The sequence below is a fragment of the Saccharothrix stipae genome, assembly GCF_054781895.1.
Genome location: NZ_BAAGTN010000017.1, coordinates 1,074,233 through 1,131,903, shown reverse-complemented (window position 1 = coordinate 1,131,903; position 57,671 = coordinate 1,074,233). Strand labels below are relative to the sequence as shown.

Sequence of the window (57,671 nt, the reverse complement as noted above, 5' to 3'; positions counted from 1 at the left end):
GAGGTGCCGCCGGACGTGGTGGCGGCGCAGATCGAGGCGGTGGCCGGCGACATCGGGGTGGACGCGGCCAAGACCGGGATGCTGGCGTCGGCGGCGATCATCGAGGCGGTCGCGTCGGCGCTGGACCGGGTGCACGTCGGACCGTTCGTGGTGGACCCGGTGGCGGCGTCGATGCACGGGCACCAGCTGCTGGCCGACGACGCGCTGGACGCGTTGCGGGCGTTGCTGTTCCCGCGGGCGACGCTGGTGACGCCGAACCTGGACGAGGTGCGGCTGCTCACCGGCATCGAGGTGCGCGGCCGAGCCGACCAGCGCAAGGCCGCCGAGGCGCTGCACGCGATGGGCCCGCGGTGGGTGCTGGTGAAGGGCGGGCACCTGTGGGACGACCCGGAGTGCCTGGACGTGCTGTTCGACGGTGCGGAGTTCATCGAGCTGCTCGGGCCGCGTTACGACGTCAAGCACACCCACGGCAGCGGTGACACGTTGGCGTCGGCGATCGCGTCGCAGCTGGCGCGGGGCGCGGACGTGCCGACGGCGGTGCGGTTCGGCAAGGACTTCATCGTCCGCTCGGTCGCGGCCGCGTACCCGTTGGGTGGCGGTGTCGGTCCGGTGTCGCCGTTGTGGCGGTTGGAGGGGTAGCGGCGGGGACGTCGGGTGCCGCGTTACCGGTTCTCAGGTTGCTTTAAGGCACCCGTGTGGAACTCATGCGTCTTGTAAGGCATGAGCGCAGACGCGAGCGCACGGCAGGACGCGTACGTCGCCGAGTTGGTGTTGAGCCAGCCCGAGGCGGTGGCGGTGTTGTTCGGCGGTTCGGTGCTGCTGGGCGCGGTCGGGTTGGTGGTCGCGCGGCGGCGCGGTTGGGCGGTGGCGCCCGCCGTGCTGGCCGGGTGCGGCTTGGCGCTGGCGCTGGCGGTGACCCTGGCCAGGCCCGGCGGGTCGCTGTCGATCGCCACGACCGATCCGATCGGCATGTGCGTGGGCAACGAGTTCTCGCTCACCGGGTCGCTGGAGCGGCTGAACCTGGTGATGCTGGCGCCGTTCGCGTTCTTCGCCACCCTGGCCACCCGCCGGCCGTTCGCGGTGTTCGCCGTGTCGGGGCTGTTCAGCGGGGCGGTGGAGTTCGTGCAGGCGGTGACGGCGATCGGGGTGTGCGAGGCGCAGGACTTCTACAACAACACCGTCGGCGCGCTCGGCGCCGTCGTGGTGGCCGCACTGCTGACCTCGCTCGTGCCACGCAGGCCGAGCACGCCGATCGCGGAGCAGACGCCGCCCGCGCGCCCGGTCCACGCCGGCCACGCCCCGCCACCGGAACCGTAGGACCGCCGTCACGCGACGGCAGCGCGTCGGCATTCACCGGACGGACGCCGCCGCCCGGACACCTCGTTCGACGTCGCCGTCAGCCGCCCAGCCCTCGGACGCCGCCACCTTGAACGCTTCGCAGGCGTCCCCCGCAGAGGGACCCCTGTTTTTATCCTGCCACGAGGGTCCGACGATTTCGGGGCCCGACGGTGCCGTCAGCCGGTCTCGCCGACCAGTTCCTCCAACGCGGGCAGGGCGTTGACCAGGGCGTCGCGGTGCTCCGGGGTCAGCTGCTCGATGCGCCGCTGCAACTCCCGCACCCGCGCCGAGCGCACGCCCGACACCATCGTCACGCCCTCCGGCGTGGGCGTCGCCAACCAGGCCCGGCCGTCCTGCGGGTCCGGCTCACGCCGCACGTACCGGGCCTCCACGAGGGCCGCCACGATCCGCGACAGCGTCGGCGGCGCGACGCCCTCCTTCGCCGCGAGGTCGCCCAGCCGCATCGGGCCGCACTGCGCCAACGTCGCCAACGCCGACACCGCGCCCGGACCGAGGCCGGGCGACCCGGTGCGGCGCAGCAGCCGGGACAGCCTGCCGATCGCGAGGTACAGCCGGGCGGTGGCGTCCTCGACCTGGTCGGCCATCACGGCACTCCTCCTCGGGGCAGGCGGACACAACGAAGCATCCATCATGCCGTGCCACGCAATCACCTCATTGCCGGACTCGACGCGTGCGCCCAGAATCGCTTCGGGATCCGACCGGCCAACCGCGCCAACCGACCGGCCTCCACGCCCGCGCGCATCGCCGCCGCCATCCGTTCGGGGTCCTGCGCCCTGGTCACCGCGGTCGCCAGCAGCACGGCCGAACAGCCCAACTCCATCGCCAACGCCGCGTCCGACGCCGTGCCGACGCCCGCGTCCAGCACTACGGGCACCGACGCGCGCGACACGATCAGCTCGATGTTGTGCGGGTTGCGGATGCCCAGCCCCGTCCCGATCGGCGACCCCAGCGGCATCACGGCGGCGCAGCCGACCTGCTCCAACCGCAACGCCAGCACCGGGTCGTCCGACGTGTACGGCAGCACCACGAACCCGTCGTCGACCAGCTTCTCCGCCGCGTCCAACAACTCCACCGGGTCGGGCAGCAGGGTCTGGTCGTCGGCGACGACCTCCAGCTTCACCCAGTTCGTCTCCAACGCCTCCCGCGCCAGCCGCGCGGTGAGCACGGCTTCGGCCGCGGTGCGGCAACCGGCGGTGTTGGGCAGGGCGGCGATGCCCAGCCGTGCCAACAGGTTCAGCACGCCGCCACCGGAGGCGTCCAACCGGCGCATCGCGACGGTCGTCAGCTCCGTGCCGGACGCCACCAGGGCGCGTTCGAGCACCGACAGGTTCGCCGCGCCACCGGTGCCCATCACCAGGCGCGAGCCGAACTCCCGGCCGGCGATCACCAACGGGTCGTCCACGTCACCCTCCCTGCACGGCGGTCAGCACCTCGACCGCGGACCCGTCGGGCACGACCGTCGTCCCCCACGCCGCCCGCGGCACGACTTCGCCGTCCAACGCGACCGCGACACCGCTGGGCGGCGCGTCGAGCAGCGCCAGCACGGTGGCGACGGTCGACCCGTCGGCCAGTTCCCGCTCCAGACCGTTGACCTTCGCCTTCACCGACTGCGTCCTCCTTCGCCGAGCAGGGCGAGCACCCGCCGCGCCGTGACGGGCGCGAGCAGCAGACCGTTGCGGTGGTGGCCGGTGGCGGCCAGCACGCCGGGTTCGAGCCACCGGATGACCGGCGCGTTGTCGGGGCTGCCCGCGCGGAACCCGGCGGCGGCCTCGACCAGCGCGTACTCGGCGATGCCCGGCCACACCACCTCGGCGTCGCGCAGCAGGTCCCGCACGCCGCCGACGGTCACGTCACCGTCGAAACCGGCCTCGTACTGGGTCGCGCCGAGCACGAACCCGCCCTCGCGCGGCACCAGGTAGACGGGCCGGCCGGACACCTGGGCGCGGATCGTGTGCCGGGGCGGCGGCAACGCGCCGGGGCGCGCCGACAGCCGCAGGATCTCCCCCTTCACGGGCCGGATCACGCCGCGCAGCAACGGGTGCAGGTCGCGGCTCCACGCGCCGGCCGCGATCACCGTCACGTCGGAGTCCGCACTCGGCTCGGCGGCGAACACCACACCGTCGGCCTCGCAAGCGTCCCGCAGCGTGCGCAGCAACACGCGGTTGTCCACGGCGACGTCACCCGGCACCGACAGTCCACTGCGGACCGGGCCGAGACCGGGTTCCAGGGCGCGCAGCTCACGTCCCGTCAAGCGGGTCGCCGACCGTCCCAGCCGGCCCAGGTAGGCGCACAACTGGTCCAGCACCTCGACATCGGCCCGGTCGACGGCCACCGCCAACGTCCCCACCGGGCTGAGCTCCACGCCGAGCGAGCGCGCGAACTCCGGCCACAGCCGCAACGACTCGACGCCCAGGGCGAGCACGTCCTCGTCACCCGGCCACGCCTCGGTGATCGGCGCGAGCATCCCGCCCGCGACCCGGGAACCGCCGTGCGGCGAACCGTGGTCGACCACTTCGACCGCGTACCCGGCGCGGGCGGCGTACCAGGCCGCGGACAGGCCGATGACGCCACCGCCGAGGACGGTCACTCGCACTGCCAAGGCACTCACGCTCCCTGCGCCGGCATGACCCGGATCAGGTTCGACGGTCGGAGCGAACCACGCTCCCTCTCAGCCCGGTGTTTTCCAGGCTCCCGTGCGGACCGACTCCACCGTAGCGCACGAAACGGGCCGGCGGTTACCGTGCGGCCCGTGCCAGGACTCGACGGAACGCGGATCAGGCGGCGGCTCGCCGACGCACGGCTCTACCTCTGCACACCGGCGCGCCCGGACCTCGCGGAGTTCGCGGACGCCGCGCTCGCCGGTGGCGTGGACGTGGTGCAGTTGCGGGACAAGGGCCTCGAAGCCAAGCAGGAGATCGCCGCGCTGGAGGTGCTCGCCGAGGCGTGCGCGCGGCACGGCGCGCTGCTCTCGGTCAACGACCGGGCGGACGTGGCGCTCGCCGTGGACGCCGACGTGCTGCACCTGGGCCAGGACGACCTGCCCGTGCCGCACGCCCGGCGGATCCTCGGCGACGACGTGGTGATCGGCCGGTCGACGCACGACGTCGACCAGGCGCGCGCGGCGGCGGTGGAGCCGGGTGTCGACTACTTCTGCACCGGGCCGTGCTGGCCGACGCCGACCAAGCCGGGCCGTCCCGCGCCGGGCCTGGACCTGGTGCGGGCCACGGCGGGCACGACCGACCGGCCGTGGTTCGCCATCGGCGGGATCGACGCCGACCGGCTGCCCGAGGTGCTGGCCGCGGGCGCGGACCGGGTCGTGGTCGTGCGCGCCATCACCGAGGCCGACGACCCCCGCGCCGCCGCAGCCTGGTTGAAACTTCAACTAAAGGGCGTACAGTCGTCGGGGTGATGCCTGTGCTGTACCTGGGCCACGGGGCGCCCCCGCTGGCCGACGACGAACGCTGGACCGGCGAGCTGAGGTCGTGGTCGGCGACCCTGCCGCGCCCGGAGTCGATCCTGGTCGTCTCCGCGCACTGGGAGAACGACCCGCTCACGCTGGGCGCGACCACCACCGTGCCGCTCACGTACGACTTCTGGGGCTTCCCCCGGCGGTACTACGAGGTCACCTACGACGCGCCCGGCGCGCCGGACCTGGCCCGCGAGGTCTCCGGGCTGGTGGACCGGCCGGTGGCGCGCGACGAGGGGCGCGGGCTGGACCACGGCGCGTACGTGCCGCTGAAGGAGATGTTCCCCGAGGCGGACGTGCCGGTGCTGCAGATGTCCATGCCCAGCCTCGACCCGCGCGAGCTGTTCGACGTGGGCCGCCGGCTCGCCCCGCTGCGCGAGCAGGGCGTGCTGATCGTCGGCAGCGGGTTCATGACGCACAACCTGAGCTGCGTGGACATGTCCGCCGGGCCCGACTACCGGCCACCGTCGTGGTCGGCGGAGTTCGACGACTGGGCGGGCCGGGCGCTGGCCGACGGCGACGTGGACGCGTTGCTGGACTTCCAGCTCAAGGCGCCCGCCGCCGGGGTCGCGCACCCGCGCACCGAGCACTTCGCGCCGCTGTTCGTGTCGCTGGGCGCGAGCGCCGCGCAGGAGGCGACGACCACCGTGGACGGCTTCTGGTACGGGCTGTCCAAGCGGTCCGTGCAGTTCGCCTGACCACTGCCCCGCACACGCCGAACGCCCCCCGAGCCGGAGCCCGGGGGGCGTTCTGCGAGCGGTGCGCGGTCCGAGGGGCAGACCGCGCCGTAGGTCCCGGTCAGCCGATCGCGAGCCGCAGGCCGTAGACGCTGAGGATCTCGTTGACCGGCTGGAAGAAGGTCGTACCGCCGGAGGAGCAGTTGCCCGAACCGCCGGAGGTCACGCCCTGGGCCTGGCCGTAGCCGGAGCCCGCCACCCACGAGCCGCCGGAGTCACCGGGCTCGGCGCACGCGTTGGTCCGCGTCATGCCGTAGACCGCGCCCTGCGCGTAGTTGACCGTCTGGTTCTTGGCCTGGACCGTGCCGCAGCGCCAGCCGGTGGTGGAGCCGGAACGGCAGATCGCCGCGCCGATGGCGGCCTCCGAGGAGCCCTTCACCACCACGTTGGTGCCGTTGTAGCGGTTGACCCACGGACGCGAGGTCCAGCTGGAGTTGGTGCGCACCCAGGCGTAGTCGTTGCCGGGGAACGACGAGCCCGCGAACGAGCCCGAGGTGACGCGGTTGTAGCCCTGGGTGGCGGTGCCGGCGCGGCCGCAGTGGCCCGCCGTCACGTAGCCACCCGCGGTGACCGAGAAGCCGACCGAGCAACGCCCGCCGCCCATGTAGAAGGCGTCGCCGCCGCGGGTGTCGTACAGGGTCGTCGGGCTCTGGTCGACCTCGACCACCCGGACCGCCGGGCTGACCGACCTGGCCGCGGCCAGGAACGACTCCGCCGCCGCGTCCCGCTGGAAGCGGTTGACCTCGACGACGACCGAGTTCGTCTGCTCGTCGACCCGCCAACCGGTGATCGACGACGGCGCCGACAGGCCGTCGATCGCCGACTTCGCGCCGGTCAGCTGCCGGTGCGAGAAGGCGACGTACTTGGCGTCGGCACCCGCGGCACGCGCCGCGCCCGCCCTCGCCGAGTCGGTCACCGCGACGACCAGCTTGCCGGTCGCGGCGTTGATCCACGACCCCGCGTAGGCGGTGCCGACCGCGGACCGCGCCGCGGACTCGACCTCACCCGCCCGGGTGTCACTCGCCAAACGGGCGGTGACCTGTTCGGCGTTCAGGCCCAGGTCGCGTTGCGCCGCTTGGAGCAACTCGGCGGGGTAGCTCTCCGTATCGGCCTGGCTTGCGCCATGGGGCGCTGCCGTGTCCGCGATGGCCGGTACGCTGAGAGCTGTAGCCGTGCCGGCGGCCAGCAGGACGGCCGAGGCAAGGCGGACCGCACTCGTGCGGTTCATTAGGCGTCTCCCTCATCTTCGGGTGCAGGGAACCCGAGAGCCTGGTTGCAGGGACCGCTCTCGGGGGCTCTAGGGGGACGGGTGGTGGGGCGGCGGCAGGGGTCGCCCCACCCCTTTACTTCTCGCCCGTGTCGTCGCCCGGGCGTTCCAGGTCGCGGTCGCACGGGGTGAGGCGCACGGCAGCGACAGCGCTCTCGCGTCTCGCATGGCCCTCCTCCCGGTCGCTACCGACCAGTACTCGCCCGTTCGAGCGACGTTATGACCCTGTTACCTATTACGGTTCGGGCCATCTGAGGGCGAAGTGTGTCACAGGACACGCCGATACGACTGCGCTGTGTAGCGTTTGACAGTTAACTCTCACTCAAGGTAGTGAGTCGATCACCGATTCGGGCGGATTTGCCAGATGTAAGTGATTCGGCAGAGCAAGCCACGGACGTGTGAATGCTGTTGGACCGGCCAGGTGACACAGGAGGAGTTCCGGTAACGGCCCGTGTAGGCACCACGCCGCCGCAGGGGTGAGGATCGACGCCATGGGACTCGTCACCACCTCCGACATCCAGGCCGCCGCCGACCGCATCAAGGGCGCGGCGGTCCGCACACCGCTGCTGCGGTTCGACGACGCGCTGTGGCTCAAGCCGGAGAGCCTGCAACCGGTCGGCGCGTTCAAGATCCGCGGCGCGTACAACGCCCTGGCGCGGCTGCCCGAGGACGTGCGGGCGCGCGGCGTCGTCGCCTACTCCAGCGGCAACCACGCGCAGGCCGTCGCGTACGCGGCGAAGCTGTTCGGCGTGCCGGCGGTCATCGTCGTGCCGGAGGACACCCCGCGGGTGAAGGTCGAGGCGACCCGCTCGCACGGCGCCGAGGTGGTCCAGGTGCCGATGGGTCGGCGCGAGTCGCGGGCCGCCGAACTCGTCGCCGAGCGGGGCGCCACCCTGATCCCGCCGTTCGACCACCCCGACGTCATCGCCGGTCAGGGCACCATCGGGCTGGAGGTGGTGGCCGACCTGCCGGACGTGGCCGCGGTGCTGGTGCCGGTCAGCGGCGGCGGGTTGATCTCCGGGGTGGCCGCCGCGGTGAAGGCGCTCAGCCCGTCCACCAGGGTGATCGGGGTCGAGCCGGAGCTCGCGGGTGACGCGGCCGAGTCGTTGCGGGCCGGCACGCTCATCCGGTGGCCCGCCGCCGACCGGGCCCGGACGATCGCCGACGGGCTGCGCGCCGAGCCGTCCGAGCTGACGTTCGAGCACATGCGCGCCTACGTGGACGACATCGTGACGGTGACGGAGGAGCAGATCGGCGCGGCGGTCGGCCTGCTGGCCCGCCGGGCGCGGCTCGTGGTCGAGCCCAGCGGCGCCGTCACCGTCGCCGCCCACCTCGCGCGCCCCGCGGAACGCACGGTCGCCGTGCTGTCCGGCGGGAACCTCGACCCCGAGGTGCTCGCCCGGTACCTCTGACGCGCTCAGTCGCGCACGCGCGCGGGAGGGCCGTCGACGCCGCAGCTGCGGCACTCGGGGACGTCCGGGGTCGCCTCGAGCACGCGGTTGTCCGTGCCGACGGCCAGCAACCCGCCGATGATCGACGCGACCGCGCACACCAGCAGGGCCGTCTGCCAGCCCTCGGTGAGCGCGGTCGGGTCGGCGTACTGGGCGCCGGTCAGGCCCGCCACGGCGGGCAGCACGGCCACCGCGACCAGGCTGCCGGTGCGGGCCACCGCGTTGTTCACGCCCGAGGCGACCCCCGCGTACCGGTCCGGCGCGGCGGCCAGCACGGTCGCCGTCACCGGCGCCACCACCGCCGCCAGGCCCACGCCGAACACCAGCAGGCCGGGCAGCACGCCGGTCCAGTAGCCCGCGCCCGGCTCGACCCACCGCAGCATCAGCATGCCGACCCCGATCAGGATCGGACCTCCGACGAGTTGGGCCCGCGGCCCGATCCGCTGGGCGATGTTCCCGGACCGCGCGGACAGCACCAGCATCAGGATCGTGATCGGCACGCTGGCCAGCCCCGCGGCCGTCGGCGAGTAGTGCAACGACACCTGCAGTTGCAGCACCATGAGCACCATCACCCCGCCCAGGGCCGCGTAGACCAGGAACGTCAGGGCGTTGGCCAGCACGAACGTCCGGTTCGCGAACAGCTGGGGCGGCACGAGCGGGTCGCGGCCGCGGCGTTGCATCACGACGAACGCCACCAGGCAGCCGACGCCGACCACCGCCGCCGTCACCACCAGCGCGTCGGCGCCCCGGACCGGCGCCTCGACCAGTGCGGCGGTGATGCCCGCCAACCCCAGTGCGCCGAGGACCGACTCGCCGATGTTGGGGTGGCCGGTGAGGGCGTCGTCGCGGGACTCCGGCACGTGGCGGCGGGCCAGCCACACGCAGACCGCCGCGACCGGCAGGTTGACCAGGAAGGCCAGCCGCCACGACCAGGCCTGCACCAGCAGGCCGCCGAGCAGCGGGCCGATCGCCGTGGCGACACCGGACAGGCCGGACCAGGCGCCGATCGCCCGGCCCCGGTCGGCGCGGACGAACACCGATTGCAGGATGGCCAGCGACCCGGGCGTGAGCAGCGCGCCGCCGACGCCTTGCAGCACGCGGGCGAGGACGAGCAGCTCGGTCGTCGGCGCCAACCCGCACAGCAACGAGGCGCCACCGAACCAGAGCACCCCGAAGGTGAACACCCGGCGGCGGCCGTAGCGATCCCCCAACGAGCCCGCCACCAGGATCAGCGACGCCAGCGCCAACAGGTAACCGTCGAGGATCCACTGCAACCCCGCGACGGACGCCTCCAACTCCGCGCCGATGCTGGGCAGTGCGACGTTGATGATGGTGCTGTCCAACATCGCCATGCCCGAGCCGAGGATGGTCGTCGCCAACACGGCCCTCGCACGCCCGGTGCCCCACACCACTGTCTCCGTCACCGGGCCATTCTGCGCCCGGAGTTGTCCACAGGCTTGCGCCGGCGTGCGCAAAACGTCGGTGCTTGCCGGCAGTATCAAGAACAGGGGTCCCCCTGGCCGGGGGACGCCTACAAAGTCTCCCCACCCTCGCCCGCCGCGTGCCCGCTCGCCGCTCGCACACACAACCGCCAGCCGCACGCCGCACGCGCACGCCGCACGCCGCACGCAACCGCCGCCCCACACACGACCGGGCCGGCCTCTACGCGCCGAGGTTCTACGCGCCGAGGTTCACCGCCGCCCTTCCTCAAAGGGAGGGCTTCGTGTCATCCCGCCGACCTGGCTTTGCCCTACCGCGCGTGTCAAGGGGGCACTGTCCAGTGCTTGCCCGGTGTGTGTCCGGTGCCGCCCCCTTGACGCGTGTGGTAGCCCGGAGGGAGGTCGGTGGGATGACGCGGAGTCCGGACCCACGACGAGACCGGACACAGGACCGCCCGACCCCGTCATCCTGCTGATCTGCCCGTCCGGCGAGGACATGCTTTTTAAGCTCTTGATCAAAGTTCACAAGCTGAAAGATCAAGAGACCAAAGCAAAAGAGTCCTCGCCGGACGGGCAGATCAGCAGGATGACCGGGTCCCGCGGTCCACCCCCGTTGCGTCGTGGGTCCGGACTTCGTGCCATCCCACCGACCTCCCTCCGGGCTACCACCCGCGTCAAGGGGGCGGCAAGGGACCCACACCGGGCAAGCCGGCACCCCGCCCCCTTGACACGCGCGGTAGGGCAAAGCCAGGTCGGCGGGATGACACGAAGCCCTCCCTTTAGGGAAGGGCAGCGGTGGACAAGAGCCGGGTGTCAGTCGGTGGGGCGGTTGAGGGTGGCCACGAACTTGTACCGGTCGCCCCGGTACACCGAGCGCACCCACTCCACCGGGTTGCCCTCCGTGTCGAACGAGTGCCTCGACAGCAGCAGCATCGGCAGGCCGATGTCCGCGCCCAGCAGCTCGGCCTCCTCGGGCGAGGCGAGCGCCGTCTCGATGGTCTCCTCGGCGTGTCCCATCTCGACGCCGAACCGCTCGCGCAGCACCTGGTACAGCGACGCGCCGGGCGCGAGGTAGCGGCGCAGGCCGCGGAACCGGCCCAGTGCCAGGTGCGTGGTCTCGATCGCCATCGGCTCGCCGTCGGCCAGGCGCAGCCGGTGCAGTCGGAGCACCTTGGCGCCCGCGCGCACGCCCAGCAGCCTGGCCAGCTCGGCCTCGGCCGGCATCTCCGACGCCTCGATCAGCCGTGACGACGGCTGCCGCCCCTGGGCCTTCATGTCCTCTGTGTACGAGGACAGCTGGAGCCGTTGCGCCACCTTGGGTTCCGCGGCGAACGTGCCCTTGCCCTGCACGCGCAGCAACCGACCCTCCACGGTCAGTTCGGCAAGCGCTTGCCTCACCGTGGTGCGCGACACGTCGAACTCCGCCGCCAGCGATCGCTCCGTCGGGATCGGCGATCCGGGCGGCAGCGCGCGCAGCAGGTCGAGCAGGTGCCGCTTGAGTCCCCAGTACTTCGGCTCGCGCTGCGCGCGAGTCCTGGCGTCCACGCCAGTCGCAGGGCTCGTCTCGAGCATGCCTTCCTCCTCGCCCCTTGCCAGCCGACATTGCCAGCGCTCCCAGACACAGGATGCCTTGTCCTCGTCCGATCGCGCGCCCGAACCCCCGACAACGGTCGAGAAATTGGTCGGATGACTTTGCAACGGTCCAGCAACGGCCTTGACATGCCCTGTGGCGAGGCACACTCTAGGCCGCATTGGTCTACACCACTTTGGCGTTCCGGTCGTTGGGATCGGGGCATGGGGAAAGGGCGCACAACGTGAAGGGCTGGAGAGGACTGGCCGTAGGTGCCGCCGCACTCGCGGTGGCCGTGGCCGGATGTGGCACGAGCTCCGACGGCGGCAGCGGCAACTCCGGAGAACCGAAGACGCTGACGGTGTGGTTGATGGACGGCTCGGCGCCGACCACCCTGACCGACGCGCTGAACAAGGAGTTCCAGGACGCGCACCCCGGCGTCACCGTCAAGTACGAGATCCAGAAGTGGAACGGCATCCAGGAGAAGCTGACCACCGCTCTGACCAGCAACAACCCGCCGGACGTCATCGAGCTGGGCAACACCCAGACGGCGAAGTTCGCCGCCGAGGAGACGCTGCTCGACCTCAGCGCCGACGTCTCCGGCCTCAACGGCGACCAGTGGCTCGGCGGTCTGGAGGACTCGCTGACCTGGGACGGCAAGCAGTACGGCCTGCCGTTCTACGCCGCCAACCGCACGGTCATCTACCGGACCGACCTGTTCGAGGCGGCGGGCATCACCGCCGCGCCGAAGTCGCGTGACGAGTGGGTCACCGCGATCGAGAAGCTGAAGGCCGCCAACGCCGCCGACCCCGACTTCCAGCCCCTCTACCTGCCGGGCCAGTCGTGGTACGTGCTGCTGTCGTTCATCTGGGACGAGGGCGGCGACGTGGCCAAGTCGCAGGGCTCCGCCTGGGCGGGCGCGCTGGACACCCCGCAGGCCAAGGCCGGCCTGGAGTTCTACAAGAAGCTGGTCGACACCTCCGGCACGAAGGCGCCCAAGGACGCCGACGAGGCCACCCCGCAGCAGATGGAGGTGTTCGGCACCGGCAAGGTCGGCATGATGATCGGTCTGCCGTGGGAGCTGGCGGGCGCGGTCAAGGCCAACCCGGACCTGAAGGCGAAGACCAGCGCGTTCCCGATCCCGTCGAAGACCTCGGGCAAGACGGCCCCGGTGTTCCTGGGCGGCTCCAACCTGGCCGTCCCGGCCGGCAGCAAGAACGCCGACCTGGCCAAGGAGTACCTGAAGCTGCTGAGCTCGAAGAAGTACCAGGACATGCTGGCCGAGGGTGGCGCGGTGCCGGGCACCTCGACCGACACCGCCAAGCTCGCCACCACCCCGATCGGCAAGGCGCTGGCCGAGTCCGCCCCGAACGGCAAGGTCACCCCGACCACGCCGGCGTGGGCCGCGGTCGAGGCGGGTCAGAACCCGCTGAAGGACATGCTGACGGCGTACCTGACCGGCGCGAAGCCGCTGGACCAGGCCACGTCCGACGCGAACACCGCCTTGTCGAAGACCCTGGGCGGATGACGATCGGATGACGGCCGTGCACACGACCGACGCCGCGGTGCCGACGAACTCCTCGTCGGCACCGCGGCGTGCCGCACCGGACGGCGCGCCGCGCCGTCGGGGCGGCGCCTTGGACCGGGCGCTGCCCTACCTGCTGCTGGCCCCCGCCGTGGTGGCCATCCTCTGGCTGATCGGTTGGCCCGTCCTCTCCGTCCTGGTGACCAGCTTCCGCAAGCTGAACCTGCGCGAGCTGACCCGCGGCGAGGTCGTGTGGACCGGTCTGGACAACTACACCGAGATCCTGGGCGACCCGGCGTTCTGGGGCATCGCGGTGCGCACCGTGGTGTTCACCGCGCTCGTGGTCGTCGTGTCGGTCCTCGCGGGCCTGCTGATCGCGCTGCTGATGCGCCAGATCAGCCCGGTCGTGCGGATCGTGCTCCAGGTGGCGATGCTGCTGGCGTGGGCGATGCCGCTGCTCGCCGCCACCACCGTCTACCAGTGGATCTTCGACCAGCAGTACGGCATCCTGAACAAGACCCTGGTCAAGATCGGGTTCGACTCGTTCGCCGGGTTCTCGTGGTTCTCCACCGGCACGTCGACGCTGGCCGTGATCGGGCTGCTGATCACGTGGCAGGCGGTGCCGTTCCTGGCGTTCTCGCTGTATGCGGGCGCCATCGGGATCCCGAAGGACCAGTACGAGGCGGCGGGCATCGACGGCGCGACGGCGTGGCAGACGTTCCGCGCGGTGACGTGGCCGGAGCTGCGGGCGTTGCTGCTGATGGTGACGTTCCTGTCGCTGCTGTGGGACTTCAAGGTGTTCGCCCAGATCTGGGCCATGCGCAAGGGCGGCCCGGACGGCGGCAGCACCACGTTGGCCGTGTACCAGTACCTGGAGGGCATCTCCAAGAGCCACTTCGGCGTGGCCGCGGCGGTGTCCGTGGTGATGGTCGCGCTGCTGGGGCTGCTGACGTTCCAGTACCTGCGCAGGCTGGTCCGTTCCCAGGAGGGCGAGCTGTGACCGTGAAAAGGGTGTCCTCGGCCAAGAAGATCACGGGGAACGTCGTCGCGCTGGTCGTCGCGCTGTTCTTCGCGTTCCCGACCTACTGGATGGTCTCGACGGCGTTGAAGCCGCGCAAGGACCTGCTGTCCAACGACTACGACCTGATCCCGTTCTCCGTGACGGGCTCGAACTTCGCCACCGCGTGGGCCAAGCCGGGGTTCCTCGGCGCGCTGGGCAACAGCCTGCTGGTGTCGCTGAGCGCGGTGGTCGCGGCGGTCGTGGTGGGTCTGCTGGCGGCGCTGGCGCTGTCCCGGATGCGGTTCCGGGGGCGCAAGGGCTTCGCGATGATGCTGCTGGTGGCGCAGATGGCGCCGTTCGAGGCGTTGCTGATCCCGATGTTCCTGATGATGCGCGACCTGGACCTGCTGGACCGGCTGCCCGCGTTGGCGCTGATCTACTTCGCGGTGACGCTGCCGTTCTGCGCGTGGACGCTGCGCGGGTTCGTCAACGGGATCCCGATCGAGCTCGAAGAGGCGGCGATGGTGGACGGCTGCGGCCGTTGGAGCGCGTTCCGGCGGGTCACGCTGCCGCTGCTCGGTCCGGGTCTGGTGGCCACGTCGGTGTTCGCGTTCGTGACCGCGTGGAACGAGTTCCTGTTCGCGTTGTCGCTGGTCAAGGACCAGGCCAAGGAGACCCTGCCGGTGTGGCTGTCGGGGTTCCAGACCGCGTTCGGCACCGACTGGGGTGGCGCGATGGCCGCTTCGGCGCTGTTCACCCTGCCGGTGCTGGTGTTCTTCCTGATCGTGCAGCGCAAGATGGTCACCGGTGTCACCGCCGGTGCGGTGAAGGGGTAGGACCGCATGTCGTTGCACCGGCTCGCGTCGGGTGTGCTGCTGCCGGGGTTCCACGGGACCACCGCCCCGGACTGGTTGCTGAAGCGGGTGGCCGACGGGCTCGGCGGTGTCGTGCTGTTCGGCCGCAACGTCGTCGACGATGCCCAGGTCACCGCCCTGAACGCGCAGCTGCGCGGTGCGCGGGCGGACGTGGTGATCGGCATCGACGAGGAGGGCGGCGACGTCACCCGGCTCGACGCCGGTCGCGGGTCGGAGGTGCCGGGCAACCACGCGTTGGGCGCGGCGGACGACGTGGGGCTGACCCGGGCGGTGGCGGCGTCGATCGGGGCGCGGCTGGCGGCGTGCGGGGTGAGCCTGAACCTCGCGCCGTCGGCGGACCTCGTGCTGACGTTGGACGACCCGGTGATCGGGGTGCGGTCGTTCGGGTCGGACCCGGTGGCGGCGGGCTCGCACGTGGCCGCGTTCGTGGAGGGGATGCAGGCGGTCGGGGTGGCCGCGTGCGCCAAGCACTTCCCCGGCCACGGCGCGTCCACTGTGGACTCGCACGCGGCGTTGCCGGTGCTGCCGCGATCGGTGGCGGAGCTGGCGGCGGTCGAGTTCGTGCCGTTCCGCGCGGCCGTGCGGGCGGGCGTGCGGTCGATCATGACCGGGCACCTGGTGGTGCCGGAGTGGGGCTCCGCGCCCGCCACGCTGAACCCGCTGGCGGTGCGCGTGCTGCGGGAGGAGCTGGGGTTCACCGGGGCGGTCATCACCGACGGGCTGGACATGAAGGCGGTGGGCGGCGACCTCGCGGAGGGGTCCGTGCGGTCGCTGGCGGCCGGGGTGGACGCGTTGTGCCTGGGCGGCGAGCCGTTGGACGACGACGGGCTGCGGTGGCTGGTCGACCGCATCGTGGCGGCCGTGGAGTCGGGTGCGTTGCCGCTGGAGCGGTTGGAGGAGGCGGCACGGCGGACGGCCGCGCTGGGCGCTCCGGCGGCTTCGGTGCAGGCGCACGACTCGTCGTTGGGGCTGGTCGCGGCACGGCGGGCGCTGGAGGTGCGCGGCACGTTGCGGCTGTCCGGGCCGCCGGTGGTCGTGGACCTCGCGGTGGAGCCGTCGATCGCGGTCGGGGACGTGCCGTGGGGGCTCGGGCCGTACTTGGCGGAGCTCGTGCCGGGTACCACCGTGGTGGCGTCGACGTCCGCCCGGGAGCTCGGGGCGCGGGAGGTCGCCGCGCTGGCCGCCGGGCGTCCGGTCGTGGTGGTGACGCGTGAGGCACACCGCCACGCCTGGGCTCGCGAGTTGGTGTCGTCGCTGGGTACTATTGGTCTAGACCTTGTGCACGTCGAGACCGGCGTGCCGGGGCCTGACCTGGGCGCCGGCGCCCGCGTGGACACCCACGGCGGTGCCCGGGTGTGCCTGCGGGCCGCGGCCGAGCGCATCGCCGCCGCACTCCAGACCCGAACCTGAACCGACAGGGGAACTCCCGATGACCGACCACCAGCCCGGCAGGCACATGGCGGCCGAGATCGACCAGCAGCCCGGGATCTTCGCGGACCTCGTCGCCCGGCGGGACGCCATCGCGTCGGTCGCCTCGGTGATCGCCGAGCGCCGGCCGCGGTTCGTGCTGCTGGCCGCGCGCGGGTCCAGCGACCACGCGGCGCTGTACGCGAAGTACCTGACCGAGGTGTTGCTGGAACTGCCCGCCGGGCTGGTGTCGCCGTCCACGACCACGCTGTACGGGGCCCAGCCGGACCTGCGGGACGTGCTGCTGGTCGCGGTGTCGCAGTCGGGTGGGTCGCCGGACCTGCTGGAGGTGACCGAGTCGGCGCGGGCGCGCGGGGCGTTGACGGTCGCGGTGACGAACACCGCCTCGTCGCCGCTGAACGGGGCGGCGGAGCTGTCGGTGGACGTCGGCGCGGGCGTGGAGCAGGCCGTGGCGGCGACGAAGACCTACTCGGCGACGTTGCTGGCGCTGTACCTGCTGGTGGACGCGATCCGGGGTGGTGACGGCGCGGCCGTCTCGGGCCTGGGCGACCTGGCCCGGTCGACGCTGGACTCGTCGGCGGACCCGGTGGCCGAGGCCGTGCAGCGGTACCGGTTCGTGGACCGGGTGCTGACGACGGGACGCGGTTACTCGCTGCCCACGGCGTTGGAGTCGGCGTTGAAGCTGGCCGAGACGTCGTACCTGGCGGCGCGGGCCTACAGCGGGGCCGACCTGCTGCACGGGCCGGTGGCGGCGGTGGACGCCGAGACGGCGGTGTTGGCGGTGACCAGCTCCGGCAAGGGCGGTGACGCGCTGCACGACGTGCTGGACGCCGTGCACGGGCGTGGCGCGGACGTGCTGGCCGTCGGCTCCGCCTCCGACAAGGTCTCCGCCGCCCTGCGGATCCCGGTCGCCGAGACGGCCGAGGAGGTCGCCCCGATCCTGGAGATCCTCCCGATCCAACGCCTGGCCCACGGCCTGGCCCTGGCCCGCGGCGGCGACCCGGACAACCCCCGCGGCCTGAACAAGGTCACCCGCACCCGCTAACCCCCAGCTCCACCGAGAGTCCAACGTCCAGAACGCGCGAGTCGTACCTTCACGTCGCGCGTGTCCTACGTTCGCGTCGCGCGTGTCCTACGTTCGCGTCGCGCGTGTCCTACGTTCGGAACACCCGAATTCAACGCTCAGAACACACGAGAGGCCCGAGGGAACCATCCCCCGGGCCTCTCGTCGTGCACGGCTACTGGCCCGCGGCGGCCAGGCCTACCGGCGCGTTCGCGTACGCCGCCGTGCTGTCGAACACGACCTCGCCGTCGACCCACACCTTGCGCGGCCGGAGGTCGTCGTCCCACCAGACCAGGTCGGCCACGGCGCCGGCCTCCAGGCGGCCCAGCGTGGGCTCGCCGATCGCCTCCGCCGGAACGATGGTCGCCGACGCCAGGGCGGCCGCCGGGTCCACGCCCACCGACACGATGTTGCGCACCGCGCGGTCCAGCGTCAGCGCGCTGCCGGCGATGGTCCCCTCCGGCGAACGCGGCACGCCGTCCTCGGTCAGCAGCACGTCCGCGCCGCCGAGCTGGTAGCGGCCGGGCGGCATGCCCGCCGCCGCCACCGCGTCGGTGACCAGCGCGACCCGGTGACCGGCGGCGTTGAAGACCAGCCGGCAGACGTCCGGGCCGACGTGCGCCAGGTCCGCGATCAGCCCCAACGTGAACCGGTCGTCCACCAGCGCCACCCCCGGCACGCCCGGCTCGCGGTGGCCGAGCGGGCGCTGGGCGTTGAACAGGTGCGTCACCATCCGCGCGCCCGCCTCCGCGGCGGCCCTGGTCTGCTCCCCCGTGGCGTCGCTGTGGCCCACGGCGACCAGCACGCCCGCCGCCGCCAGCCGGCGCACGGCGTCCAAACCGCCCGGCTGTTCGGGAGCGAGCGTCACCATGCGCAGCGCGCGGCGCAGCACCTCGTCGTCCAGGAGCATGTCGATCTCGGCCGGTCCGGGCGGCACCATCAGCGCCGGGTCGTGCACGCCCGCGCGTTTCGGCGACAGGAACGGCCCCTCCAGGTGCACGCCGAGCGGCTTGGCGCCCGCGTGCGGCGGCAGGGTCGCCGACGCCGCCAGCACGGCGTGCGCCTGGCGCACCGCGACCGGCACCGGCGCGGTGATCAGGGTCGGCAGGAAACGGGTCACCCCCGTCTGCGGGAGCGCTCTCGCCACTGCGGCCATGCCTTCGGGGTCCACCTCGGCGAAGTCGACCCCGACCGCCCCGTTGACCTGCACGTCCACCAGGCCCGGGGTGAGCAGGCCGTCGGTCAGGACCTCGGCGCCGTCGGGCGGCGAGCCCGCGACGACTTCCACGATCCGGCCCGCCCGCAACCTCAGGCTGACGGGACCGGTGATGGTCCGACCGAGCAGTGCTCGCGGAGCTGCGACAACCGTGTCCAAGGTCCCTCCTCAAATGGTCCAGACCATTATGGCCGGAAGCGGCGGACGCCGTCACGTGTGGTTATAAGATAACCGAATAGAGTGAGCTTGGGTGAATGTTTCGCCACACGGCGAGGTCGGCCCCGCGGCGCTTCGGCTTGGCCCATACTTGGCGCCAGACATCCGAGGTCTAGCTGACGAGTCGAGGGCCGCCGTGGCAGTGACCGACGACGCCATCCTGCGCGTCAAGGAGATGATCGTCTCGGGCGAGCTGAAGCCCGGCGACCGGCTGCCGCGCGAGGCGGACCTCGCCGAGCGGCTGGGCCTGTCGCGGAACTCTCTGCGTGAGGCGGTCAAGGCGTTGTCGCTGGTCAGGGTGCTGGACGTGCGGCAGGGCGACGGCACCTACGTGTCGAGCCTGCGTGCGGACGACCTGCTCGGCGCGCTGTCGTTCGTGCTGGACCTGCACCGCGGTGAGGACTCCGTGCTGGAGGTGTTGCAGGTGCGCCGGATCCTCGAACCGGCCGCCGCGGCGATGGCGGCGCAGCGGGTGGGGCCGGACGAGATCGCGGCCTTGCGCGCGTTGTGCGACGCCGCCGAGTCGGCCCGGTCGGTGGAGGAACTGGTGGAGCACGATCTGGAGTTCCACCGCGCGGTCGCGCAGGGCTCCGGCAACGCCTACCTGGCCCAACTGCTGGACACGCTCGCCGGTCCGACCGTCCGGGTCCGCATCTGGCGCGGCATCACGCAGGGCGGCGCGGTCGACCGGACCGTCGCCGAGCACCGTGCCATCGTCGACGCGCTGGCCGCCCACCAACCCGAACTGGCCCGCTCCTGGTCGACGGTGCACGTGGCCGGGGTCGAGCAGTGGCTGTCCGACCTGGCATGACGCCCGCCGTGTTCTGAGCGTTGAACTCGGGTGTTCTGAACGTAGGACTCTCGCGTTCTGAACGTAGGACTCTCGCGTTCTGGAGGTAGGACACGCGCGTTCCCAAGGTAGGACACGCGCGGGGTGGGGGCTGCCCGGATGCGGGAAGAGCGTCCGGGCAGCACGCGGAATTCGGGTCAGGGTGACTCGGGGGTCACCCGGTGGAAGTGGAACGGGCAGGTGGAGCCGCCCCGCGCGATCGTCGTCGGGCGGTGGAAGGCCACGCGGTGGCGGTCGGGGTCGATGGCGTCGATCCAGGCCGCGTCGAAGTCGCAGAACACCGTGCCCAGCTCGGGGACGCCGGCGACCGCGAGGACGTGCACGTAGAAGCAGCGGTGCACGTCGACGTGGTAGTGAGCGGCGGACTCGGTGCGGCTGAAGGCGAAGTCGTCGCCGAAGTAGTTCCGCTCGCGGTCCTTGGACATGTCGGTGATGACGGTGAACGGGTCGTCGGCCGCGTCCAAGGCGGCCTTCGTGCCCTCGTGCACGTAAGGCCGGATCGGTTCGTGGAACGCGCGAGCCACCAAGCGCAGGGCCTCCGGCTGCGGCACGCGCGGCAGGAGGCACTGGTACGCGCCGACGATCAGGGCGGTCACGGGCAGGTGCGGGCTGGAGCCGCCCACCGCCGCGACGACCCGGGCCGCCGCCGCGTCCACCTCGGGCAGCGGCACGACAGCCGCGATGTGCTCGCGGAACAGGGAAATGAGCTCTTCGTTCATGTGTGGTTGTTCCTCACGGTGTCCGTACCCGCGCACGCGCGGGACGGCCAGCACGCTCCAACCACCAACCTGGCGCTGACCAGGGTTTGCTCTTACCGCGCCAAACCTACACCCGAGCCACCGTGCCGGAGAAGATCTCCAAGCCCGAAAACACGATCACGGCAAGGCCTCCGCACGCAGGTCCTCCCACAACGCGTCCGGCACCGGCGCCTCGAACGACGCCGCGTTCGCCCGCACCTCCGCCGCCGAACGCACCCCCAGCAGCACCGACACCACCGCCGGGTGCCGGAACGGGAACCTCATCGCCGCCTGCGGCAACGTCACGCCGTGCCGCGCGCACACCGCGGCGAGCCGACGAGCGCGCTCCACCAACGACGGTGGCGCGGCCTGGTAGTCGTACGTGGCCCCGACCTCCGGCCGCGCCAGCAGCCCGGAGTTGAACACCCCGGCCGCCACCACCGCCACCCCGCGTGACGCGCACAGGTCCAGCAGCGGAGTCCCGGTCTGCTCCAGCACGGTGTACCGCCCGGCCAACAGCACCACGTCCAGGTCGTTCTCGCGGACGAACCGCGCGGGCATCTCCCACTGGTTCATCCCGACCCCGATCGCCCCGACGACCCCCTCCGACCGCAACCGCGCCAATGCGGGCAAGGCCGCCGCGGCCGCCTGCTCGCCGTGCGCGTCCGGGTCGTGCAGGTACACCACGTCCACCCGGTCGAGCCCGAGACGGTCCAAAGAGGACTCCAACGACCGCCGCACGCCGTCCGCGCTGAAGTCCCACCGCCGCCGCGCGGTGGCCGGCACCGCGAACCCGTTCGCCCGGTCGTCCCCGCCACCCGCGTACGGCTCCAGCACCCGGCCGACCTTCGTGGAGACGACGAACGCGTCGCGCGGCCGACCGGCCAGGAAGGCACCGATCCGCCGCTCCGACAACCCGAGCCCGTAGTGCGGCGCGGTGTCGAAGTAGCGGACCCCGGCGTCCCAGGCGGCCTCCAACGCGCCGACGGCGTCCACATCGGACACCTCGGCGTACAGGTTGCCGATCGGACCGCCGCCGAACCCCAACCGGGACAGGGAGATCACGGTTCCTCCTAGGGCTTCGGGCGCAACCGCAGCCCGTGCATGCCGCCGTCGACCGCGAGGATGGTGCCCGCGGTGGAACCGGAGAGCGGACCGGCCAGGTAGGCGATGGCCCCCGCGACCTCGTCCGCCGAGACCAACCGCCCGTGCGGCTGCCTGGCCTCCAACGCGGCCCGCTCGGCGGCCGGGTCCGGCGCCGAGTCGAGCAGGCGGCCCACCCACGGGGTGTCCGCCGTGCCGGGCGCCACCGCGTTCACCCGGATCCCCTCGCGCACGTAGTCCGCGGCCATGGCCAACGTCAACGCGTGCACCGCGCCCTTGCTCGCCGAGTACAGCGCGCGCTGCGGCAGACCGGCCCACGCCGCGATGGAGCCGGTGTTCACGATCGCCGCGGCGGGCGAGCGCCGCAGGTGCGGCAGCGCTGCGCGGGCGACCCGGGCCATGCCGAGCACGTTCACGTCCAGCACCCGGAGCCACTCGTCGTCCGGGTTCGCGGTCACGTCGCCCTGCGCACCGATGCCCGCGTTGTTCACCACCACGTCGAGCCGGCCGAACCGCTCGACCACCTCGTCGATCGCGGCCCGCACCGACGCGTCGTCGGTCACGTCCACTTTGATCCCGTGCAGCGGTGGGTCCACCCGCGGGTTCAGGTCCAACGCCACCGCGGTCGCGCCCCGTTCGGCCAGCAGCCGCGCGGTGGCCAGGCCGATGCCCGACGCGCCGCCGGTCACCACCGCGACCAGCCCTTCGAACTCGCTCACGTGCCATCCCTCCCGTCGAACGCCGACAGCTCCGTCCAGACCGGACCACCGGGATACCGGTAGTCGGCCAGGGTCCGCTCGTGCAGCCGGGCCGAGAAGCCCGGCTCGGTGGGCGCGAGGTAACGGCCGTCGCGCACCACGGCCGGGTCGGTGAAGTGCTCGTGCAGGTGGTCGACCCACTCGATGACGCGGCCGTCGGTGGTGCCGGACACCGCGACGAAGTCGACCATAGCCAGGTGCCGCACCAGCTCGCACAGGCCGACGCCGCCCGCGTGCGGGCACACCGGCACGCCGAACTTGGCCGCCAGCAGCAGGATCGCCACGTTCTCGTTGACGCCGCCGACCCGGCACGCGTCGAGCTGCACCACGTCCGCCCCGCCCGCTTGCAGCAGCTGCTTGAACACCACCCGGTTCGGCACGTGCTCGCCGGTGGCCACCTTGATCGGGCGCAACGCCCTGGCGATCGCGGCGTGCGCCAGCACGTCGTCGGGCGAGGTCGGCTCCTCGATCCAGTACGGGTCGAACGGCGCGAGCTCGCGCATCCACGCGATCGCCGTGCCGACGTCCCACCGCTGGTTGGCGTCCACCGCGATCCGCACGCCGTCGCCGACGACCTCGCGGGCCAGCCTCATCCGCCGCACGTCGTCGTCCAGGCTGCCGCCGACCTTCAGCTTGATCATGTCGAAGCCGTCGGCCAACGCCTGCCGGGCCAGGCCCGCCAGCTTGTCGTCGGGGTAGCCGAGCCAGCCCGGCGAGGTCGTGTAGGCGGGGTAGCCGTCGCGGACCAGCGCGGCGGCGCGTTCGGCGCGTCCCGGCTCGGCGCGGCGCAGGATCTCCAGCGCCTCGTCGGGCGTGAGCGCGTCGGACAGGTACCGGAAGTCGACCAGGCCGACGATCTCCTCCGGCGTCATCTCCGACAGGAACCGCCACAGCGGCAGGCCCGCGCGCCGCGCCGCCAGGTCCCACGCGGCGTTGACCACCGCGCCCAGCGCCATGTGCGCGACGCCCTTCTCCGGGCCGAGCCACCGCAGCTGCGAGTCGTCGACCAGCGCCGCGGACAGGTCGGCCAGGTCGGCGGCGGTCTCCGGGACCGGCCGGCCGACCACGTGGTGCGCCAGCGACCGGATCGCGGCGGCCTGCACGTCGTTGCCGCGGCCGATGGTGAACGCCAACCCGTACCCGTCCGGCCCGTCCGACGTGCGCAGCACGACGTAGGCGGCGGAGTAGTCCGGGTCGGGGTTCATCGCGTCCGACCCGTCCAGCTCGCGCGAGGTCGGGAACCGGATGTCCAGCACGTCCAGCGCGACGACCCGGTCCGTCGCCGGTGCCATCACGCGCGCCCCGCCGTCAGGCCCCCACGCCCGCCCGCCGTCACGCCTGCCCCAGCGTCTGCCGTTGGCGGCCGAGCCCGTCGATCTCCAGCTCCACCACGTCGCCCGCCCTCAGGTACGGCTTCGGCTCCGGTTGGCCGAGCGCCACGCCCGCGGGCGTGCCGGTGTTGATGACGTCCCCCGGTCGGAGGACGAGGAACCAGCTCAGGTAGCGGACCAGCTCGGCCACCGGGAAGATCATGTTCTTGGTGGAGGAGTCCTGCCGCGGTACGCCGTTGACCCACAGCCGCATGCCCAGCGCCTGCGGGTCGCCGACCTCGTCCGCGGGCAGGAGGAAGGGGCCCAGCGGGTTGAACGTCTCGCAGTTCTTGCCCTTGTCCCACTGCCCGCCGCGGTCGAGCTGGAACTCGCGCTCGCTCACGTCGTGGGACAGCGCGTACCCGGCGACGCAGGTCAGGGCCTCCTCGGTGGACTCCAGGTACCGGGCCGTGCGCCCGATGACCACGGCGAGCTCGACCTCCCAGTCGGTCTTGACCGAGCGGCGCGGCACGAGCACCTCGTCGTTCGGCCCGACGATCGTGTCCGGGGTCTTGAGGAACACCACCGGCTCGGCCGGGATCGGCAGCCCGGTCTCCTCGGCGTGGTCGCGGTAGTTGAGGCCGATGCAGACGATCTTGCCCACGCCCGCGACCGGCGGTCCGATCCGCGCACCGTCGTCCACGATCGGGTGGAGTTCACCGGCGGCGAGCGCGGCCCTGGTGCGGGCGATGCCGTCGGCGGCGAGGAACGCGCCGGTCACGTCGTCGGTCAGCGGGGTCAGGTCGTACGTGACGCCGTCGTCGGCACGGACGGCGGGTCGTTCCGAACCCGCGGGTCCCAGGCGCAACAACCGCACGGCAAGCCCTCCTCAACAGCCGGTCGACAGATCGGATGTATAGCGCTCCCGATCCGCTCCGTCTAGAGGTTGTCCGGTTATTGGTCCGATGAATCCCGGTCACGAAGGGTCGCGATGAAACACCACCGCCCGGTGTGGGCAGCCGCCGCCACCGCCGCACTGCTCGGCCCGCTCCTGGTCGGCTCGCTCCTGGTCGGCTCCCTCCCGGTCGGCGCGCTCCCGGTGGGCAACGCGGCGGCCGCCGGCCAGGACGCCCGACCGCTGCCCCCGAACCGCGCCGACCACGCGGGCAACGGGTCGTCCGAGCGGGTCGGCCCGGCGCTCGCCAGGGCCACCGGACCGGTCACCGCGTTCGTCGAGCTGACCACGACCCCGGCGGCGCGGGCGTACCGCGACGAGCAGGCGCGCGGCGCGGGCGACCCGGTGGCGGCGGCCCGGGACGCCCGGCGCCGGGCCGACGTGCAGGCCGACCGGGTCGTGCGGGCGTTGCGCGCCGAGGACGCCGGCACCCGCGAGGTCGCCAAGACCCGCAACGCGGTGCCCGGCGTCGTGGTCGCCGCCGACGCGGCGAGCCTGCGCCGCCTGGCCACGTTGCCCGAGGTCAAGACCGTGCGGCTGACCGTGCCGAAGTCCGTGCGGAACGCGGGCGCGGTGGAGCTGACGCGCGCGGCGCGGGTGTGGCGGGACACCGGTCGCCACGGCGAAGGCCTGCGCATCGGCATCGTCGACACCGGCATCGACTACACCCACGCCGACTTCGGCGGTCCCGGCACCACCGCCGCCTACGACGCCGTCGACCGCACCGCGCCGTGGACCCCGACCGCGAAGGTCGTCGGGGGCCACGACTTCGCGGGCGACGACTACGACGCGTACGACCCGGCGAAGGCCGTGCCCGCCCCCGACCCGAACCCGCTCGACTGCCACGGCCACGGCACGCACGTCGCGGGCACGGCGGCCGGGTACGGCGAGAACGCCGACGGCACCCCGTTCACCGGCGACTACCGGACGTTGGCGCCCGAGGCCGTGGCGGGCATGAGGATCGGCCCCGGCACCGCGCCGAAGGCGTCGCTGTACGCGTTGAAGGTGTTCGGCTGCACGGGGTCGACCGAACTCGTCGGGCCCGCCCTCGACTGGTCGCTCGACCCGAACGGCGACGGCGACTTCGGCGACCGCCTCGACGTGGTCAACCTGTCCCTGGGCAGCGACTACGGCGGCCAGGACGACCCGGACAGCCTGTTCGTGCGCAAGGTCGTCGAGCACGGCGTGGTGGTGGTCGCGTCCGCGGGCAACGGCGGCGACCTCTACGACGTGGGCGGCTCGCCCGCGAACACGCCCGAGGCGCTGGCGGTGGCCAACACGCGGGACGCGTTCACCATGCTCGACGGCGTCGAGGTGGCGGGCGCACGGCACGCCGGCCAGTACAGCAAGCAATACGCCGGGTACGCGGCGCTGGACCTGGCGCTGCCCGTCGTGCCGGTGTCCGACGCCGCGAACCTCGACGGCTGCGCCCCGATCGGTGAGGACCTCAACGGCAGGTTCGTGTGGCTGGAGTGGGACGAGGACGACGCGACCCGCGAGTGCGGCTCCGGCGCGCGGACCGACAACGCCGAGGCGGCGGGCGCCGAGGGCGTGCTGCTCACCACCACCAACGACCACTTCAAGGCGGCCATCGCGGGCAACGCGGGCATCCCCGCGTTCCAGTTCACCCGGGTCGCGACCGAGGCGCTGCGGCCGGCGCTGGCCGACGGGACGCTCCAGGTGCGGATGCTCGGCTCGCTGCGCAACGCCGCGCCGACGATGACGCCGACCCTGGCGGACACCATCACGCCGACATCCTCACGGGGGGCGCGCGGCGGTTCGGCGGCCAAGCCCGACGTGGCCGCGCCGGGGGACACGATCATGTCCGCGGCGGCCGGCACGGGCTCCGACGCGGTGAGCCAGGGCGGCACGTCGATGTCCGCGCCGCACGTGGCGGGCATCGCCGCGCTGGTCCGCGAGACGCGTCCGGAGTGGACGGTCGAGGAGGTCAAGGCCGCGATCATGAACACGGCGCGCGGCGACGTGACCGACGGCGACGACCACACCACCGGCAAACCCGAGGCGCCGATGCGGGTCGGCGCGGGCCGGGTGGACGCGCTGGACGCGGTCGGCGCGGAACTGCTGGCCATGGTGCGGGACGACCCCGGCACGGTGGGCGTGACGTTCGGGCCGGTCGAGGCCGCGGCGGAGATGTCGGTGACCAAGACGGTGGAGGTGGTGAACAAGTCGTCCCGGCCGCGTGCGGTGACGGTCGTGTACGAGGCCGCCACCGCCGTGCCCGGCGCGCGGTTCGACGTGTGGCCGCGGACGTTCGTCGTGCCGCCGGGTGGCACGGGGACGACCCAGGTGACGTTGACGGTCGTGCCCGACGAGCTGCGGAAGGTGGCCGACCCGACGCTGGAGAAGCGGCAGGCGGACGTGGCCAGGCAGTTCCTGGCCGAGGCGTCCGGGCGGCTGCTCGTGCGCAGTGGCGAGCGCACGCTGCGGGTGCCGGTGTACGCGGCGCCGAAACCGGTCGCGGACGTGGCGGCGGTGGACCGGGGTGACGGCTCGGTCGAGGTGACCGGGCGGGCGGTGGACCAGGGCGAGGGCGACGAGGCGTACCGGTCGCTGCTCAGCGCGTTCGAGTTGCAGGGCGTCAGCCCGGAGTTGCCCGACTGCGCGGACGGCGTGCAGGCCGACTGCGCGGTGACCGCGTCGGCCAGGGGCGGTGACCTGCGGTACGTCGGCGCGGCCTCGTCCGGCGGGATGCTCGCGTTCGGGGTCGTGACCTGGCGGAACTGGGTGACGCTGGGTGTCGCGACCAGCCCGGTGATCCGGATCGACACCACCGGCGACGGTGTGGAGGACTACGTCGTGCAGGCGGCGCAGCCGACCTCGGGCGGCGTCGTGACGGCGGACGTGTGGTTGGCGCGGACCGTGCGGGTGGCGGATGGCGAGGTGGTGGACGAGCAGCCGCTCAACGGGCAGTACGGCGACGTGGACACCAACGTGATGGACAGCGACGTGGTGGTGCTGCCGGTGGCGTTGACGGCGTTGGGCATCGACCCGGCGGCGGGCAGCGCGCGGCTGACCTACACGGCCGGGACGACCGGGAACTACCCCGCGCCGGGCAACGCGGACGGGCTCGTCGACCGGATCGGCACGCCGATGTCGTTCGACCCGCTGCGACCGGGGCTCGGGGTGGAGGGCGGGGTGTCGTTCTTCGCCGAGCCGGGTGCGGTGCTGCGGGTGCGGCGTGATCCGGAGTCGGCGGCGGCGGACGGCGCCGACAGCCTGCTCCTGCTGCACCACCACAACGCGTCGGGCGGCCGGGCGCAGGTGCTGGCGCCGCGCTGAGCCCCCGGCCCGTCGTCCCCTGCCCTTGGTCACGCAGAGCCAGGTCCGGTCAACCCGGTTGGGCGTGCCGGACCCCGGTGGTGCTGGGCATACTCGGGCCAATGGGCTTCGTGGTAGGTCTGGACGCGGGCGGCACGAGCACCCGGGCGTTGGTGCTCGACCTGGACGGCACCCGCCTGGGCGCGGGGGTGGCGGGCGGCGCGAACCCCAACTCCCACCCGCCGGAGTCGGCCGCCGCGCACGTCCGCCAGGCGTTGACGGCGGCGTTGGACGGGTTGGACGCGGGGAAGGTCGAGGCGGGCGTGCTCGGCATGGCCGGATCGAGCAAGCTGCTCAGCGATCCGGCGGTGGCGGCGTTGTTCGAGGCGGCGTGGAGCGGTGCGGGCCTGCGGTGCGCGATGCGGGTGATCACGGACTGCGAGGCGGCGTTCGCGACGGGTTCGGCGTCGCCCGACGGCACCGTGCTGGTGGCGGGCACGGGTTCGATCGCGGCCCGGATCGAGAACCACGAGCTGGTCGCGACTGCAGGCGGGTACGGCTGGCTGCTGGGCGACGAGGGGTCGGCGTTCTGGCTGGGGCGCGAGGCGGTGCGGGCCACGTTGCTGGCGTTGGAGCAGGACGCCGTGGACGACCTGTCGGCCGCCGTGCTGGCGCGTGCGGAGATCCCTGATTTGCCCCGCCGTGACCAGTGGCGACAGCTGATCACCGCGGCCAACAACGCCCGGCCGATCGCCCTGGCGACCTACGCGCCCCTGGTGACCACGCACGCCACCGCGCCGTCCGCGGACCGCATCATCACCGCCGCCGTGCGCGTGCTGGCCGACCTGGCCGAAGCCGCCCGACCGGCCGACCACCGCGCCCCGATCGTGCTGATGGGCAGCCTGGTCCACGCCCACCCCCTGGGCACCCGCCTGAAGCGCGAACTGACCACCCGCACCTCCGCCCCGATCACCGTCGCCACCGAGGGCGCCGCCGGCGCCGCCTGGCTGGCCGCCGTCAACCTCCTGGGCAACACCGCCCCCCGCCCCACCTAACGCGAGAGTCCAACGCTCACGTCGCGAGAGTCCTACGTTCACGAGCCCTGAATTCAACGCTCAGCGCGGGACCGGCCTGACCGCCGGTGGCCTGAGTGTTGAATTCGGGTGCTCCGAGTGTTGGACTCTCGCGCGCTGAGTGTTGGACTCTCGCGTCAGGTGCGGGGGTGGCGGAGGCCGGGGTGGTCGGTGGGGAGGGTTCGGCGGAGGATCCACCAGCTCACGGCGATGCACGCGACCTGGAGGGGCCAGGTCAGTGCGGCGCGCATGATGCCCAGCAGCACGACCTCGCCGGCCAGCCAGAGCGCGCCGAAGACGAGCACGCGCAGGATGTACTGGCCCACCCACGGCCACGAGGCGTAGCGGTACGCGCGCAGCAGGTCCGGGTCGCGGCGCCAGCGGAACTTCTGGCCGGTGACCAGGCCGACGACCACGCCGAGGAGTGGCCAGCGGACGGCAATCGACGCGGTCCAGACCAGCGCCGACGCGGCGTTCAGGAAGATCTGCACGAGGAAGAAGTCCTCGGCCCGCCCGGTCTGCAGCGCGACGTACGCGGCCAGGACCACCAGGGCGACGGACACCAGCAGCGCGCGGGGGCGACTGCCCCGAACGACCCGGACAACACCGACGACCACGCCACAACCGACGGCCGCGAGAGCACCGACGGCGATGGAACTCCCGCTCAGCAGCCACCCCAGGACGAACGCCAGCGGCGGCAACGAGGCGTCCAGCGCACCGCCCCGCCCGCCCAGCAGTGCGGCCAGCGACTCCTGACGCGTGTCGGTCATGCCTCCAGGGTGCCTTAGGCCAACCTAACCCAGGTAACGGACCCGTCTCGGCGCATTGACCCCCGTGAGCCCCGTCACTACCGTCACCTCGAAATCGTCTGGAAAGTTACCAGACAGGACCACCGAACAGGCAGGAGAGGCGATGCGAGCCGGGAGCCCGAGGCTGCTGCGCGAGATCAACGACCGCGCCGCGATCGAGGCGCTGCTCCGCAACGGCCCGCTGACCAGGGCGGAACTGGAAGGGATCATCGGCCTGTCCAAACCGGCGACCGCCCAGCTCCTCACCCGCCTCGAAGACGACGGCACGGTCCTGCGCAGCGGCCTGCGCGGCGGCGGACGCGGCCCGCGGGCCCAGCTGTGGACGGTCAACGGCGCGCTGGCCCACGTCGCCGCCGTCGACCTCACCCCCGACGCGATCGACATCGCCATCGCCGACATCTCCGGCACGACGCTGACCGAGCACCGCGCCCCGATGCCGAAGACCGACGTGCTGAAGGCGTTCCACAGCGCGCTCACGAAGGCCGCGGCCCAGGCCGGCCTCACCCCGGACGCACTGCACCACGTGGTCGTCGGCAGCCCCGGCGCGGTGGACCCGGCGACCGGCCGCCTCAACTACGCGCCGCACATGCCGGGCTGGGAGAACAAGAACATCCCCGAGGAGCTGGCCGCCCTCCTCGACACCCCGGTCACGGTCGAGAACGACGTCAACCTGGTCGCGCTGGAGGAGATGATCGCCGGCCGGGCCGTCGGGGTGAAGGACTTCGTGCTCCTCTGGCCCGCCGACGCGGTGGGCGCGGCCGTCGTGGTCAACGGCGTGCTGCTGCGCGGCGCGACCGGCGGCGCGGGCGAGATCGACGCCATGCAGGTCCCCGACCACGCGCACGCCGACACGGGCACCGAGCGCACCGGCAGCCGTTACGGCGAACTGCTGGCCGGCCCCGGCATCGCCCGCCTGGCCCGCGCGCACGGCGTGTCCGCCCGCACCGGCCAGGACGCCGTGGAGAGGGCGTTGAGCGAGGGACCGGCCGGCCGCGAGTTCCTGGTGGACCTGGCCCGCCGCATCGCCACCGGCGTGGCGAACGTGATCGCCGTGCTCGACCCCGAACTGGTGCTGCTGTCCGGCGAGATCGCGCAGGCGGGCGGCACGGCGCTCGCCGACCTCGTCGCCGCCGAGCTGCGCCACCTGGTGGTGCCACGCACCCCCGTCCGACTCGCCCTGGTGACCGGGAAACCGGTGCGTTCCGGCGCACTGCACGCCGCGCTGTCGGTCGTCAGGGAACAGGTGTTCGGTCTGCCCGCCGCCACGACCGAACCCTTCCGCGGTCCGAACCGGACCGCGCCGAGCACGTCGAGATGAAGGAGAGCACATGCGCAAGCTGCACCGCGCAGCGTTGCTGTGCGTGGCCGCGGCGGTGTCCCTCACCGCTTGCGCGGCGGGGTCCGGCCGCAACGCCGAGCAGTCCGGACCGGCGGCGGCTCCCGGTCGGGAGGACAGGTTCTCGCTGACCGTCTGGAGCAACTACTCCGGCCGCGAGCAGGCCGAGGTGACCAAGGCCCTGGAGAGCTTCAAGGAGAAGTTCCCCAACGCCGAGATCGAGCACGAGGGCAGCCAGGACGACGACAAGATCACCGCGGGCATCCGCGGCGGCAACCCGCCGGACGTGGCCATGTCGTTCACCACCGACAACATCGGCCAGTTCTGCTCCAGCGGCTCGTTCCAGGAGCTCAAGCCCTACATCGAGCGCGACGACGTCGACCTCGGCCAGATCCCGGACGCCGTGCGCTCCTACACCGAGTACAAGGGCAACCGCTGCGCGATGCCCATGCTCAGCGACGTGTACGGGTTGTACTACAACAAGGACATGCTCGCCGAGGCCGGCATCGGCGCGCCGCCGAAGACCACGGCCGAGCTGCTGGACTTCGCCAAGCGCACCACCAGGAAGGCGCCGGACGGCTCGATCGAGGTCGCGGGTTTCCTGCCGACCATGCTGTTCTACGCCAACCGCCCGCCGATCTGGGCGCCCAACTTCGGCGCGAAGTGGGAGACCCCCGACGGCAAGTCGGGTCTCGCGAGTCCGGAGTGGGCGCAGATGTTGGAGTTCCAGAAGGAGCTCGTCGACTTCTACGGCTACGAGAACCTGGAGCGGTTCCGGGCGGGGTTGGGCCAGGAGTACTCCACCGACCACGCGTTCCACCAGCGCAAGATCGCGATGATGATGGACGGCGAGTACCGCACGGCGTTCCTGGAGGACCAGGCGCCGGACGTGCGGTTCGGCACCGCGCCGTTCCCGACGGTCAAGCCCGAGCTGTACGGCATCGGCTTCACCACCGGCACCATCATGGGCGTCCCGAGGGGCGCGAAGAACCCCGGCGCGGCCTGGGAGCTGATCAAGCACCTGTCGTTCGACACCGAGACGATCGTCGACCTGGCCAACGGGATCAAGAACATCCCGAGCACGAAGGCCGCGCTGGCCGACCCGCGGTTGCAGGTGGACGAGAACTTCAAGACGTTCATCGACCTGGCCAAGTCCGGGAAGCTCCAGGGCAACCCGGTGACGCCCATCGGTGACGCGCACATCAAGGCGATCGGCGACTTCGCCACGTCGTGGCAGGCGGGCAAGGTGCCCGACCTCATGGCGGGGCTCAGGGAAGTCGACCAGCAGATCGACGACCAGATCGCGAAGAGCGGCAAGTAGGCATGACGGCCACGCTGGAGCGCGTGGACGTGGTGCGGACCGCCCCGGCCAAGGGGCGGTCCCGCGCCCGCGCCCGTCACCGCCTGACCGTGCTGGCGTTCATGGCGCCCGCGACCCTCGGGTTCGCCCTGTTCTTCGGCTACCCGCTGATCGCCACCATCGGGTTCTCGTTCACCAGGTACGACCTGATCAACCCGCCGGAGTGGATCGGCTGGGAGAACTACGCCTACATGTTCTCCGACAAGCTGTTCCACACCGCCGTCCACAACACCCTGTGGTTCGTGGTGGTGCTGACCGTCGCACGCGTGGTGTTCGCGTTGGGCGTCGCGTCGGTGATCGCCCGGCTGAAGTCGGGCGTGGGGTTGGTGCGCACGTTGTGCTACCTGCCCTCGTTGGCGCCGCCGGTCGCGGCGACGTTGGTGTTCTTCCTGGTCATGCGGCCGAACGACGGGCCGCTGGACGCGCTGCTGGGGTGGTTCGGGATCGAGGGGCCGCTGTGGTTCGCCGATCCCGTGTGGGCCAAGCCCGGGATCGCGGCGGTGATGCTGTGGGTGTCCGGCGATCTGATGATCATCCTGCTGGCGGCGGTCCTGGACGTGCCGCGGGAGCGGTACGAGGCCGCCGAGCTGGACGGCGCGGGACCGGTGCGCCGGTGGTGGCACATCACGCTGCCGACGATCTCGCCGGTGCTGGTGTTCGGGGTGGTGAACTCGATCGTCCTGGCGTTGCAGCTGTTCACGCAGGCCGTGGTGGCGGGTTCGGCGGCGAGCGGGTCGGCGGACGTGACGGGGGCGACGAAGGTGCTCGGGTTCCCCGAGAACTCGACGTTGACGTTCCCGGTGTGGCTCTACACGCAGGGCTTCCGGTACTTCGACATGGGCTACGCGGCGGCGATGGCGACGGTGTTGTTCGTGATCTCGTTCGCGGCGACGGCGTTGTTGGTGCAGCGGATGCGCAAGGCGTCGCACCAGGAGGAGTCGTGACGGCGGCGGTCGGCGGGCGCAGGCCGCTCGCGTGGCGGAAGGCGTTGGACTGGGTCGCGGTGCACAGCCTCGGACTGGCGCTGGGGTTGATGTTCGCGTTGCCCGTCGTTTTTGTCTTCCTGACGGCCGTCATGTCGGACAGCCAGGCGTTCACGAGAGATCTGTGGCCGCGTGAGTGGCACTGGAACAACTTCGTGGAGGTGTTCGAGCAGGCTCCGCTGCTGAAGTACCTGGGCAACAGCATGGTGTACTCGCTGCTGGCCACGGCGGGGATGCTGCTCAGCTCGATCCCGGCCGCGTACGCGTTGGCCAAGCTGCGGTGGCGTGGCCGGAACGTGGTGTTCCTGCTGGTGGTGGGTGCGATGATGCTGCCGCCGCAGGTCGTGGCGGTGCCGCTGTACGACACGTGGTCGAGCCTGGGGTTGACGGGGACGTTGTGGCCGTTGATCGCGCCCTACTTCCTGTTCGACGCGTTCAGCATCTTCCTGTTGCGGCAGTTCATCCTCACGATTCCACAGTCCTATGTGGACGCCGCGCGGGTGGACGGCTGCACGGAGTTCCAGGCGCTGGTGCGGGTCGTCGTGCCGATGGCGCGGCCGGGTATCGCGGCGACCGCGTTGTTCTGCTTCCTCTACACGTGGAACGACTACTTCGGACCGCTGCTGTACACGAGCGAGAAGCCGGACCGGTGGACGCTGTCGTTGGCGCTGTCGTCGTTCAAGGGCATGCACCACGTGCAGTGGAACCTGGCGATGGCCGCCACGTTGCTGATCATGGTTCCGGCGGTGGTGCTGTTCGCGTTCGCGCAGCGCTCGTTCGTCCGGGGCATCACGTTCACGGGGGTCAAAGGGTGAAGCTCACCGTTGTCGGAGGCGGGTCGACCTACACGCCGGAGCTGGTCGACGGGATCGCGGGGCGGCGGACCAGCCTCGCCGTGGACGAGATCGCGCTGGTCGACCCGGACGTGTCACGGCTGGAGGTGGTCGGGGCGTTCGCGCGGCGGTTGCTGGCGCACGCGGGGCACCCGGCGCGGGTGACGACGACCGACGACCTGGAGCGTGGCGTCGACGGCGCGTCGGCGGTGTTGTTGCAGCTCAGGGTGGGCGGGCAGGCGGCGCGTGCGTCGGACGAGACGTTCCCGCTGGTCTGCGACTGCGTGGGGCAGGAGACGACCGGCGCGGGCGGGCTGGCCAAGGCGCTGCGCACGGTGCCGGTGGTGCTCGACATCGCGCGGCGGGTGCGGGAGGTGGCGGGCGGGGACACCTGGATCGTGAACTTCACCAACCCGGTGGGGATCGTGACCCGGGCGTTGCTGGCCGACGGGCACCGGGCGGTCGGGCTGTGCAACGTGGCGATCACGTTCCAGCGGTGGACGTCGGCGTTGCTGGGTGTCGACCCGGAGGCGGTGCGGCTGGAGCACGTCGGGCTCAACCACCTGAGCTGGGAGACGGGGGTGTTCGTCGACGGGGTCGACCGGCTGCCGGAGCTGCTCGGGTTGTACGGGGACGCGCTGGGCGAGCACATCGGGCTGCCCGCGTCGTTGATGCGGCGGTTGGGGATGGTGCCGTCGTACTACCTGAAGTACTTCTACGACCACGACGAGGTGGTGCGCCGGCAGCAGGTCGAACCACCGCGGGCCGAGGTGGTGGCGGCGGTGGAGAAGGAGCTGCTCGGGTTGTACGGGGACGTGGGGGTCGTGACCAAGCCGGCGCAGCTCTCGCAGCGCGGGGGTGCGTACTACTCGGAGGCGGCCGTGCAGCTGGTGCACGCGTTGACCGGGGGTGGGGGCGGCGGCGCGGAGCAGCACGTGGTGAACGTGCGCAACGGCGGCACGCTGCCGTTCCTGCCCGCCGACGCGGTGGTCGAGGTGCCCGCGGTGGTGGACGGCGGTGGTGCGGTGCCGTTGCCCGTACCGCCCGTACCGGCGACGATCGCGGGGTTGATCTCGCACGTGACGAGCTACGAGCAGCTGGCGTTGGACGCGGCCCTGCGCGGTGGGCGTGACCGGGTGGCGGACGCATTGCTGGCGCACCCGTTGATCGGGCAGCACGCGGTCGCCGAGCGGCTGGCCGACGAGCTCGTGGCGCGCAACGCGGACTTCCTGCCGTGGGTGAAGGGGACGGTGTGACCGACCGGGTGCTCGCCATCGACGGCGGGAACAGCAAGACGGCCGTGGCGCTGGTGGACGTGGAGGGTCGGGTCCTGGCCCGGGTGCGCGGGCCGGGCGCGTCGCCGCAGAACGTGGGGTTGGAGCGGAGCTTGGAGGTGTTCGACGGGTTGGTGCGTGAGGCGGCGCGGCGGGCGGGGCTGGGTGGCGAGGGGTTTGGCGGCGGGGAGTTGGGCGGCGGGTCGGGTGGTGGGGAGTTGATCGCTCAGCACACGGCGGCGTATTTGGCGGGGGCGGATCTGCCCCAGGAGGAGGAAGACCTGCGTGCGGCCGTCGAGGCGCGTGGGTGGTCGGCTGCGACGGTGGTGGGGAACGACACGTTCGCGCTGCTCAGGGCCGGTACGGCGGACGGCATCGGGGTGGCCGTGGTGTGCGGGGCGGGTATCAACTGCGTGGCGGTCGCGCCGGACGGGCGGACGCACCGGTTCCCGGCGTTGGGACGGATCTCGGGTGACTGGGGCGGTGGCGGTCACATCGGGTCGGAGGCGTTGTGGCTGGCGGTGCGGGCCGAGGACGGTCGTGGCGAGCCGACGGCGTTGCGGGAGGCGCTGCTCGCGCACTACGGGACGGCGACGCTGGCCGAGGTGGTCCAGCGGCTGCACCTCGGCGCGGTCGAGTTCGACCCGCACCCGCTGTGCCCGCTGTTGTTCGAGGTCGCGGCGGGTGGTGACGCGGTGGCGCGGTCGGTGGTGGACCGGCTCGTGGAGGAGGTCGAGCTGCTGGCGAGGGTGTCGTTGACGCGGCTGGAGCTGCTGGCCGAGCCGGTGGACGTGGTGCTCGGTGGCGGGGTGCTGACCGGGACCGGTGGGGTGGTGGCGGACGCGGTCGCGGCGCGGTTGCGGACGTCGGCGCCGGCGGCTCGGGTGCGGGTGGTGGACGTGCCGCCGGTGGTGGGGGCGGCGCTGCTGGGGTTGGACGCGCTGGGCGCGGCGGCGGGGGCGGAGCAGCGGTTGCGAGCGGCGTACGAGTCGGTGGACGCGGTGGAGGCGGCTGCCGGGTGAGGTGAGGGGGTGGAGTGATCTGCGACGCACCCGGGCGGGCGAAAGCTGCGGAATCACCCATTGCCGACACTTGTTCACACCAACGAGTGACACCTTGGTAACAGCGTTGCCAACCGACGGTGGCGTAGGGCTGTCTTGGCGTTGCATGCTGGTCTGCGCGGTCATGGGGGTGCCGTGTGGAGTGGAGGGGTTGCATGGAGGGACTGGACAGCTTCATCGCGGTGGGGGACAGCTTCACCGAGGGCATGGACGACCCGGCGCCGAACGGGACCTACGTGGGGTGGGCCGACCGGCTCGCGTCGATGATCTCGGCCAGGCAGCAGGGCTTCCGGTACGCCAATTTCGCGATCCGGGGCAAGATGCTCCAGGAGATCGTGGACGAGCAGGTGCCGCTGGCGGCGGCGCTCAAGCCCAAGCTGGTGTCGCTGTGCGGCGGCGGCAACGACATCCTGGTGCCCGGCAGCGACGCGGACGCGTTGGCCGAGGTCTACGAGATCGCGGTGGCCGACCTCAAGGCGGCCGGCGCGGAGGTGTTGATCTTCATGGGGTTCGACCCGAAGCACACGCCGTTGCTGCGGTCGCTGCGGGGGAAGATCGCGATATACAACAACCACCTGTGGTCGGTCGCCGAGCGCTACCACTGCAAGGTGGTCGACCTGTGGTCGATGTCCGTCCTGCACGACCGGCGCGCGTGGAGCGGGGACCGGTTGCACCTGTCGCCCGAGGGGCACCGGCGCGTGGCGCTGCGGGCGGCTCAGGTGCTGGGCTTCGAGACGGAAGGCGAGTGGAACACCCCTTGGCCGCCGTCGGTCGACGAGGATTGGATGACGCAGCGCAGGCGCGACTTGAAGTGGGCGCGGGAGCACGTGGTGCCGTGGGTGGGGCGGCAGTTGCGGGGTGAGTCGATGGGTGACGGGTTGGTGCCCAAGCGGCCGGAGTTGCTGCCGGTTTACGAGTGATTTCCGCAGGATCGTCAGCTGTTCAGTCCGGCTCGGGTGCGCCGGGTCCGTTGTGGCGGTGACCGCTCGGGTGACCAACACGCGAGGTCGCGGAGCAGGGGAAAGTCAACACTGGGCCGGCGCTCTCCCCCGAACGCCGGCCCAGCGGTTGGGTGGCTTCCCCCCTGGTCCCCCTGCCAAGAGCCACCCGGCGCTGACGCGACTCGCTTGATCAGCGCGCCTCCAAACTCCCACGAGTTCGTGCTCTCTTGCTAAACAGCGGCTAAACCTCGGTGGTCAAGGCTTCAAGAGCCGTTCGGACCAACATCGCGCGGGGTGAGCCGAGGCGTTCGAACAACCGAAGCGATTCGGCCAGCTCCGCTTGTGCGGCAACGCGTTCACCCCGTCTGGCCAGCACCGATCCGAGCACCTGGCGGCCGAACGCCTCCTCGAACTGCATGGAGCCGCCGCGGGCCAGTTCCACTCCCTGCCGGGCGTGTTCCTCGGCTTCGGGCAGCAGCCCGAGTTCGGCGTAGAGCTCGGCCAGGTTGTTCACCGCGACCGCGTACGCGCGCTCGTCACCATGGCGGTGGTAGATCTCCATCGCGGCGAACTGGTGCTGGGCGGCGGATTCGCGTTGGCCGAGGCGTTGCTCCACTTGGGCGAGGTTGTTGAGCACGGTGGCCTCCCCCAGTGCGTCGCCGTCGCGGCGGGCCAGGTCGACGGCTTCGCGGTAGTGCCCCAGGGCTTCCTCGACCCGACCTTCGGCGACCAGCGCCAGTGCGAGCTGGTCCAGCGTCATCACGAGGTAGCGGGCCTCGCCGAGTTCCACGGCGATCCGGTGTGCCGATCGTGCCTGGTCGAGGGTGCCGCGTAAAGTGCCCGCCCGGTTGTTGAGGTCGTGCATCGCGTGCAGGACGAGCATCTCACCCCGGCGGTCGCCGCTGACGCGGGCGGAGGCCAGGCCGAACTCCGCGATGCCCCGCCACTCGCGGCTGACGAGCCTGGTCACGCAGTAGGTGTGCACGAGGCGGACGAGTTGCCAGACCTGTTCGTGCAGACCGGCTTCCGAGCCGGCGTGCACGAGGGCGATGAGGTTGGACCACTCCTTGTCGAACCAGGACAGCGCCTGTGAGGCGGTCGCGGGCCGGGGTGCGGCGGAGTCGCCGGTGAAGTCCAAGCCGTCGGACACCGGGCGGATGAGGCGGCGGGCGTGGTCGCACGCGCACAGGTAGTGCTCCATCAGTCGGCGCAGGCCGCGTTCGCGGTCCTCCACCACGCCGCGGGCGTAGAGGCGGACCAGGTCGTGCAGGACGAACCCGCCGCGCCACTGCTCCACCAGCAGGTGGGCGTCGGCGAGGTCGGCGAGTCGGGCGGCGGCCGTGCCGAGGTCGATGTCGCAGACGGCGGCGATGGCGTGCGGGCTCACCCACCGACCCGGCACGAGACCCGCGGCGCGAAACGTCTCCGCCAGTTCCGGCGGGAGGTTGCGGTAGGACACCGCCAACGCCCGCTCGACGCCCACGCCGGTGTCGGCCAGGTCCAGGGTGCGCAGCCGGGCCGCGTCGTCGGACAGCTGCGCGACCAGCGCCTCGACCGTCCACTCTGGACTGAAGACCAGTTTGGCGGCGGCGATCCGGAGCGCCAGCGGGAGGTTGCCGCACAGCTCGACCAGCATCCGCACGGCGGCGGGTTCCTGGTCGGACAGCGGTTTGCCGACGACCTCGTCCACCAGGCGGATGGCCTCCTCCTCCGACAACGTGTCGAGCGTGAGCATCCGCGCGCCGTTGCTGACCACCAGGGACTCCAGGCGGCGACGGCTGGTCACCAGGACGACCGACCCCGCACCGGGCGGCAGCAGCAGTCGGACGTGCTCGGGGTCCCACGCGTCGTCCAGCACGACCAGCACGCGCCGCTTGGCCAGCACCGACCGGTACAGGCCGACCCGGTCGTCGAGGTCGCGCGGCACGCCGTCGGCGGGCACGCCCAGCGCCAGCAGGAACCTGGCCAGCACCTCGGCCGGCTCGACCGGGTCGCGGTCGGGCGCGAAACCGTTGAGGGAGGCGAACAGCAAGCCGTCGGGGAACTGCTCGGCCCGCCGGTGCCCCCACGTGACGGCCAGCTCGCTCTTGCCGATGCCCGCCGCCCCGTTGACCACCGCGATGGTGGTGGCGGCCAGGTCACGCGCGTCGCACAGCCGGTCCAACCAGGCCAGTTCCTCGTCGCGACCGATGAAACCGCTGGCCGCGGCGGGCAACTGGGCCGGCACGACCACGCCGGGACGGGGCGGCACGAGGGCGGGTTCGGCGAAGCCGGGCGAGCTCAGCGCCGGGTCGTCGCGCAACACCTGTTCGTGCAGCACGCGCAGGCCGGGACCGGGGTCGATGCCGAGCTCGTCCACGACGCGGCGGTGGAAGCGCTGGTAGGCCTCCAGCGCGTCGGCCCGCTGGCCCGACCGGTACAGCGCGCGCATCATGTGGCCGACGAGCCGTTCCCGGAACGGGTACTCGTTCACCAGCTGCCGCAGCTCGCCGACCAGTTCCAGGTGGCGGCCCAGTTCCAGCTCGGCCTCGATGCGCTCCTCCACTGCGGCAAGCCGAAGCTCCTCCAGGTCGGTCGTCACCGGGTCGCCCGGCACGTCCGCCAACACCTGGCCGCGCCACAGGCCGAGCGATTCGCGCAGCAGCTGCGCCCGGATCGGCGCGGGCTTGCCGCGGGCGCTCGACACGAGCTGCCTGGCCCGGTGGAAGTCCAGCCGCCACGGGTCCACCGAAAGCTGGTAGCCGGGCGGGGTGGTGAGGATCCGCGCGGAGCCCGCCGGGTCGGCCTGCTCCAGCATCCGGCGCAGGCGCGACACGTAGCCGTGCACGATCGTCCTGGCCGTGGCGGGCGGCTCGTCGGCCCAGAGGCTGTCCACGATCTCGTCGATCGGGACGACCCGGTTGGCCTCCAGCACCAGCATCGCGAGCAGGCCGCGCATCCCCTTGCGGCCGATCACGAGCTGGCGGCCGTCCGCGAGCACCTGCAACGGTCCGAGGACGCCGAACTCCAGCCCGCTCTTGCTCCGGTCAGCCATGCCCCTCCCCCGCCTCGTGCGCTACAGCCCTTCCGGGCTCGTCGACCTCACGGCTTGGTCACTGGATCAGGTGCGCCAAGCGTGCCGTTAGATACCTGTGGGTAAATGTTGCTTGCTCAACTAGTCGTGCTCCCATGACCGGACGGGCGCCCGGCGGCTAGGGTTTTGGCCCCGGACGTCCCGGCCGAGTTCTGGGCGAGTGCAGGAGGGCAAGTGCCGCGCGAGCCGATGGACGTGGTCGACCGTGGCTCCGCCTGCCTGTTGGCGGGCGCGCTGGGCGATGCGCTCGGCGCGCCCATCCAGTACCTGGGGTGGGCGGACATCCAACGGGACCACGGCCCGGAAGGTGTCCTGGAACCGCCGCGCCCCGCGTTGGTCACCGACGACACGCAGCTCACGCTGTTCACCGCGGACGGCTACCTGCGGGCGTGGGTGCGCGGCCGGACCACCGGCGACTGGGACCCGGTCGAGGTCGTCTGGCAGAGCTACCGCCGGTGGTTGGTCACCCAGCAGGTGGCCGCGCCCGAGGTGGGCGCCGTGGGCCTCGTCGGCGACGAACGGCTGTACTCGAGCCGGTCGCCGGGCCTGACGTGCCTGCGCGCCCTGGCCGCCGACACACCGCCGACGCCCGAGGAACCGCACAACGAGTCGTCCGGCTGCAACGGTGTCACCCGCACCGCCCCCGCCGGCTTCGCGCCCAGCGCGGAGATCGCCTACGACCTCGGGTGCAGGTTCGCCGCGCTGACCCACGGCGGCACCGGCGGTTGGGTGTCCGGCGGGGCGTTCGCGCTGCTCATCCACCTGCTGGCGGTGCGAGGACGGCCCATCCGCGAAGCCGTCGACCAGGTGATCGGGCGGGTGCTGCGCGACGACCCGTACACGGCGAACACGCTGAACCGGGCCGTGGTGTTCGCCGACGAGCACCGGGCGCTCGGCTTCGACTCGGTGCGGGTCGACCGCCTGGGCAGCGGCTGGACCGGGCCGGAGGCGCTGGCGATCGCCGTGCACACGGTCCTGGTGTTCCCGAAGCGGGCGCAGTTCGTGGACGCGCTGCGGGCGGCGGCCAACCACTCGGGCGGCAGCGACGCCACGGCCGCGTTGACCGGGAACGTCCTCGGCGCCCTGCACGGCACGGCCGCGCTGCCGAGGGACTGGCTGGCGGGCCTGGAGCTGGTCGACCTGCTCACGCGGCTGGGCGCGGACCTGGGTCGCTCGGTGACGGGGCAGGAATTCGACCACAGCCGGTACTCGTGACACGGGTGTAGCCGGCCTCGGCACGCACGTTCCCGAATGCGTGCGACCGAGGCCGGCTCTCCACGCGATCTGCGCAGGGACACGCCCCGAGCGCGGAACCCGGCTGACCTGACCGTGGAGCGGGAAACCCGTGGCGGAACCGTAGCAGAGCGCGTGTGCGCGATCACAGGCGGCCCACCTCTTTAACAATGTGAACCACCACACTCGTGTCGGAGCACGCCGCGGGTCGGCTGTCGCGATCCTGTCGACTCGCTGTCGACCGGTCCCCCACCGGGCCGATGGCCTCGCCCGCCGGGTGGGGGTGCCGCACCATGGGCGCGTGGACAAGGGCACTTCGGTTCGACTGCTCGTGGTGGACGACGAGCCGCACATCGCGGACCTCGTGGCGACGGTGGCGCGGTACGAGGGCTGGCAGGCGGTGACGGCGGGCAGCGGTGAGGCCGCGCTGCGCACCGCCGCCGACTTCCACCCGGACATCGTCGTGCTCGACCTGATGCTGCCCGACCTGGACGGCTTCACCGTGCTGGACCGGCTGCGGTCGGCGGGCGCGATGGTGCCGGTGGTGTTCCTGACCGCCCGCGACGGCACCGCCGACCGGGTCGCGGGCCTGACCCGCGGCGGTGACGACTACCTGGTCAAGCCGTTCTCGGTGGAGGAGCTGATGGCGCGGCTGCGGGCCGTGCTGCGGCGGTCGACCGGGCCGACCTGGAAGCGGTCGGTGCTGAAGGTGTCCGATCTGGCGATGGACGAGGACACCCGCGAGGTGCGGCGGGGCGGCCGGTTGATCACGCTCACGCCGACCGAGTATGAGTTGCTGCGCTACCTGATGCGCCGGTCACCGGCCGTGCTGACGAAGGCCCAGATCCTCGACCACGTGTGGGAGTACGACTTCGGGGGCCGGTCCAACGTGGTGGAGCTGGTCGTCTCGCACCTGCGGCGCAAGCTGGACGACGGCGGCGAGCCGCTGATCCACACCGTGCGCGGCGTGGGTTACGTGCTGCGTCGAGCCGCGCGGTGACGCGCCGCCGCCTGCGGCTGGGTACGCGCCTCGCTCTCGGCCTCGGCGCGCTGGCCCTGGCGGTGTTCGCGGTCGTCGGCACGGTGATGGCGCGCAGCATGCAGGACTACCTGGAACACCGGCTGGACGCGCAGATGGAGACCACGCAGGTCTCGCTGAAGAAGGACCTCGCCAAGAACGGCGCGGTCAAGGGCAAGGCGTACGGCTGGTACTCGGTCGTCTACGACGTGCGCGACGGGCGGGCGACGCCGCGCAACCCGGACGACCTGCCCGCCGACGCCGACGAGCTGACCGCCGCGGCGCTGGACGTCGACGGCGTGGACCCGGTCTACCGGACCGAGTACCTGTACGGCGACGGCACGTACCGGCTGCGCGGCTGCCCGGTGTCCGACGGGGTGGTGCTGGTCAGCGCGGCGCCGATGAACGACATCACCACCACGGTGCGGCAGCTGGTGCTCGTGGAGGTGGCGACGTTCCTGCTCGCGCTGATCGCGTTCGTGGTGATCGGGCGGGCGGTGCTGCGGCGGGGGTTGCAGCCGTTGAGCGACATGGCCCGGACCGCGCACGACATCACGTCGCACGACCTGACCGACTCGGCCCGGCTGCCGGTGCGCGCGGAAGGCGGCAACGGCGGCGTGGAGGTCGAGGAGCTGCGCACGGCGTTCAACACGATGTTGGACCACATCGACGTGTCGCTGGCCGCCCGGACCGCCGCCGAGCAGCGGTTGCGGCGGTTCATCGCGGACGCGTCGCACGAGCTGCGCACGCCGTTGACCTCGATCCGGGGTTACGCGGACCTGTTCCGGTACGCGGCGGCGAACGCGCCGGAGGAGCGCGAGGCGCACCTGGAGAGGTTGCGGTCGGAGGCGGCGCGGATGAGCGTGCTGCTGGACGACCTGCTGCTGCTCGCCCGGCTGGACTCGGCGGAGGTGGAGGCACCGCTGCGGCCGGCCGACGGCGACCTGGCCGCGTTGGCGCGGGAGGCGGCGGACGCGTTCCGCGCGGCGCGCCCGACGCACCCGCTGACCCTGACCGTGCCGGACGAGCCGGTGCGGCTGGCGTTCGACCCGCTGCGGTTGCGGCAGGTGGTGGACAACCTGCTGGCCAACGCCGCCGTGCACACGCCGGCGGGCACGGCGGTGTCGCTGTCGGTGGCCGCGGCGCCGGGGTCGGCCGTGCTGCGGGTGAGCGACACGGGGCCGGGCATCGCGGCCGCCGACCAGCGCCGCATCTTCGACCGGTTCTACCGGGTGGACGATTCGCGCACGCGTGATCGCGGGGGCAGCGGGCTGGGGCTGGCGGTGGTGCACTCCCTGGTCACCGCGCACGGCGGCACGGTGGAGCTGACCAGCCGACCGGGCCGGACCGTGTTCACGGTGACGCTCCCCCGCTAGCCGGCGTTGGAGGACTCAGCCCACAGGTCGATGCCCGAGTCGACGGCGTGCACGTCGATCCGCTCGATCTCGTCGTCGGTGAGCGGTGGTCCGTCCAGCGCGGCCACGTTCGCCTCCAGCTGGCCCACGCTGCTCGCACCGATGAGCACCGACGTGACCCGCTCGTCCCGCAACGCCCAGGTCAGCGCGAGCTGCGCCAACGACTGCCCCCTGGACGCCGCGATCTCGTCCAACGCCCGCACGTGCGCCAGGTTGGCCTCGGTCAACAGGTCTTCGGACAGCGACTTGCCCTGCGTGGCGCGCGAGCCCGCGGGCACGCCGTCGAGGTACTTGTCGGTCAACATGCCCTGCGCGAGCGGCGAGAACGCGATGCAGCCCACGCCCAGCTCGCCCAGGGCGTCCAGCAGGTCGTTCTCGATCCAGCGGTTGAGCATCGAGTACGAGGGCTGGTGGATCAGCAGCGGCACGCCCGCCGTGCGCAGCAGCTCCGCCGCCTCGCGGGTCTTGGTCGCCGAGTAGGACGAGATGCCGACGTAGAGCGCCTTGCCCTGCTGCACGGCGCTGACCAGCGCGCCGACCGTCTCCTCCAGCGGCGTGTCCGGGTCGAACCGGTGCGAGTAGAAGATGTCGACGTGGTCCAGGCCGAGCCGGGACAGGGACTGGTCCAGCGAGGACAGCAGGTACTTGCGCGAGCCCCACTCGCCGTACGGTCCGGGCCACATGTCGTAGCCCGCTTTGGTGGAGATCACCAGCTCGTCGCGGTGCGGCCGCAGGTCGTCGGCCACCACCCGGCCGAAGTTGACCTCCGCCGAGCCGTAGGGCGGGCCGTAGTTGTTGGCCAGGTCGAAGTGCGTCACGCCGAGGTCGAACGCCCGGCGCACGATCGCCCGGCCCGACTCGTACGGCCGGTCGTCGCCGAAGTTGTGCCAGAGGCCGAGCGACACGGCGGGCAGCTTGAGCCCGCTGCGCCCGCACCGTCGGTAGGTCATCCGGTCGTACCGCGAGGCGTCGGGTAGGTAGGCCATGGTCGAACCCTGGCACGACTCGCGGCGGTCCGCGCCACGACGGGCATCACTACCCTGGCGCCATGGCCGACGTCCGCCCCGCCCGCTTCCGCCGATTATCGAGAGAGCTGCTCTGGCTGGCCCCGATGACCGCGGTCACCACCTTCATCTCGGTCGTGATCCTGCGCTCGCCCAACCACGAGGACCTCGTCGCGATCGTCGGCATCGTGCTGGCCGTCCTGGGCATCGCGATCGCGTTCGGCATCTACCGGGCCCAGGGGATGAACGGCGGCACGCCAAACCCACCGGCCACGATCGGCCCGAGGTGGCACGCGCTGTCCTACGTGTTCTCCGCGGTCCTGATCGCCGCGTCCTTCGTCTACCCGTTCCCGGAGTCCGACGACGACCCGGCGGTCTTCTTCGGCAAGGACGAGATCAGGATCGGCGTCAACGGGCGGCTGCCGGGCTGGAGCCTGAGCGAGAACGGCTCGCGGACCGGCTTCGACATCCGGTTGGCCCAGTTCCTGATGCGGAAGTTCGGCGTCGATTCCGAACGCGTGCGATACGTGGACCTGTCCCAGGAGATGCGCGAGCACCAGTGGGACGGCACCGTCGGCGAGGCCGAGCGCGTCGACCTCGTCATCTCGGCCTTCTCCATGACCGCCCTGCGGCTGGACAAGTTCGGCATGGCCGGGCCGTACTACATCGACGTGTCGAACGTCTTCACGAACCGGGAGAAGGGCCCCGTGCCGCGCAACAGCCAGGACACCCGGGGCTGCGCGGTGGCGGGCACCACCGGGTTGAGCGCGATGGACGAGCAGAAGGAACGGCTCCTGTGCGAGCACAACGCCGTGCTGACGATCGACCACCCCCGCTACTTGAACGAGTGCTTCGAACCCTTCTTCGACCCCGACGACCCGACCAAGTTCATCGCGTCGGACTGGAGCGTCATCCGCGCGTTCCAGGAGCCGGACGACCCCACCGTGCTGACCGTCGACGACTCGCAGGAGCCGGTCTACGACATGCCCGAGCCGGCGGCCACCGACCCGAGCAGGCAGCTCTACGGCGTGGCCATCCCGCCGCACCACCCCACCCTGTGCCGGGCGCTGACCAACGCCATCCACGAGTTCGTCAACACCGAGTGGGACACCGCGTTCCGCGAGACCCTGGGGCACCGCAAGCTCACCGCCGGGTGGCACAAGCCCAGGGAGAGCGAGTTCACGCTGGACCTCTGCCTGCACAAGCAGGTCGGCCGGACCGGCTGAGCGGCGGGACCGCGGCGGCCCCGCTAAGATCATCTCGGACGCCGCCGACCAGCGTGATCGCGGTCGGGGTGGAGCCGGTGGCGGGACTTGAACCCGCAACCTTTCGCTTACAAGGCGAGTGCTCTGCCAATTGAGCTACACCGGCGTGGCCAGGAGGCCGGGAACATCGTAAGCGCCCGCACGGGGTGCTACCTGCGGCGAACGGTCTGCTCACGGTGGGCCCTCGTTGGTCCGTCCGGACGTCCCGGGTACCGTCCGGGTGGTCCCGGGCACCCACAAAACCCCTGGCCAGCGGTATCAACAGTATTCAACTCACAGTGATCAAGTCATCCGGTCCAGGTACCCCGTCCAGGGGTGGCGCATGACACAGCCTCGAATCCGACACGGTCGGGCGTGGCGGCCGGGCGAGTGAGGGAGGTGACGCCGGGTGCGGCTGTGGCGCCGGCGGTTCGAGCACGCCGAGCAGGCCCGACCGGTCGAAGGACCGTCCCTCCCGGACGACTCGACCGTCCACCTGGTACTCGACCTGGCCCTGCGCGTCGGCGAGGCGCAGATGGCCGGCGGGGCGGGCGCGGCCGACGTGACGGCCACCATCCTGGCGGTCACCAACGCGTACGGCCTGCCCCACACCGAGGTCGACGTGATCTACACGTCGATCACCGTCTCCTGCCACCGCGGCACGGAGGCCGCGCCCGTCACGTCCATGCGCGTGGTGCGCGGCCGCAGCGTCGACTACACCCGGCTCGCCGCCGTGGAGGACCTGATCCGGCGGATCACCACCGACGGCACCACCGCCGCGGAGGCCTCCGCCGAGATCGACCGGATCAGCCGCGCCGACCACCCCTACCCGCGCTGGGTGGCCACGCTGGCGTGGGCGGGCATGGCGGGCGCGGTGGCGTTGCTGGTCGGCGGCGGACCGCTGCCGGCCGCGATGGCGGCCGTGGTCACGGCGACCGTCGACCGGGTCGGGCGCGTGCTCAACCGGCGCGGGCTGCCGTTCTTCTTCCAGCAGGTCGTCGGCGGGGCGCTGGCCACGTCGGTGGCGGTGGCGATGTACGCGACGGACCTGCTGCCGAGCGTGCGGCCGTCGTTGTTGATCGCCACCGGGATCGTGGTGCTGCTGTCCGGCCTGTCGCTGGTCGGCACCGTGCAGGACGCCATCACCGGCTACAACGTCACCGCCGCCGGCCGCACGGTGGAGGTCGCGCTGCTCACCGCGGGCCTCATCGCGGGCATCGCGCTGACCCTGCGCGCGGGCGTGCAGCTCGGCGTGCGGACCAACATCGCCGACCCGCTGCCGCCGCTGATCTCCGACGTGCCGGTGCAGTTCGCGGCGGGCGCGGCCACCTCCGCGTTCTTCGCCCTGGCCAGCTACGCCCCGCCGCGCGCGCTCCCGGTGGCCGCCGCCGCGGGCGCGGTCGGCACGGCGACCTACGGCCTGCTCGCGCTGACCGGCACGAACGCCATCGCCAGTGCCGCGGTCGCGGCCACCGCGGTCGGGTTCGGCGGCACGATCGTGTCCCGTCGGCTGCGCATGCCGCCCCTGCTGGTGGCGGTGGCCGGCATGGTGCCGCTGCTGCCCGGCTGGACCACCTACCGGGGCCTCTACCAGCTGACCGCGGAGGGCGACGCGGCCGGTTTGTCGACCCTCGTGCTGGCCGCCGGCACCGCGCTCGCGCTCGCGAGCGGCGTCGTCCTGGGTGAACATCTGGGTCGCCCCGTCCGCACCGGGCTGGGCCGGTTGGCCGCCCGTTCCCGGCGCTGACCGCGTGAACACCGGCTTTCCACGTGAGCTCGCCCACCTGGGAAGCTTTCGTCAAGTCAACACAGTGTGACGGGGCCGACGACAGGGCATCCAACCTGCGCGTTCCCACTAACCTCGACGGTGGGCGAGACGAATCCCTTAGGAGGCGCTACCCGGTGAGCAGCATTGGCGAGAACGGCGCGGATTTCCTGGTCGTGGCCAACCGCCTGCCGGTTGACCTGGAGCGCCTGCCCGACGGCACGCAGCGCTGGAAGCACAGCCCCGGCGGTCTGGTGACCGCGCTGGAGCCGTTCCTGCGCACGCACAGCGGCGCTTGGGTCGGCTGGCCGGGCATCGCGGACGCCGAGGTCGAGGCGTTCGAGGAGGACGGCCTCCAGCTGCACCCGGTGGCGTTGAGCGCCGCCGAGGTCGCCGACTACTACGAGGGCTTCTCCAACGGCACGCTCTGGCCGCTCTACCACGACGTGGTCGCGCCGCCCGCGTTCCACCGGCGCTGGTGGAACGCCTACGTGCGGGTCAACCAGCGCTTCGCCGACGTGACGGCGAAGGTGGCCGCCCAGGGCGCCACCGTGTGGGTGCAGGACTACCAGCTGCAACTGGTGCCGGCCATGCTCCGCGAGCTGCGCCCGGACCTGCGCATCGGCTTCTTCCTGCACATCCCGTTCCCGCCGGTCGAGCTGTTCATGCAGCTGCCGTGGCGCACGGAGATCATCCGCGGGCTGCTCGGCGCGGACCTGGTCGGCTTCCACCGGCCCGGCGGCGCGCAGAACTTCCTCTGGCTGGCCCGCCGCCTGGTGGGGCTGGAACCGAGCCGCGGCGCGGTCGGCGTGCGCACCAGGCCCGGTGTCGTCCAGGTCGGAGACCGCACTGTGCGGGTCGGGGCATTCCCGATCTCTATCGACTCGGCGGGCCTGGACGCGCTCGCCCGCGACAAAGAAGTCCAAAAACACGCGAAACAAATCCGCGAAGACCTCGGGAATCCGAAGAAGATCCTGCTCGGTGTGGACCGCCTCGACTACACCAAGGGCATCGACGTGCGCCTGCGCGCGCTGCACGAACTGCTCGCCGACGGCCGCGTGGACCCGAGCGAGGTCACCATGGTGCAGCTCGCCACGCCCAGCCGCGAACGCGTCGAGCACTACAAGCAGATGCGGGGCGAGATCGAGCAGGCGGTCGGCCGGATCAACGGCGAGTTCTCCACCGTCGGCCACCCCGTGGTCCACTACCTGCACCAATCGGTCAACCGGCGGGAGTTGACCGCGTTCATGACCGCCGCGGACGTCATGGTGGTGACTCCGGTGCGTGACGGGATGAACCTGGTGTGCAAGGAGTACGTCGCCACGCGCTACGACCTCGGCGGCGCGTTGGTGCTCTCCGAGTTCGCCGGCGCGGCGGCCGAACTCACGAGCGCCTTCCTGGTCAACCCCCACGACCTGGACGGCGTGAAGAACGCGCTGGATGCCGCCCTCACGCTGGATCCGGCCGAAGGCCGCCGTAGGATGCGCGCGCTGCGCCGCCAAGTCCTCACGCACGACGTCGACCGATGGGCTCGATCGTTTCTTGATGCCTTGGGCACGCAGTCCACGATCTGAATCAGTTCAGACCGAACTATCACCCACCTGTCCCACCGAGCATTGAGGAGGGGCGTTGACCGCCGAGGCCCTCCCCGCCGAACTCCGTCGTGCGATCGTGCAGTTGGCACGCACACCGCGCCTGCTGGTCGCCTGCGACTACGACGGGACATTGGCTCCGATCGTGGCCAACCCAGAGGACGCCCGCCCGCTGCCCGAGTCGGTGGGCGCGCTGCGCTCCCTGGCCGGTCTGCACGAGACGACGACGGCGGTGATCTCCGGGCGCGCCCTGCGCGACCTGGCGACGCTGTCACGCCTGCCGTCCGAGGTGCACCTGGTGGGTTCCCACGGGTCCGAGTTCGACGTCGGTTTCGTGCACGCGCTGGACGCTGACGCGAAACAACTGCACCGCCGCCTGGAAACCGGATTGGAGGAGATCGTCGCCGGCCACGAGGGCGTGGGCCTGGAGGTCAAGCCCGCGAGCATCGCGGTGCACGTGCGCCGTGCCGACCCCGCCGTGGGGGAGCGGGTTCTGGACGACGTCCGCACCGGTCCGGCCACCTGGGACGGCGTGCAGGTCACCGAGGGCAAGGCCGTGATCGAGCTGGCCGTGGTGCAGACGGACAAGGGCCACGCCCTGGACGTCCTGCGGCACCGCGCGTCGGCGACCGCGGCCGTGTTCGTCGGTGACGACGTGACCGACGAGAAGGCGTTCGCCCGGCTCAGCGGGCCCGACGTCGGCATCAAGGTCGGCGACGGCGAGTCGCTGGCCCAGTACTTCGTCGACGACACCCTCGACGTGGCCACCGTGCTGGCGTTCCTGCTGGAGGAGCGGCGGGCGTGGCTGCACGGCGACCAGGCCGTGCCGATCGAGCGGCTCACCATGCTCGCCAACGAGCGGTCGGTCGCGCTGCTGACCCCCGACGCCAGGCTGAACTGGCTGTGCCACCCGGAGCCGGACTCGGCGGCGGTGTTCGCCGACCTGCTCGGCGGACCGGCCGCCGGCCACTTCTCGATCAAGCCGGAGCACGGCTCGCTGCCGCTGGGCCAGCGGTACGTGCCGGGCACGATGATCGTGGAGACCCGCTGGTCGCGGCTCCTGGTCACGGACTACCTCGACCACGACCTTGCCTCGCACCGCACCGACCTGGTGCGGCGGGTCTCCGGCTCGACCAACGCGGTGATCACGTTCGCGCCGCGGCCGGAGTTCGGCCAGGTGCCGGTGCGGCTGCTGCGCGAGCGCGACGGCCTGCGGATCGTGGGCACCTCGGACCCGATGGTGCTGCGCTCACCCGGCGTCGACTGGCAGATCACCTCCGACGGCATCCAGGAGACCGCGACGGCCGTCGTGCGCCCCCGGGAGGGCGCGCCGATCCTGCTGGAGCTGCGCTGCGGCACGGACGACCTGTCCGAGGCCACCCTGGGCGAGCCGGAGCGGCGCGCGCGGGCCGGCGCGTTCTGGTCGGACTGGGCGGCGACGCTGAAGCTGCCGCCGGTCGAGTCGGACCTGGTGCTGCGGTCGGCGTTGACCTTGAAGGGCCTGGTGCACCACGACACCGGCGCGATCATGGCCGCCGCCACCACCTCGCTGCCCGAGGAGCTGGGCGGCATCCGGAACTGGGACTACCGGTACTGCTGGCTGCGCGACGCGGCGCTGACCGCCCAGGCCCTGGTGTCGGTCGGGTCGTTCGGCGAGGCGGAGGCGTTCCTGGGGTGGGTGCACGGGGTCCTGTCGACCCTGCCCGGCCCCGAGCGGCTGCACCCGCTGTACACGTTGCAGGGCACCATGCTGGGCGCCGAGGCGGTCATCGACACGCTCCCCGGTTACGCCGGGTCGCGGCCGGTGCGCGTGGGCAACCTGGCCAACCAGCAGGTGCAGCTGGACGTGTTCGGGCCCGTGGTGGACCTGGTCGTGCAGCTGGCCGCCGCGCGCGGCTCGCTGACCGACCAGGACTGGCTGATGGTGCAGGCGATGGCCGAGGCGGTCGCCCGCCGTTGGCACGAGCCCGACCACGGCATCTGGGAGGAGCGGCACGCGCCGCGCCACCACGTGTACTCGAAGGTCATGTGCTGGGTGACCCTCGACCGGGCGGTGACGCTGGCCGAGAACTACGGGCGGGAGATCGACCCGTCGTGGCCGGTGCTGCGCGACACCATCTCCAACGACGTGCTCAAGCACGGGTGGAGCGAGGACGCGCAGTCGTTCACCACCGCGTACGACGGCGACGACCTGGACGCGGCGTCGCTGCACGTCGGGCTGTCGGGTCTGATCGACCCGACCGACGACCGGTTCCAGGCCACCGTGACCGCGATCGAGGCCGAGCTGCGGTCCGGTTCCACGGTCTACCGGTACCGGCGTGACGACGGCCTGCCCGGCGACGAGGGCGGCTTCCACCTGTGCGCGGCGTGGATGATCGAGTCCTACCTGCTCACCGGGCGGCGCACCGAGGCCGAGGAGCTGTTCGCGCAGATGGTGGACGCGGCCGGGCCGACGGGCCTGCTGCCCGAGGAGTACGACCCGATCGCGGAGCGCTCCCTGGGCAACCACCCGCAGGCCTACAGCCACCTGGGGCTGATCCGCTGCGCGCAGTTGCTGGCGGCCACGAAGTAAGTGCTTTCCGCGGACGGCGCCCGGTCACGATCGGGCGCCGTTCGCTATTTCGTGAGCTTGAGCAGTTGCAGCGCGTCGAGCAGGTCGTGCGCGACGAGCGTCCGCGTCCCCTGGGGCAGCGGCCCGGCGTCCGGCGGCACCAGGGCCTTGGTGAAGCCGAGCCGGGCGGCCTCGGTGAGCCGGCGGCCGACGCCGTTCACCCGGCGCAGCTCACCGGACAGGCCGACCTCGCCGACCACGACGAGGTCGTGCGGCAGGGGCAGGTCGGTGGCCGCCGAGGCGACCGCCAACGCCACCGCGAGGTCCACCGCGGGCTCGACCAGCCGCATGCCGCCGACGGTGGCGGTGAAGACGTCCTTGTTGCCCAACCCGACCTTGCCGCGCTTCTCCAGCACGGCCAGGACCATGGCCAGGCGGGCCGAGTCGAGGCCGCTCACCGCGCGCCGGGGCGCGGGCAGGGCGGTCGGCGTGACCAGCGCCTGCACCTCACCCAGCATCGGCCGCTTGCCCTCCACGACGACCGTGACGGCGGTGCCGGACACCGCCTGGTCGCGGCGGTGCAGGAACAGGCCGGACGGGTCGGGCACGCCCGCGATGCCGTCGTCGCGCAACTCGAAGCAGCCGACCTCGTCGGCCGGGCCGAACCGGTTCTTCACGCCGCGCAGCAGCCGCAGCGTCGAGTGCCGGTCGCCCTCGAACTGCAGCACCACGTCCACCAGGTGCTCCAGCACGCGCGGCCCGGCGACCGAGCCGTCCTTGGTCACGTGGCCGACCAGCACCACGGGCAGCCCGCGTTCCTTGGCGACCGCGATCAGGCCCGCCGTGACGGCGCGGACCTGGCTGACCCCGCCGGGCGCGCCGTCGACCGCCGGTGAGGACATGGTCTGGACGGAGTCCACGATGAGCATGCTCGGCTTGACCGCGTCGACCTGGCCGAGGACGGCGGAGATGTCGCTCTCGGCGGCCAGGTAGATCTCGTCGTGCAGGTTGCCGGTCCGGTCGGCCCGCAACCGCACCTGGCCCGCCGACTCCTCACCGGTGACGTAGAGGCAGCGGCCGACCGACAGCGCCCACTGGTGCGCGACCTCCAGCAGCAGGGTCGACTTGCCCACCCCCGGCTCGCCCGCCAGCAGCACCACGGCGCCCGGCACCAGCCCACCGCCGAGCACCCGGTCCAGCTCCAGCACACCGGTCGAGACCGCGCGGGCGGACTCGATGTCGACCTGCGCGATGGGCCGGGCCTCGCTGCTCGGCGTGCCGGCGAGGAACCGCGGCGCGGCGGAGGCGCCCCGCTCCTCCACGGTGCCCCAGGCCTGGCACTCCGGGCACCGCCCGACCCACTTGGACACCTCGTGCCCGCACTCGGCGCAGCGGTACGTCGGCCTGGCCACCCGTGCTGTCTTCGCCACGGCACGGAGGCTATCCGGCACCCCCGACAACGCCGCCGGCTCGTGCGCTTCCCCCCGGGCGCGGGCAAAGAAGAGCAGGGGCTCCCTGGACGGGAACCCCTGCTCAGCAGTTCGGTGGTGGGCTCAGTGCTCCGAGGGAGCGTCCTCGCGCGGTTCCGGCGAGGCGGCGATCGGCAGCTCCAGGGTCAGCTCGCCCGCCTTCTCGAACAGGAACGTGACGCGGATCGTCTGGCCCGGCCGCAGCGGCTTCTTCAGGCCCTTCAGCACGATCTTGACCGCGCCCGGCTCGGTCGGGTCCACCGACGACGGCAGCTTCGTGCCGGTGGTCGGCGGCGCCGAGATGGAGGTGCCGCTACCCGACGTCGGCGTCGCCGAGCCCGTGGTGGTCGTGGTCGCCGTCGCCGAGCCGGAAGCGGACGGCGTGGTGGTGGTCGTCGCCGTGGCGTGGGAGTCCGACGGCGAGTGCGAGTCCGACGGCGAGTGGGACGCCGGGGCCGAGTGCGACGCAGAGGAGGCCGGCTTGGTCGTCGTGGCGTGGCTGCCCGCGTCGTCCTGGTCGGCGCCGCCGAGGATGGCCGAGCCCGGCTCCAGCCGCGCGTCGCCGGTGACCTGGGCGGGCGCGGAGAACTCGCTGGTCACGCCCAGCAGCGTGTCCGCGGTGGTGCCGTTGTTCGCGATCACGACCGTGATCGGCGCGTCGTCGCCGTCCTCGTAGGCGCCGTGCGCCGTCGGGAACAGGAACTGCGCGTCGCGGACGGCGATGTCTCCCACCTGCCCGTTGGCCCCGTTGACGACGGCCACCTGGGTGTCCGTCTGCGTGACCTGACCTGCGCTGCAACCCGCGGCGGCCAAGCCGAGGCCCGTCGCCAGGGCGACCGCCGCGGCCAAGCGGCGCGACGCGGTGGACTTCTGGAGTGCGCGACCCACGGCTGCTCGGATCCTTCCGGTGTGCTGACGAGGCGGGTCGTACCCGGTAGCACTGGGTCCGACCACCAGTGCTGGAGCCTAACGGGGTGGCCCCGGACCTGCGGCATGTGGTGCCCAACCCCACGCCGGCCCCCTCGCCCGCACGTCCACAGTGGAGCAAGATCGACCTCGGGTGTTGCATGCGACCGGGTGATTTGTCAAGCCCCCTCGCGGCCCTGACCAGCGCTAACCGATCTCCGGACGCCGAAGAGGGGATTGCTCGGCGTGTTAGGATGGGGTTAGCGAAAGGGGCAGAGGACACATGGTTTTCAAGGTCGGAGAGACCGTCGTCTACCCGCACCACGGTGCCGCTCTCATCGAAGCAATCGAGACCCGCGTGATCAAGGGCGAGGAGAAGAAGTACCTCGTCCTCAAGGTTGCCCAGGGCGACCTCACGGTCCGCGTCCCCGCCGACAACGCCGAGATCGTGGGCGTGCGCGACGTCGTCGGCCAGGAGGGTCTCGACAAGGTCTTCGAGGTCTTGCGTGCTCCCCACACGGAGGAGCCGACCAACTGGTCCCGGCGGTACAAGGCCAACCTGGAGAAGCTCGCGTCCGGTGACGTGAACAAGGTGGCCGAAGTGGTGCGCGACCTCTGGCGGCGCGAGAAGGATCGCGGACTGTCCGCTGGTGAGAAGCGGATGCTGGCGAAGGCACGACAGATACTGGTTAGCGAACTGGCGCTGGCCGAGGGCACCGACGAGGACAAGGCCGAGGTCCTCCTCGACGAGGTCCTGGCTACCGCGTCCTGATCGTTCCACCAACATTTCGGAAACCGCGAACATGGGTGTGGTCGCGCTCGTGCCCGCGGCGGGCCGGGGTGAGCGGTTGGGCTATGGCATGCCCAAGGCGCTCGTGCCGGTCGACGGCGTTCCGCTGCTCGTGCGTGCGGTGCGTGGCCTTCTCGACTCCGGCTGCGTGCGGCACGTAGTCGTCGCCGCACCGCCGTCCGATGTGGACATTGTGAGTACCGTCACCGCCCCGTTGGCCCCAGCCGACGGGGCGGTGCACGTCGTGGCCGGTGGCGCCGAGCGGTCGGACTCGGTGCGCCTGGCTCTAACGTACGCGCTGCGTGAGATCCCCGACACTTCCATCGTGCTCGTTCACGACGCCGCCCGCGCGTTCACGCCGCCCGCCGTGGTAAGGGCCGTCGTGGAGGCCGTCGCCGCTGGTCACCCGGCGGTCATCCCGGTGCTGCCGGTGGCGGACACGGTCAAGGAGGTCGACGGCGACGGTGTCGTGGTCGCCACACCCGACCGGTCGTCGCTGCGCGTCGTGCAGACCCCGCAGGGTTTCGACGCGGCCGTGCTGCTGCGCGCGCACGACGCCGCCCACGAGGCCGGGTCGGGTGCGACGGACGACGCGGGCCTGGTGGAACGGCTCGGCGTGCCGGTCGTCACCGTGCCCGGCCACCCCGACGCGATGAAGATCACCACGAAGTTCGACCTCGCCGTGGCCGAGGCGCTGCTGGTCGGGAACGAGGGAGCACCGTGATACCCAGGGTGGGCATCGGCACGGACGTCCACCAGGTGGAACGCGGCCGCGAGTGCTGGTTGGCCGGCCTGCGCTGGGAGGACGCGGACGGTTGCGCCGGCCACTCGGACGGTGACGTGGCCGCGCACGCGCTGTGCGACGCGTTGCTGTCCGCCGCGGGGTTGGGCGACCTGGGCGCGGTGTTCGGCACGAGCGACCCGCGGTGGTCCGGCCGGCACGGCGTGGAGTTCCTGGCCGAGGCCCGCCGCCTGGTCGAGGAGGCCGGCTACCAGGTCGGCAACGCCGCCGTGCAGGTCATCGGCAACGCGCCGAAGATCGGCAGGCGCCGGGACGAGGCGCAGGAGGTGCTGTCCGCGGCGGTCGGCGGCCCGGTGTCGGTGAGCGGCACGACCACCGACGGCCTGGGGCTGACCGGGCGGGGCGAGGGCATCGCCGCCATCGCGACCGCGTTGATCGTCCCGCTAGCCTGAGCCGCATGGCGGTCACCCTCAGCGCGGCGACGCGCGCCCTGCTCGACGAGCGGAACTACGTCGTGCTGGCCACGCTCAACCCGGACGGCAGCCCGCAGACATCGGTGCTGTGGGTCGCCCGGGACGGCGACGACCTGTTGTTCTCGACGCTGCGCGACCGCGCGAAGGAACGCAACCTCCGGCGCGACCCGCGGGCCAGCGTGAGCGTGTGGAGCAACGCCGACCCCGAGGTCTACGCGGAGATCCGGGGCACCGTGACCATCGCCGACGACACCGACCGCGCCCTGGCCAACGCCCTCTCCCGGAAGTACACGGGCCAGGACTTCCCCACCGAGTCCCCCGACAAGCTCCGCGTCGTCCTGCGCCTGACCCCGACCAAGGTCACCGGCAACGCCACCTGAGCCACCCCCTCCCCCTTTCCTCGCCCCCTGCCGCGAGGTCGCGTCGCCCGCCGTCCGCGGAGCAGCGGCAATCCAACACAGTGAGGCTGGTCTCGGTTCGCCTGCGGGGTGAGACCTCCGATGTCCGGACCACGTAGCGTGTTTTCCGTGACGATCCGCGCCGTGCTCTTCGACTTCTCCGGCACCCTGTTCCGCTTGGAGCACGACTCGCTGGCCGCCCACGCCGAGCTGATGCTCGCGCTCACCGCGCCCGTCGGCGTGGCGGAGGGCCTGGACGTCGATCCCGAGCAGTGGGAACGCCGCGACCTCGACCCCGACGCCCACCGCGAGATGCACCTCGCGGTGCTGACGAAGGCGGGCGCGAAGGATCCGGACCAGTTCTACGCCGACCTGTGCAGCCCGCCGTTCTGGCAGCCCTACCCGGACACCGCGCAAGCGCTTGGCAGCGAGGTGCCGACCGCGGTCGTCAGCAACATCGCCTGGGACGTGCGCGCCGTCTTCGCACGTCACGGCGTCGAGAGCCGGGTGGACGAGTTCGTCCTGTCCTACCAGGAGGGCGTCGCCAAGCCGGACCCGAAGATCTTCCGCATCGCCTGCGACCGCCTGGGCGTGCACCCCAGCGAGGCGCTGATGATCGGCGACAGCGCCGTGGCGGACGGCGGCGCGGCGGCCGTCGGGTGCGCGGTGGAGATCGTCGAGCCGCTCCCCACCGGCAGCCGCCCGGACGCTCTGCTGCAGGTC

50 protein-coding genes, 1 tRNA gene and 1 riboswitch (2 of these 52 running past the window's edge) are annotated in these 57,671 nt (G+C 72.1%); of the genes, 32 read left to right on the top strand and 19 right to left on the bottom strand.

Annotation, left to right across the window (positions count from 1 at the left end):
* Together thiD and ACYVLT_RS33485 are read left to right on the top strand one after the other, a co-directional pair.
* Positions 1-639, top strand: the 3' portion of a protein-coding gene (gene thiD, locus ACYVLT_RS33490; RefSeq protein ID WP_461124126.1) for a bifunctional hydroxymethylpyrimidine kinase/phosphomethylpyrimidine kinase. 165 nt of this gene lie to the left of the window's left edge; only the last 639 of its 804 coding nucleotides appear in the window; its start codon lies off the left edge, out of view; its stop codon occupies positions 637-639.
* 81 nt (positions 640-720) lie between these two features.
* Positions 721-1,317 carry a VanZ family protein gene (locus ACYVLT_RS33485; protein ID WP_461124125.1) on the top strand — a complete coding sequence of 199 codons (597 nt, stop codon included), beginning with the start codon at positions 721-723 and terminating at the stop codon, positions 1,315-1,317.
* Between the two features lie 197 nt (positions 1,318-1,514).
* On the opposite strand, the gene ACYVLT_RS33480 is transcribed toward ACYVLT_RS33485, so the two are convergent.
* From ACYVLT_RS33480 to thiO, 4 genes are all read right to left on the bottom strand, one after another.
* Positions 1,515-1,943, bottom strand: coding sequence for a MarR family winged helix-turn-helix transcriptional regulator (locus ACYVLT_RS33480; RefSeq protein ID WP_461124124.1), 429 nt, complete (start codon positions 1,941-1,943; stop codon positions 1,515-1,517).
* 62 nt (positions 1,944-2,005) lie between these two features.
* The gene (gene thiG, locus ACYVLT_RS33475; RefSeq protein WP_461124123.1) at positions 2,006-2,761 is read right to left on the bottom strand and encodes a thiazole synthase; all 756 of its coding nucleotides are present in this window, start codon (positions 2,759-2,761) and stop codon (positions 2,006-2,008) included.
* Position 2,762: 1 nt separating this feature from the next.
* Complete coding sequence (thiS, locus tag ACYVLT_RS33470; protein WP_461124122.1) at positions 2,763-2,963, bottom strand: sulfur carrier protein ThiS; 201 nt, start codon at positions 2,961-2,963, stop codon at positions 2,763-2,765.
* Positions 2,960-3,967 carry a glycine oxidase ThiO gene (gene thiO / locus ACYVLT_RS33465; protein ID WP_461124121.1) on the bottom strand — a complete coding sequence of 336 codons (1,008 nt, stop codon included), beginning with the start codon at positions 3,965-3,967 and terminating at the stop codon, positions 2,960-2,962. The genes thiS and thiO overlap by 4 nt, the downstream gene beginning before the upstream one ends.
* Positions 3,953-4,064, bottom strand: a riboswitch (TPP riboswitch). It overlaps the preceding gene by 15 nt.
* A gap of 44 nt (positions 4,065-4,108) precedes the next feature.
* Between thiO and thiE the strand changes: the two genes are divergently transcribed.
* Together thiE and ACYVLT_RS33455 are read left to right on the top strand one after the other, a co-directional pair.
* A complete protein-coding gene (gene thiE, locus ACYVLT_RS33460; protein WP_461124120.1) occupies positions 4,109-4,768 on the top strand; it encodes a thiamine phosphate synthase in 660 nt (219 codons plus the stop codon).
* Positions 4,768-5,523, top strand: coding sequence for a dioxygenase family protein (locus ACYVLT_RS33455; protein ID WP_461124177.1), 756 nt, complete (start codon positions 4,768-4,770; stop codon positions 5,521-5,523). The genes thiE and ACYVLT_RS33455 overlap by 1 nt, the downstream gene beginning before the upstream one ends.
* Positions 5,524-5,623: 100 nt before the next feature.
* Here the strand turns inward: ACYVLT_RS33455 and ACYVLT_RS33450 are convergent, their stop codons facing one another.
* On the bottom strand, positions 5,624-6,790 hold the full coding sequence (locus ACYVLT_RS33450; RefSeq protein WP_461124119.1) for a S1 family peptidase: 1,167 nt from the start codon (positions 6,788-6,790) through the stop codon (positions 5,624-5,626).
* Positions 6,791-7,320: 530 nt separating this feature from the next.
* Here ACYVLT_RS33450 and ACYVLT_RS33445 point away from each other — a divergent pair.
* A complete protein-coding gene (locus tag ACYVLT_RS33445) occupies positions 7,321-8,241 on the top strand; it encodes a threonine ammonia-lyase (protein WP_461124118.1) in 921 nt (306 codons plus the stop codon).
* A 5-nt stretch (positions 8,242-8,246) separates the two neighbouring features.
* Here the strand turns inward: ACYVLT_RS33445 and ACYVLT_RS33440 are convergent, their stop codons facing one another.
* The gene (locus ACYVLT_RS33440) at positions 8,247-9,704 is read right to left on the bottom strand and encodes an MFS transporter (protein WP_461124117.1); all 1,458 of its coding nucleotides are present in this window, start codon (positions 9,702-9,704) and stop codon (positions 8,247-8,249) included.
* An 828-nt stretch (positions 9,705-10,532) separates the two neighbouring features.
* Positions 10,533-11,291, bottom strand: coding sequence for a GntR family transcriptional regulator (locus ACYVLT_RS33435; RefSeq protein ID WP_360453946.1), 759 nt, complete (start codon positions 11,289-11,291; stop codon positions 10,533-10,535).
* A gap of 242 nt (positions 11,292-11,533) precedes the next feature.
* Between ACYVLT_RS33435 and ACYVLT_RS33430 the strand changes: the two genes are divergently transcribed.
* From ACYVLT_RS33430 to ACYVLT_RS33410, 5 genes are read left to right on the top strand one after another with little or no spacing between them, the layout of a single operon-like run.
* Positions 11,534-12,817 (top strand): sugar ABC transporter substrate-binding protein, encoded by a 1,284-nt coding sequence (locus tag ACYVLT_RS33430; RefSeq protein WP_461124116.1) that lies wholly within the window; start codon positions 11,534-11,536, stop codon positions 12,815-12,817.
* 7 nt (positions 12,818-12,824) lie between these two features.
* A complete protein-coding gene (locus ACYVLT_RS33425) occupies positions 12,825-13,814 on the top strand; it encodes a carbohydrate ABC transporter permease (RefSeq protein WP_461124115.1) in 990 nt (329 codons plus the stop codon).
* Positions 13,811-14,650 carry a carbohydrate ABC transporter permease gene (locus ACYVLT_RS33420; RefSeq protein WP_461124114.1) on the top strand — a complete coding sequence of 280 codons (840 nt, stop codon included), beginning with the start codon at positions 13,811-13,813 and terminating at the stop codon, positions 14,648-14,650. Before ACYVLT_RS33425 ends, ACYVLT_RS33420 begins: the two co-directional genes overlap by 4 nt.
* A 6-nt stretch (positions 14,651-14,656) precedes the next feature.
* Positions 14,657-16,099 carry a glycoside hydrolase family 3 protein gene (locus tag ACYVLT_RS33415; RefSeq protein WP_461124113.1) on the top strand — a complete coding sequence of 481 codons (1,443 nt, stop codon included), beginning with the start codon at positions 14,657-14,659 and terminating at the stop codon, positions 16,097-16,099.
* 19 nt (positions 16,100-16,118) lie between these two features.
* Positions 16,119-17,162 carry an SIS domain-containing protein gene (locus ACYVLT_RS33410; protein WP_461124112.1) on the top strand — a complete coding sequence of 348 codons (1,044 nt, stop codon included), beginning with the start codon at positions 16,119-16,121 and terminating at the stop codon, positions 17,160-17,162.
* A gap of 193 nt (positions 17,163-17,355) precedes the next feature.
* Here the strand turns inward: ACYVLT_RS33410 and nagA are convergent, their stop codons facing one another.
* Positions 17,356-18,555 carry an N-acetylglucosamine-6-phosphate deacetylase gene (nagA, locus tag ACYVLT_RS33405; protein WP_461124111.1) on the bottom strand — a complete coding sequence of 400 codons (1,200 nt, stop codon included), beginning with the start codon at positions 18,553-18,555 and terminating at the stop codon, positions 17,356-17,358.
* A gap of 193 nt (positions 18,556-18,748) precedes the next feature.
* Here nagA and ACYVLT_RS33400 point away from each other — a divergent pair, with 193 nt between their 5' ends.
* Positions 18,749-19,423 carry a FadR/GntR family transcriptional regulator gene (locus tag ACYVLT_RS33400; protein WP_461124110.1) on the top strand — a complete coding sequence of 225 codons (675 nt, stop codon included), beginning with the start codon at positions 18,749-18,751 and terminating at the stop codon, positions 19,421-19,423.
* A gap of 176 nt (positions 19,424-19,599) precedes the next feature.
* Here ACYVLT_RS33400 and ACYVLT_RS33395 read toward each other — a convergent pair whose 3' ends face one another.
* From ACYVLT_RS33395 to ACYVLT_RS33375, 5 genes are all read right to left on the bottom strand, one after another.
* Positions 19,600-20,181 carry an L-2-amino-thiazoline-4-carboxylic acid hydrolase gene (locus ACYVLT_RS33395; RefSeq protein ID WP_461124109.1) on the bottom strand — a complete coding sequence of 194 codons (582 nt, stop codon included), beginning with the start codon at positions 20,179-20,181 and terminating at the stop codon, positions 19,600-19,602.
* A gap of 156 nt (positions 20,182-20,337) precedes the next feature.
* Positions 20,338-21,264, bottom strand: coding sequence for an aldo/keto reductase (locus ACYVLT_RS33390; protein ID WP_461124108.1), 927 nt, complete (start codon positions 21,262-21,264; stop codon positions 20,338-20,340).
* Between the two features lie 8 nt (positions 21,265-21,272).
* The gene (locus ACYVLT_RS33385) at positions 21,273-22,022 is read right to left on the bottom strand and encodes an SDR family NAD(P)-dependent oxidoreductase (protein WP_461124107.1); all 750 of its coding nucleotides are present in this window, start codon (positions 22,020-22,022) and stop codon (positions 21,273-21,275) included.
* The gene (locus tag ACYVLT_RS33380) at positions 22,019-23,353 is read right to left on the bottom strand and encodes an enolase C-terminal domain-like protein (protein WP_461124106.1); all 1,335 of its coding nucleotides are present in this window, start codon (positions 23,351-23,353) and stop codon (positions 22,019-22,021) included. The genes ACYVLT_RS33385 and ACYVLT_RS33380 overlap by 4 nt, the downstream gene beginning before the upstream one ends.
* A 40-nt stretch (positions 23,354-23,393) precedes the next feature.
* Complete coding sequence (locus ACYVLT_RS33375) at positions 23,394-24,248, bottom strand: fumarylacetoacetate hydrolase family protein (protein WP_461124105.1); 855 nt, start codon at positions 24,246-24,248, stop codon at positions 23,394-23,396.
* Between the two features lie 114 nt (positions 24,249-24,362).
* Here ACYVLT_RS33375 and ACYVLT_RS33370 point away from each other — a divergent pair, with 114 nt between their 5' ends.
* Both ACYVLT_RS33370 and ACYVLT_RS33365 read left to right on the top strand, forming a co-directional pair.
* Entirely contained in the window at positions 24,363-27,626 is a 3,264-nt protein-coding gene (locus tag ACYVLT_RS33370; protein ID WP_461124104.1) for a S8 family serine peptidase, read from the top strand.
* A 101-nt stretch (positions 27,627-27,727) separates the two neighbouring features.
* On the top strand, positions 27,728-28,660 hold the full coding sequence (locus ACYVLT_RS33365; protein ID WP_461124103.1) for an N-acetylglucosamine kinase: 933 nt from the start codon (positions 27,728-27,730) through the stop codon (positions 28,658-28,660).
* A gap of 155 nt (positions 28,661-28,815) precedes the next feature.
* Here ACYVLT_RS33365 and ACYVLT_RS33360 read toward each other — a convergent pair whose 3' ends face one another.
* Entirely contained in the window at positions 28,816-29,448 is a 633-nt protein-coding gene (locus tag ACYVLT_RS33360) for a DUF3159 domain-containing protein (RefSeq protein ID WP_461124102.1), read from the bottom strand.
* A 142-nt stretch (positions 29,449-29,590) separates the two neighbouring features.
* Here ACYVLT_RS33360 and ACYVLT_RS33355 point away from each other — a divergent pair, with 142 nt between their 5' ends.
* The 7 genes from ACYVLT_RS33355 (at position 29,591) to ACYVLT_RS33325 (ending at position 37,254) form a co-directional block, all read left to right on the top strand.
* A complete protein-coding gene (locus ACYVLT_RS33355) occupies positions 29,591-30,805 on the top strand; it encodes an ROK family protein (RefSeq protein ID WP_461124101.1) in 1,215 nt (404 codons plus the stop codon).
* Positions 30,806-30,815: 10 nt separating this feature from the next.
* On the top strand, positions 30,816-32,144 hold the full coding sequence (locus tag ACYVLT_RS33350; RefSeq protein ID WP_461124100.1) for an ABC transporter substrate-binding protein: 1,329 nt from the start codon (positions 30,816-30,818) through the stop codon (positions 32,142-32,144).
* A 2-nt stretch (positions 32,145-32,146) separates the two neighbouring features.
* Positions 32,147-33,127, top strand: coding sequence for a carbohydrate ABC transporter permease (locus ACYVLT_RS33345; RefSeq protein ID WP_461124099.1), 981 nt, complete (start codon positions 32,147-32,149; stop codon positions 33,125-33,127).
* Positions 33,124-33,981 (top strand): carbohydrate ABC transporter permease, encoded by an 858-nt coding sequence (locus ACYVLT_RS33340; protein WP_461124098.1) that lies wholly within the window; start codon positions 33,124-33,126, stop codon positions 33,979-33,981. Before ACYVLT_RS33345 ends, ACYVLT_RS33340 begins: the two co-directional genes overlap by 4 nt.
* Entirely contained in the window at positions 33,978-35,255 is a 1,278-nt protein-coding gene (locus tag ACYVLT_RS33335; protein WP_461124097.1) for a 6-phospho-beta-glucosidase, read from the top strand. Before ACYVLT_RS33340 ends, ACYVLT_RS33335 begins: the two co-directional genes overlap by 4 nt.
* Positions 35,252-36,295 carry an N-acetylglucosamine kinase gene (locus tag ACYVLT_RS33330; RefSeq protein ID WP_461124096.1) on the top strand — a complete coding sequence of 348 codons (1,044 nt, stop codon included), beginning with the start codon at positions 35,252-35,254 and terminating at the stop codon, positions 36,293-36,295. The genes ACYVLT_RS33335 and ACYVLT_RS33330 overlap by 4 nt, the downstream gene beginning before the upstream one ends.
* Before the next feature lie 194 nt (positions 36,296-36,489).
* Positions 36,490-37,254: an SGNH/GDSL hydrolase family protein gene (locus tag ACYVLT_RS33325; protein WP_461124095.1), complete on the top strand. Its 765-nt coding sequence runs from the start codon at positions 36,490-36,492 to the stop codon at positions 37,252-37,254.
* Between the two features lie 262 nt (positions 37,255-37,516).
* Here the strand turns inward: ACYVLT_RS33325 and ACYVLT_RS33320 are convergent, their stop codons facing one another.
* The gene (locus ACYVLT_RS33320; RefSeq protein WP_461124094.1) at positions 37,517-40,309 is read right to left on the bottom strand and encodes an AfsR/SARP family transcriptional regulator; all 2,793 of its coding nucleotides are present in this window, start codon (positions 40,307-40,309) and stop codon (positions 37,517-37,519) included.
* A 213-nt stretch (positions 40,310-40,522) separates the two neighbouring features.
* On the opposite strand from ACYVLT_RS33320, the gene ACYVLT_RS33315 reads away from it, so the two are divergent.
* From ACYVLT_RS33315 to ACYVLT_RS33305, 3 genes are all read left to right on the top strand, one after another.
* Positions 40,523-41,563: an ADP-ribosylglycohydrolase family protein gene (locus ACYVLT_RS33315; protein WP_461124093.1), complete on the top strand. Its 1,041-nt coding sequence runs from the start codon at positions 40,523-40,525 to the stop codon at positions 41,561-41,563.
* A 319-nt stretch (positions 41,564-41,882) separates the two neighbouring features.
* Positions 41,883-42,581 carry a response regulator transcription factor gene (locus ACYVLT_RS33310; RefSeq protein ID WP_461124092.1) on the top strand — a complete coding sequence of 233 codons (699 nt, stop codon included), beginning with the start codon at positions 41,883-41,885 and terminating at the stop codon, positions 42,579-42,581.
* Positions 42,578-43,975 carry a sensor histidine kinase gene (locus tag ACYVLT_RS33305; RefSeq protein WP_461124091.1) on the top strand — a complete coding sequence of 466 codons (1,398 nt, stop codon included), beginning with the start codon at positions 42,578-42,580 and terminating at the stop codon, positions 43,973-43,975. The genes ACYVLT_RS33310 and ACYVLT_RS33305 overlap by 4 nt, the downstream gene beginning before the upstream one ends.
* Here the strand turns inward: ACYVLT_RS33305 and mgrA are convergent.
* A complete protein-coding gene (gene mgrA / locus ACYVLT_RS33300; RefSeq protein WP_461124090.1) occupies positions 43,972-45,000 on the bottom strand; it encodes an L-glyceraldehyde 3-phosphate reductase in 1,029 nt (342 codons plus the stop codon). The genes ACYVLT_RS33305 and mgrA overlap by 4 nt on opposite strands.
* A 62-nt stretch (positions 45,001-45,062) precedes the next feature.
* Here mgrA and ACYVLT_RS33295 point away from each other — a divergent pair, with 62 nt between their 5' ends.
* Positions 45,063-46,244, top strand: coding sequence for a transporter substrate-binding domain-containing protein (locus ACYVLT_RS33295; protein WP_461124089.1), 1,182 nt, complete (start codon positions 45,063-45,065; stop codon positions 46,242-46,244).
* A 69-nt stretch (positions 46,245-46,313) separates the two neighbouring features.
* On the opposite strand, the gene ACYVLT_RS33290 is transcribed toward ACYVLT_RS33295, so the two are convergent.
* A tRNA-Thr gene (locus ACYVLT_RS33290) sits at positions 46,314-46,389 on the bottom strand.
* Positions 46,390-46,671: 282 nt separating this feature from the next.
* On the opposite strand from ACYVLT_RS33290, the gene ACYVLT_RS33285 reads away from it, so the two are divergent.
* From ACYVLT_RS33285 to otsB, 3 genes are all read left to right on the top strand, one after another.
* A complete protein-coding gene (locus ACYVLT_RS33285; protein ID WP_461124088.1) occupies positions 46,672-48,009 on the top strand; it encodes a threonine/serine exporter family protein in 1,338 nt (445 codons plus the stop codon).
* A gap of 155 nt (positions 48,010-48,164) precedes the next feature.
* A complete protein-coding gene (locus ACYVLT_RS33280) occupies positions 48,165-49,601 on the top strand; it encodes an alpha,alpha-trehalose-phosphate synthase (UDP-forming) (protein WP_461124087.1) in 1,437 nt (478 codons plus the stop codon).
* Between the two features lie 55 nt (positions 49,602-49,656).
* Positions 49,657-52,191 carry a trehalose-phosphatase gene (otsB, locus tag ACYVLT_RS33275; RefSeq protein ID WP_461124086.1) on the top strand — a complete coding sequence of 845 codons (2,535 nt, stop codon included), beginning with the start codon at positions 49,657-49,659 and terminating at the stop codon, positions 52,189-52,191.
* Positions 52,192-52,235: 44 nt separating this feature from the next.
* On the opposite strand, the gene radA is transcribed toward otsB, so the two are convergent.
* Both radA and ACYVLT_RS33265 read right to left on the bottom strand, forming a co-directional pair.
* On the bottom strand, positions 52,236-53,600 hold the full coding sequence (gene radA, locus ACYVLT_RS33270; protein ID WP_461124085.1) for a DNA repair protein RadA: 1,365 nt from the start codon (positions 53,598-53,600) through the stop codon (positions 52,236-52,238).
* A 123-nt stretch (positions 53,601-53,723) separates the two neighbouring features.
* The gene (locus ACYVLT_RS33265; RefSeq protein ID WP_461124084.1) at positions 53,724-54,527 is read right to left on the bottom strand and encodes a hypothetical protein; all 804 of its coding nucleotides are present in this window, start codon (positions 54,525-54,527) and stop codon (positions 53,724-53,726) included.
* A 301-nt stretch (positions 54,528-54,828) separates the two neighbouring features.
* Here ACYVLT_RS33265 and ACYVLT_RS33260 point away from each other — a divergent pair, with 301 nt between their 5' ends.
* The 5 genes from ACYVLT_RS33260 to ACYVLT_RS33240 all read left to right on the top strand — a co-directional run.
* The gene (locus ACYVLT_RS33260) at positions 54,829-55,317 is read left to right on the top strand and encodes a CarD family transcriptional regulator (RefSeq protein WP_012782996.1); all 489 of its coding nucleotides are present in this window, start codon (positions 54,829-54,831) and stop codon (positions 55,315-55,317) included.
* Positions 55,318-55,348: 31 nt separating this feature from the next.
* The gene (gene ispD / locus ACYVLT_RS33255; RefSeq protein WP_461124083.1) at positions 55,349-56,059 is read left to right on the top strand and encodes a 2-C-methyl-D-erythritol 4-phosphate cytidylyltransferase; all 711 of its coding nucleotides are present in this window, start codon (positions 55,349-55,351) and stop codon (positions 56,057-56,059) included.
* Complete coding sequence (gene ispF, locus ACYVLT_RS33250) at positions 56,056-56,529, top strand: 2-C-methyl-D-erythritol 2,4-cyclodiphosphate synthase (protein WP_461124082.1); 474 nt, start codon at positions 56,056-56,058, stop codon at positions 56,527-56,529. The genes ispD and ispF overlap by 4 nt, the downstream gene beginning before the upstream one ends.
* Before the next feature lie 5 nt (positions 56,530-56,534).
* Positions 56,535-56,930, top strand: a complete 396-nt coding sequence (locus ACYVLT_RS33245) for a PPOX class F420-dependent oxidoreductase (RefSeq protein WP_461124081.1) — start codon at positions 56,535-56,537, stop codon at positions 56,928-56,930.
* 147 nt (positions 56,931-57,077) lie between these two features.
* A protein-coding gene (locus ACYVLT_RS33240) for an HAD family hydrolase (RefSeq protein WP_461124080.1) crosses the window boundary here: on the top strand, positions 57,078-57,671 show its 5' portion. It continues 18 nt past the right edge of the window; only the first 594 of its 612 coding nucleotides appear in the window; it begins with the start codon at positions 57,078-57,080; the stop codon falls past the right edge of the window.

Coding starts and splice junctions, on each gene's coding strand:
- ACYVLT_RS33485 (WP_461124125.1), top strand. CDS start 721: ATGAGCGCAGACGCGAGCGCACGGCAGGACGCGTACGTCGCCGAGTTG.
- ACYVLT_RS33480 (WP_461124124.1), bottom strand. CDS start 1,943: ATGGCCGACCAGGTCGAGGACGCCACCGCCCGGCTGTACCTCGCGATC.
- ACYVLT_RS33455 (WP_461124177.1), top strand. CDS start 4,768: ATGCCTGTGCTGTACCTGGGCCACGGGGCGCCCCCGCTGGCCGACGAC.
- ACYVLT_RS33450 (WP_461124119.1), bottom strand. CDS start 6,790: ATGAACCGCACGAGTGCGGTCCGCCTTGCCTCGGCCGTCCTGCTGGCC.
- ACYVLT_RS33445 (WP_461124118.1), top strand. CDS start 7,321: ATGGGACTCGTCACCACCTCCGACATCCAGGCCGCCGCCGACCGCATC.
- ACYVLT_RS33435 (WP_360453946.1), bottom strand. CDS start 11,291: ATGCTCGAGACGAGCCCTGCGACTGGCGTGGACGCCAGGACTCGCGCG.
- ACYVLT_RS33425 (WP_461124115.1), top strand. CDS start 12,825: ATGACGGCCGTGCACACGACCGACGCCGCGGTGCCGACGAACTCCTCG.
- ACYVLT_RS33415 (WP_461124113.1), top strand. CDS start 14,657: ATGTCGTTGCACCGGCTCGCGTCGGGTGTGCTGCTGCCGGGGTTCCAC.
- ACYVLT_RS33410 (WP_461124112.1), top strand. CDS start 16,119: ATGACCGACCACCAGCCCGGCAGGCACATGGCGGCCGAGATCGACCAG.
- ACYVLT_RS33395 (WP_461124109.1), bottom strand. CDS start 20,181: ATGAACGAAGAGCTCATTTCCCTGTTCCGCGAGCACATCGCGGCTGTC.
- ACYVLT_RS33380 (WP_461124106.1), bottom strand. CDS start 23,353: ATGGCACCGGCGACGGACCGGGTCGTCGCGCTGGACGTGCTGGACATC.
- ACYVLT_RS33370 (WP_461124104.1), top strand. CDS start 24,363: ATGAAACACCACCGCCCGGTGTGGGCAGCCGCCGCCACCGCCGCACTG.
- ACYVLT_RS33365 (WP_461124103.1), top strand. CDS start 27,728: ATGGGCTTCGTGGTAGGTCTGGACGCGGGCGGCACGAGCACCCGGGCG.
- ACYVLT_RS33360 (WP_461124102.1), bottom strand. CDS start 29,448: ATGACCGACACGCGTCAGGAGTCGCTGGCCGCACTGCTGGGCGGGCGG.
- ACYVLT_RS33355 (WP_461124101.1), top strand. CDS start 29,591: ATGCGAGCCGGGAGCCCGAGGCTGCTGCGCGAGATCAACGACCGCGCC.
- ACYVLT_RS33350 (WP_461124100.1), top strand. CDS start 30,816: ATGCGCAAGCTGCACCGCGCAGCGTTGCTGTGCGTGGCCGCGGCGGTG.
- ACYVLT_RS33345 (WP_461124099.1), top strand. CDS start 32,147: ATGACGGCCACGCTGGAGCGCGTGGACGTGGTGCGGACCGCCCCGGCC.
- ACYVLT_RS33325 (WP_461124095.1), top strand. CDS start 36,490: ATGGAGGGACTGGACAGCTTCATCGCGGTGGGGGACAGCTTCACCGAG.
- ACYVLT_RS33320 (WP_461124094.1), bottom strand. CDS start 40,309: ATGGCTGACCGGAGCAAGAGCGGGCTGGAGTTCGGCGTCCTCGGACCG.
- mgrA (WP_461124090.1), bottom strand. CDS start 45,000: ATGGCCTACCTACCCGACGCCTCGCGGTACGACCGGATGACCTACCGA.
- ACYVLT_RS33295 (WP_461124089.1), top strand. CDS start 45,063: ATGGCCGACGTCCGCCCCGCCCGCTTCCGCCGATTATCGAGAGAGCTG.
- ACYVLT_RS33260 (WP_012782996.1), top strand. CDS start 54,829: ATGGTTTTCAAGGTCGGAGAGACCGTCGTCTACCCGCACCACGGTGCC.
- ispD (WP_461124083.1), top strand. CDS start 55,349: ATGGGTGTGGTCGCGCTCGTGCCCGCGGCGGGCCGGGGTGAGCGGTTG.
- ACYVLT_RS33245 (WP_461124081.1), top strand. CDS start 56,535: ATGGCGGTCACCCTCAGCGCGGCGACGCGCGCCCTGCTCGACGAGCGG.